The sequence below is a fragment of the Candidatus Borreliella tachyglossi genome, assembly GCF_003076595.1.
Lineage (GTDB): Bacteria > Spirochaetota > Spirochaetia > Borreliales > Borreliaceae > Borrelia > Borrelia tachyglossi.
On record NZ_CP025785.1, the window covers coordinates 4,454 to 62,124 of the forward strand.

Genomic DNA, 57,671 nt, shown 5'->3' on the forward strand with positions numbered 1-57,671 from the left:
TTTACTCATTTAATTTAAATTTATTTTTTAAATCTCTCTCCACATTTCGCCTCACTACATTCCAAGTTTTTGAAAGACCCATCAACTTTTTAGCACCCCTTATAATCTCTGCTGCAACTTTTCTAGTTTTATTTGTACCTTCAAAAATTACCTCATCAACATAACCTTTTCTAGCTTTAAAAAATTCTCTCCTCTCTCTAATTGGTCTTAAAAATTTATTTAAAACCTCAAAAAGCCTTTCTTTAACTTCAACATCGCCAATCATTCCCTTTTTATATCTGGTCTTAAGCTCACAAAGTTCATCAACATTTTCATTAAAAAGGTCATGATATACAAAAACAGGATTACCTTCAACTTCTCCTGGTATATTTGCTCTCACTCTTTTTGGATCTGTAAACATAGCCATAACCTTTTTACGCAATACTTTCTCATCATCACTTAAAAATATTGCATTACCAAGACTCTTACTCATCTTATTCTTACCATAAATCCCCACAAGAGCCTCAGAATGTGTAAAAAGAGGCTCAGGGATTGGGAAAAAGTTTTCTCCATAAAGATTATTAAACTTTCTAGCAAGCTCTCTTACAAACTCAATATGCGCCTCATTATCACGCCCAACTGGCACCAAATTAGCCTTTGTCATCAAAATATCTGCACTCATAAGGACAGGATATCCCAAAAGTCCATAAGAAACTTCTGTCAATCCAGCAGCAATGCTCATATCCTTTATGCTAGGAATTCTTTGCAAGCGACTAACTGTCACAATCATGGAAAATATTAAACTCAACTCTAAAAGCTCAGGTATAGCTGATTGTAAATATATGTTAGCTTTTTCAGGATTAATTCCACAAGCAAGATAATCTATAACCATTTCTCTCACATTGAAAGATATCTCATTAATGCTATTTAAATCTGGTCGTGTAGTTAGAGTATGCAAATCCGCTATAATAATATAAGTTTCATATTCTTCCTGGTACTTCAATCTGCTAACAATAGAGCCAATATAATGTCCCAAATGAAGAGCACCGGTGGGCCTATCCCCTGTAAGCATAACTTTTTTCTGCAAGCTCAACTCTCCTTATTACTTAAATTATCATCAATATCGCTTAAGATCTTTGAACCACTTAAGAATATAGAAAAAGGTTTTAAATAAACTATATTGTCAACTATTACCTTTATAATCACAGTAAAAGGATATGCTATTAAAAGTCCTACAATACCCCAAAGCCAACCCCAAAAGAACAAAAAACAAAGCAATAAAAAAGGTGAAATATCGAGCCTATGCCCTTGCATTTTTGGCTCAAGAATATTTCCAATCAACATCTGAACAGAAGTATTATACAAAAATATATAAAGCACCACATTTAAATTCGGATAGAATTGAATTAAAGCAGCTATCAATATAAAAAAAACGGCTAAAATTGACCCTATACTTGGAATAAAATTAAAAACAAATGTAAGAACTGCCCATACAAGAGGAAAATCTTGTCCAAAAAGGGTCAACCCTGTAAATACTAGCAATCCTGTTAAACAACTAACAAAAACCTTTATCCCTAAATATTTACCAATCTGGCTATTTATTGTATCTAAAGCATCAATAAACCTACTCGCAGTGGGTTGACCAAAAGCATTTTGAACCTTTATTCCAAAAATATGTATCTCTGAAAGTAAAAAATACAACAACAAAAATAAGACCACTAAACTACTTGCAAATCCAATAATCTCATTAGATATATGGGTTAAAAAAGGATAAAGATACTTAGAAAAATCTATATCGCTAAGAATAGCACTATCTATCTTATATCTATCAAGAATATCCCTAATAATAAAAATTAACTGATGTTGATAATAAGGTAACTGTTTAATTAAAACAGTAATACTGTAGTAAACAAAATTAAAAACTAAGTAAGAAAATGAAAAGAGAAAAAAGAAAATTACAAGAACTATTAAAACTCTTGGGATTTTTAATCTTTTTAAAAAAGTATAAATGGGATCCACCAAAAATCCAAGAACCACCGCAATAGCTAAAGGTTTAAATACCGTTTGTGCTATCTTTAGAGTTCCGATTAATATTGTAACCAAAACTATAACATAAAAAATAGACTGAATTTTGGCAAACTTCAACTTATCAGTTGATTCTAAATCTAAAGCCATCTTGCTTCCCCCTTTAACATTTTAACCGTTCCCGAAAACCACTGTAGAATAGATTAAAAATCTTTTTAAATATTTACAATGAATTTATATATTTAAATGAATTTTTTCCATTACCCAATTATACAACTTAGTTCCTTTACTATAATTAGCTTCAGCCAAATCACCTACTCTTCTCTCTTTAACCAATTTTTTAGCATTCTCATCATTCCCATAATAAACCGTTAACGTATTTTTATAATGATTCAGACTATTATTTAAAATCTCAAAAGCCGGAATATCATTAAACCCATCTGCGATATAAAACATATTTTCAAAGGGGATCTTCCTTCTACTTTTTGGAACTCTTCTATTAATTTTATCATAAGACCCTTTATTTAGTTCAAAAATTACCCGAGTTTTTATTGTATGATCTACAAAATAACATACGCTACTTAAAACACCATTGTCTGAAAATTTATTGTCTGAACTTTCATAAAAAGGCATAAGGTATGCATCAATAAATTCACAAGCCCACACCTTAGTAATATAAGGGGCAACTATACTTCCTAAAATCATCTGCCTAAAACCACTTGAAACAATATAAATATTTATTGAGGTACCTGTTTCTTTCAAACTCCGATTTATTTCACTGATTTCTTTAAATAATTCAACTACACCATCAAAAAATTTTAATTTTGAACCCAACTTAAATAACATTCTATTATTTAAACCTTTGAAAATATCTTCTTTGACGTATGTTAGAAAATGCGATAAATATATCATCTCATTAGCAATAATATTGTAATGATTATTGTTATAAGTAATCGATAAATTTTCAACTTCCTTCCAAAACAGGTAAGCATCAACATTATACTCATCAAAAAGCACCTGTTGCATGTTGCCATAAATTAAAGTGTTATCAAAATCAAATATTAAAGCTATAATTTTTTCTTTTTTACTCATAAATAAAAAATTAATTTAAATTAATTTTAAAGTTACATTAAAACATATATAATTACGAATATACTCAATATATTTTGTATAGTAAATCACATTATATAAAATATATTGCATAGATAATGTTTATGATAGAATTAACTAATATAGGCCAAATAAAAGATATCCTCTCTAGAGTGCTAGATCTAAGTTTGATCAGCATTTTAGTTTATTACATATATAAAAATGTAATAAACTCTTATTCCATAAATTTACTAAAAGGAATGATTATCATTACATCCATTGGGATTGTCTCTTATTATTTCAACCTATACACCATAAACTGGCTCTTAAACTACATAGCAAACATACTGCCAATTGCAATGCTTATACTTTTTAATCAAGAAATAAAAAAGATAATAATGCAGATTGGAAATTTTAACTTATCCTTCAAGCTTGCAAACAGGAAAGAAGATACTATTAAAGCTATTACTGAAATAATAAAAGCAGTTAAGCATTTATCAGAGAATAAATCTGGTAGCTTAATCTGCATTGAAAAAAAAATACAACTAGATCAAATCATAAATAAAGGAATAAAATTAGATGCCCTCATATCTAATGAAATTCTAATATCAATTTTTGATTATGAAACACCTCTACATGATGGAGCAGTCATAATTAGCAATAACAAGATCGTTTATGCTGGATCTTTCTTACCACTATCTAATATAGAGTCCATCAGTAAAACTTTTGGAACAAGACACAGAGCAGGTCTTGGAATTTCTGAAAACTCCGATGCAATAACAATAATAACCTCTGAGGAAACTGGTTCTATTTCACTCACAAGCGATGGAAAACTAGAGTATAATTTAAGCCTAAATGAAATTAGGAAAAAGCTAAATCTTGCACTAATAGAATAAATGATGAATGTATATAAAAAACTTAAAGACATCGTAAAATTATTATTTGAAGATTGGCAGAATAAAGCCATTTCTATTCTAATAGCTATTATTATGTTTGCAACATTTTACTTTAATAGCATAGAGTCGATTACAATAGAAAAAGAATTCAGTATCTTATTAGAAGATGAAATTACGCTAGCAAAAATTCCTGATTTTAATAAACTACTACTTACAGTTAAAATTAATAAGGAAAATTTAAAATATTTAGACCTTGACCGCATAGTATTATTGGTTGAAGCTAATAACATAAAAGAAGCTGGTGAATATGAGCTCCCCATAAAGATAAAGAATCTTAACCCCATACCCATTGTTGAATACGGGCTTTCAACAAACAAAATTTCACTAAATCTTGACAAAAAAATTTCAAAATTAGTTAAAGTTGAACCTAAATTTACACTCCTTGAAAAAGACGGAACTGGGGAATTTTTCATGGCTAAATATAATATTTCTCCTGAAAAAATAACAATACACGGGCCTAAGGAAATAATAGAGACAATTAACACCATTCAAACCAAAACAAAAGAATTTGACACTAGAACTATAGTTATCTCAGAACATCTTGAAGTAGTTTCTCCAGATCCACTCATAACGCTAGACAGAAAACATGTAATAGTTAACATCACGTTAAGCAAAAAATACATACAGACAACAATAAAAAATCCCAATTTAATTTTCAATAATCTAAAAAATGGCCTCGAAATAAAAGATCAGGAAAAAATCCTAAATCCAGAAAATGAAATGTTCATTAAGATAAGAAGCAGACTTTCAGAACAAATAATTAAAACACATATAGCTAATAAAAACATTAATTTCAACCTCGATTTAAGTCGAATTGAAACTCCTGGTATTTATAATGTTAAAACAGATATACTGCTTAAAAATAACATTCATGGCATAGAAGTGTATGAATATGAACCCAAAATGATAAGGATCGAGGTAATCCCAAATCAGTATTAAAATGATGAAATCAATAGGATGTGATATAATACAGGTTATAAGGCTTAATAGTTTTTTAACAGACAGAAAAAAACTAGAGAGATTCTTTACACAAAGAGAAATTGAAACTTTAAAAATGAAAGGAAAAGGTACACTAGAAAGTTTGGCTGGTAAGTTTGCAGCAAAAGAGTCATTAATCAAGGCTCTAGGTCCGCTGATGGACCATAAAATCAAATACTCCCTTAAAGATATTGAAATCGTAAAGTCTCAGAAGGGACATGCAATATTCCAGTTATATAATGATATTCAAATCTTAATAAATCAAATGGACTTAAAATTACATTTAACAATTTCACATGAAAGGGAGTACGCTATTGCATTTGTAATGGTAGAAAATTAATTTATGAAAAAGATATCATATTTTACAAAATACGAAATCGAATGTCCTTTATGTAGTTGTAAATTTAGGAAAGAAGATCTCTTAACAGGGAGCGGCAGATTAATATCTGGTCAGTTAAAAGTTGATTTAAAAAGAGAGTATGTAAAAAATGAAAAATATGGTGATATCTACCCTAGAGTATATTCAATCATAGTATGTCCTGACTGCTATCTAGCTGCTTTTCCCAATGAATTTAATGCAATATCATTTGCTAATAACAAAGTAAAACAACTTCTAATAAGCCGTGAGCAAAACCGCAAAGAAATAAAATCAATTTTTGAAGACGATTTAAACTTTAATAAACCAAGAAGTCTTAAAGAAGGAGCTGCCAGTTATATCCTTGCTATGATGTGCTATGAATACCTTGACAAAGCTCATAACCCGACCCTAAATAAAGCAAAATGTGCAATAAGGTCAGCTTGGATATTTGAAGATCTTCACAATGAAAACCCAAATCAAAACTATAATTATTTGCAAAAAATATTTTACTATAAAGCAGCATATCTTTACAAATTAACAATTGAAAAAGAGCAAGATAATTCAGAACCAATTACTGCTGAGGCAGTATTCGGCCCGGATACAGATAAAAATTATGGATATGACAGCGCTTTATATCTATCAGGCCTATTGGAATATTTTTACGGTAACAAGGAAAATAAAGAACACAGATACAATCAACTAATTGAAATAAAAACCATCCTTTCTAAAATAGCTGGCATGGGAAAATCATCAAAGGAAAAACCCTCAATACTTTTAGATAAAATCAAAGAAGTTTATTTTAACATTTCAAAAGAAATAAAAAACTTACATAAATGAAAAAAATACTTGCAGAGGTAGCATATGATGGTTCTCTATATCACGGCTTTCAAATTCAACCCCAAAAACCAACAATTCAAGGCGAAATTGAGAAGGCTTTAAAGAAAATAAGCAAAACAAAGATCAAAATTCACTCATCAGGCAGAACAGATAAAGGGGTTCATGCAAGAGGGCAAATAATATCTTTTTATATAGATATAAATATTGCACCTCAAAATCTAAAGATTGCAATAAATTCTCTCTTAAAGAGCGACATTAGAATAATAAAATTACAGTATATAGAAGATAGATTTCAACCTCGATTTAATGCCAAGAAGAGAAAATATAGCTACTACATACTCAACAACAAAAATTATTATCCTTGGGAAGAATATCAAGCCTATCATGTAAAGAAAAAATTAAATATCAACAGATTAAACGAAATGGCTCTAATGCTAATTGGAAAACATGATTTTACTACCTTTTCATGTATAAGAGATCAAACGAATTCAAAGTTGAAAGAAATTTATTTTGCTAGATTTAAGAAAAAAAATAAGTTTATCGTTTTTGAAATAATAGGCTCTTCATTTTTGTGGAAAATGGTAAGATCAATAGTAGGAACAATACTCGATATAGAGATAAAAGAAGAATCTATTTGTACTTTTAGCAAGATTTTAAACTCAAAAAACAGAAAATTTGCGAGAACAACCGCACCTGCAAAAGCTTTATTTCTAGATAAGGTTTATTATGAATAAAAACACACTACTTAAAAAATTAATACTCCTAAAAATGCTTGAAAATAATATATGGGGTAATATTTATGGCAATCAAGAAGAAGAGCTTGAGAAAATTAAACACAAAATAATAAAATATAGAAACATAAAAATTCTAAGTGAGGAAGAACAAAAAGATACAAAAGAAAAAAATACATTAATAAAATCAATAGAATATAACAGAAGCAAAAATGACGAAAAAGATCTATTAATAATATACATGGACAAAAAATATTCAAGTACTAGCGCATATGTAATAATAAAAAAATGGTGTCAAAGTATTAACGTACTGAATTACAAAATAATAGACAACTTTAACTCACTAAGCTTAGCGATTAATGATAAGCAACCTAAAGCAATTCTCTCTTGCGAAGAAGTGGAATTATTCTTAAATCAGAATTTAAGGATTCAAATTGTAAGAGGATTTGAACTGAGATTTAAAGAAATCCCAATAGTGTTTACATATCTTCCTATAAGTCAAGCAAAAAATCCAGCACTTAAGAAAGAAATCTGGCAAGACCTAAAAATAATAAAAGGTATAATAAAATATGGATGATTATTTAGAACAGACCTTTTATTATGAAATCGCTTTTAATATTCCTGTAAATAAGCTTTTTTTTTATAAATACAACTTAGAATTAAAAACAGGGATAAGAGTAATAACAAACTTTAATGGCAGAGAAACACTGGGGATCATAATCAAAAGACACCATAAGAACGAACCTATCGAAGACTTGACATTTGAAATAAAAGATATACTAAGAATCATTGATGAGAATGCATTAATAACGGAACATAACATTAATCTTGCAAGTTGGATTAGTAGAAAAACATTTTCTGGATTTGGAGAAGCTTTATTTTGTGGTCTACCTAAAATTTCAACTTCAAGCAAGAGCATAAAAAATCCAGAAGGTATTGCAAACCTGAATTCTGCAATACCCATTCAATTAAATGAAGAGCAAAATAATATTTATCACGAAATTATTACATCAAAAACACAAAACACATTTTACCTATTCGGCGTTCCTGGTTCTGGGAAAACAGAAATATTCATCAAATTATGCGAAAACTACTTAGAACAAGAAAAACAAATAATATTTTTAATTCCTGAAATTTCTTTAGGTTATCAAATAGTTAAAAGAATTAAATCGAATCTAAGCATAAACAAAGTTTACGAATATAATTCAAAAGTATCAAATTCGATGAAAATTTTAATCTGGAATAAAGTCAAGGACGGAGAGAATTTAATTATAGTTGGAATCAAGAGTGCATTAATGTTACCATTTAAGAATTTAGGACTAATAATAATGGATGAAGAGCATGAGCATACATATAAATCTGAAAACACTCCAAGATTTCACTCAAGGCACATAGGATTTTTTCTACAAAGTAATTTTAATGCCCGATTCGTAATGGGGAGTGCAACTCCATCGCTTGAAGCATATCTTGCCATGGAAACCAATCAGATAAAAAAGATGGTATTAAAAACCAAATTTTTCCAAAGAACATTTAAAGAACTTAAAATAATCGATATGAAAAAAGAACACCAACCAATATCCTCAGAACTGCTTTACAGCATACAAAAAAGCCTAATTGAGAAAAGACAAGCATTAATATTTATTAATAAAAGGGGGTACTCAAAAACCCTTGAGTGCAATACTTGTGGATATATAATTTGCTGCCCAAATTGTTCTTTTAATTTAACCTACCATAAAAGTGAAAATAAACTCATTTGCCATTACTGTAATCATAAAACAAACATAATAAACAATTGTCCTGATTGCAACTCAAAAGACATCACATATAAATCATATGGAATTCAATTTATTGAAAGGGAGTTAAAAAAATTCTTGCCGAATGCAAGAATTGCAAGAACGGATTCTGATCTTAATAAAAAAGAAATAATCAATTCAATAAATGACTTTGAGGATGGAAAATTAGATATCCTAATTGGAACACAAATTATTGCAAAAGGATTTAATTTTAAACAGATAAAAACACTTGGCATTATTAATGCAGATATTGGAATGGGTCTACCTGATTTTAGAAGTAGTGAAAGAATTTTTGCAATAATTTCACAAGTACTAGGAAGAGCCGCAAGATTTCAAAGCGATAACACAATTATTATCCAAACAAAAAGTCCAGATTATTATGCTATAAGATATGCCTATGAGGGCAACTATGAAGCATTTTACAAGCAAGAGATCAAAATCCGAAAAGAATTAAATTATCCTCCTTTTAAAAAAATAGTTAGAATAATAGTTAGGAGCCATAAAAAAGATGCTGCCAGACATAAATGCCTAGAATTTTTTGAAATATCTAAAGAATTATTAAACGAAGAAATTGAATATCTTGGCCCATCAAAAGCTCCTATGTCTAGGATATCTAAATACTATAGATATAACATAATATACCTATCAAAATCTTTCAACCTACTTGAAAAGCTAATACGAAACACAAAAGACAAAATAAAATCAACAAGAAATACTTATATAGAAATAGATTATTACCCAATTTCCCTAATTTAAAAGAAATCTGAACTATTCTTACCAAGAGCTCTTAAAAATGATGAAAGGACATAAAGAGCCTTATCATTATGTCCTCCCTCAGGTATAATAAGATCCGCATATTCCTTAGTAGGTTCAATAAATCTATAATACCCTGACCTAGTAGTATTTAAATATTGCTCAATAACTGATTCCAATGTGCGCCCCCTCTTAGACATATCTCGCTCAAGCCTCCTAATAAATCTAATATCATTGGGTGTATCAATATATATCTTTAAATCTATCAGATTACGCACTCTCTCTTCAACAAAAATCATAATCCCCTCAACAATAACAACAGGTGTTGGAAATACCTCTATAGTTTCAGACTTCCTTCTATGATTAATAAAATCATAAAGGGGCATATTAATTGGTTTATTTTCTTTTAATTGTTTCAACTGTTCATAAAACAAACTATTATCGAAGGCATCTGGATGATCAAAATTAACATCCAAAAACTCATATTCATAATCACCAACACTTTTATAATAGTTATCTTGAGATATGAGAACAAATTCGGGAATAACCTCACTAATCTTATTAACAACGGTAGTCTTTCCGCTTCCAGAACCACCAGCTATCCCAATAATCTTAATCATTAACCTCTTCTTTTAATTTAGGCATATTCTTTAAAGTTCCTGCAACAAATATATTTTTAAACCCTAATCCTCTTAAAATCTTTTCAGCCTCAAAAGATTTGTTAAAACTTCTGCCATAAATTACTATTGGAGTTTCAACGCTACCTAATTTATCTTTCTTAGCAAACAAACTATTAAAAGGAATATTCACTGCCTTTGAATAATGACCCCTATTATATTCTCTGGGAGATCTAATATCTAATATACTTGCACCATTTTTAATTTTCTCTAACAAAGCTATATTCGTCCTCTTCATCTTTAAGATAATAAAAACCCAAATATAAAAACCAAGAAAAATTATCAAGCACATAAATTTTATATAATTTACTGTCATAACTTTTATAAAACAATAATATCAAAAAAAAAGACATAATTTCAATCAAATCAAATTGTTTTTTTAATGAAATTAATATAGAATTCAGGTGAATTCGTAATTTTATATTAAAGAGTAAGTCATCAATAGTCATGAAAAAAAAACGGAATAAATGGAAAAGAATAAAGTATAAAATTAAATTTATTATATTAAGAATACTCAGAAAACAGCTGAAAAACATCTTTAAAGACCCCAAGTTAATAATGCTTAGTACATTGCAAATAACTATTGGATCTCTTTTGATGGCAGTATCTACAAATATTTTATATATACCACACGAGCTCTTAAGTGGCGGCATTTCTGGAATTGCGTTAATGCTTCATTATCTTTTAAACTTCAACCTAGGGTTCACAATATTCATACTCAATGTTCCATTATTCATCATTGGAATTAAATTTTTAAACATAACATTTGTAATGCAAAGTTGGATTGCAATGGGTTTATATTCCATTATGGTTAATTATTCGCAATTTTTACAAGGCAAAGTGCACATCAATGACATGATGCTTGTATCAATTTTAGCTGGACTCATTTCAGGTCTTGGTCTTGGTTTAGTCTTCAGAGCAAAAGGATCCTCGGGTGGCTCAGATATCATTTCCATGATAATTAAAGAAAAATATTCAATTAGTATTGGAACTACAAACTTCCTCATCAACCTTGCGATACTATTAATCGCAGCGGCCTTTTTCAATATTGAAATAGCTCTTTATACCTTAGTAGCTTCATTTGTAACAGCTATAATGACAGACAAGACAAGTGTGGGATTTGGCCATCAAAAAGCAATGCTTATTATCTCAGATAAGGGCAAAGAAATATCTTATTTGATTACCAATAAATTAAAAGTAGCAGCCACATTAATTGATGGAAAAGGTGCTTGGGCTGGAAATGATAAAACTATAGTTTTTGTAGTAATTCCAACAATGCGTATGGCGAGAATTAAATATATTTCCCAAAAGATTGATCCTAACTGCTTTATTGCAGTACTTAACACAAACGAAATAACTGGCGGTAAAAAAATTATTGAGTCTATTACAAATAAACAAGATATTGAAACTTAAAATTCATCTAAAATTGCAATAAAATCACTAACAAGCACACTTAGTTCTTTCTTGCAGTAAAATATCGATAAAAAGTCAATAAACCTCTGTGGAAAGTCTGAAACGAATTTTTTTGCATAGTCTTCCTGAATATTAATTTCAAGCTTGAAAGAATGAAGCATTAAAGATACCTCTCTAAATTCTTTATCCAATCTACTGTAAATACTATCTCCTAATATTGGATGATTTAAATGTTTCATATGAACTCTTAACTGATGCGTACGCCCAGTTTTAGGCTTGAGAGCTACCAAGGAATAGTTGCCCACCTTAGTTAATACTTTATATTCAGTTAATGCCTTTTTACCCCCATTATTATGTACGATAAACTTTTTTCTATCATTTTTATCTCTATCTATAAAAGTCTCAATAATACCAGAATGAATTTTTAAATTACCTTTAACAATTGCAAGATACACTTTCTTGACAACTCTTTCCTTAAACTGCTTAGACAAAAAATTTAAAGTCGTCAAATTCTTAGCACAAATTAATACGCCCGATGTTTCTTTATCTAGCCTATGAACAATGCCAGGTCTCATTTTATCCTCTTTAAAATTATCTTCTATACCTGAGACATGATGTAGAAGAAAATTTACAACAGTATTCTCAAAGTTAGACACACCAGGATGACTGACAATACCTTGAGGTTTATTTATGACAATAAGATTCATATCTTCATAAAGAATGCTAATAGGTAAATTTAAAGGACTTATAGATTCTAGTAAGTCAATCTCTTCATTAAATTCTATTAATATTCTATCGTTCACAAAAACAGGCTTTGACAACTTTACTGATACAAAAACACCGAAATTGTTTTTGAAGGCTTTTACCTCTCTTCTTTTAATTTGACTTCTAGTAAAAATACACAAATTTTCAGATAAATAAATATCTAATCTTTGAGCATCTTCCTTTACAATAAACTCTTTCTGTATTTTTTTCATTTACTGTAACAATAAATCAATCAAGGCAATCACTAAAGATATTGCTAATCCAGCTGATGCTGATATCATAAACTTTTTCAAAGTTTCATCCTTCGGAAACTTAAAACCACTTGAAAAAGGATATGGAAGATACTTTGAATCCATGTTATTCTGAAAATAATAAGATAAATCAAAAAAAAACAAACTCACAAATAAAGCTATAGGAAAAGTACCAACGCTAATTGCTGAAAACCTAAACGCTTTTTTTCCCCAATGAGATTCAATAGTCTTTTCTACATTTAAATTTTCATTTTCTTGAATATTTTTATAAAGAAAGTCATCATCTTTAGTTGCAAGTTTCGCAAAAACTGTATCTTCAAAATTAATATAATTTTCACTGAAAGAGATAAATTCTTTCAGTGAAAACTTTTGATTTAAATCTAGATACTCAAGTTCAAGTTTGGAATATACTAAAGATTTTGAATAAAGAATGCAAACATTAAAAAGCAAGAACAGCAATCTAATAATCATAAATACTTTAATTCTCTAATTCTAATTTCAGTGTTAAAGTTATCTCATCAACAAGCTCAGAGGGGCCAAAATATTGAATAGCTCCTGGAAAGCTATATAGATTTCCCTTTGCCCATTTTTCACGATTTTTAGCAAATTCATTAAAAGGAGAGCCATTCAAATCAACAAGGGCTTTCTTAATAACAGGCTTTGCAATACCATATCTTTCTTCCATATTCATCATCATAGTTAAAGGAATTCCGCCTGCAACCCATTCAGTAGCACTCCTATTTAAGTGCTTAATACTAGACATATAACCTGTTAAGCCATTTAAAACAAGCAAAGCAGCATTATATCCCAAGCTATAGCAGTAATCACTATCAAAATTTGAAGGAACGGCACTTCTGCCTTCATAGCCAAAAAAATGGTCAATAGGAATAAATTTCCCACTATACTCACCAAGTCTTCTCAACTTCTCTAGTTGAACATGAACCATTTCAATAAATAACTTTTCAGTAGGAACTCTTGATACATTAAAGTTACCATGAGGATCTCTTTCTAATACAGCATTCACAAGTTCAATTTGAATAAAGGAAGGTAAAGATAAATAAACTTCCCTCATATATCCATTAAGTTTAGAAATAAAAATTTCTCTTATTTCCTCAACATTTAACTCTTTAAATTCATTTTCATTGCTATCAAATATAATACCCAGCTCAATCATCAAAGATTTAACTTCGGGAACAAACTCAATAACACCTTCAGGAATTATAACTATACCAAAATCATGCCCTTCTAAAGAGCGATTCACCACAACAGAAGATATCTCACTTACAAGTTCTGACAAGGTCTTCTTCTTTGCTAAAACTTCCTCAGATATAATGCAAACATTAGGATGTGTCTTTAATGCACACTCAAGGGCAACATGAGATGCACTTCTCCCCATAAGCTTAACAAAATGCCAATACTTTCTAGTAGACATCCCATCACGACATAAATTGCCTATCAATTCGGCATAAGTCTTAGTAGCAGAATCAAATCCAAATGAAATCTGAATATGTTCATTTTTCAGGTCAGCATCAATTGTTTTTGGAACACCAATAACTTGAATATTGCAATCCTTTTTCTTGAAAAATTCTGCCAATAATGCTGCATTAGTATTTGAATCATCCCCACCAATAACAATAATAGCATTAAGATTATTCTTAAAAGCGACTGATAAAGCTTGCTCATACTGAGCGTCTGTTTCTATTTTAGTTCGCCCAGAAGATACAATATCAAAACCTCCAGTATTTCTGTAGGAATCTACTAAATCACTAGTAATCTCAATTTTTCTATCTTCCAATAAACCTAAAGGGCCTCCTTTGAATCCAAAAATCTTTGAACTTGAATTAACTTTTTTTATGCAATCAAAAATGCCAGCCACAACATTATGTCCACCAGGCGCAGGTCCACCCGAAAGGACTATTCCCGCATTTACAACCTTTGTAAAATCTATGCTTGAAGACTTTTGAGTAAAATTTACAATCGGAAGCCCATAAGTACTCTTAAAGATTGCTCTTAAAGCCTCTCTATCTTCAAGAGCTTCCGTTTTTTCACCAAAAACTACACTAATATCCTTAAAATCATTCTTCAAAATTTTAGGCAATTTTGGAACATATTTATATCTTTCTTTTTGAAAAAGCGAAATCATATACCTTCTCCTTTCAAGATTTATTCAAATTACTCTTAAATATTAAAATAATTAAGAATTAATATCTACATATAATTTAAAATTAAAGTAGGATCACCCTACGCAAAACCTTTGTATTTATCGCCAAATTATTAACTTGGATGAGCAGATTAAAATAAAATCTCCTGATCTCCATTTTGCTCACTATCCCAATTATTATGGTCATTTCTATTCATATTTAAATGTGAATACGCAAAGTCAGTAGCCTTGCGTCCTCTGCTAGTACGCTCAATTAGACCCTTTAAAATAAGATAAGGTTCATAAAAATCTTCAAGAGAATCAGCTGTCTCACCAACAGAAATCGCTAAAGTTTCAACACCAACAGGTCCACCCTTAAATTTCAATATTAAATTCTTTAAAATATTTCTATCCTGTTCATCAAGTCCCTCATTATCAATTTTTAACATTTCAAGCCCAGAACTCACAATATTCTCTGTAATCAAATTATAACCACCAACTTGAGCGTAGTCTCTCATCCGCCTTAAAATCCTATTTGCCACACGAGGAGTGCCTCTTGAACTTTTTGCAAGAAGCAAGGCAGCTTTAGCTTCCAATTGAACATTTAAAATAACAGAATTTCTTTTTATTATCTTTACAAGCTCATCTTCATTGTAAAGCTCAAATCTAGACGCAATTCCAAATCTTGCATAAAGTGGTGATGCCACCTTTCCTGGTTTCGTAGTAGCACCGATTAAAGTAAATTTAGGAATTGGAATTCTTACAGTTCTTGCAGCAGGACCCTGTCCGATTACCCAATCTATCTCATAATCTTCCATTGCCATATAAAGCATCTCTTCTATTACAGGCTTAAGTCTATGTATTTCATCAATAAATAAAACACTCTTATCATCAAGGGTTGTCAAGATACCAACAATATCCTTTGGCTTATCAAGAGCTGGAGCTGAAGTAATCTTAATTATAGCATTCATTTCAAAAGCAATAATACTAGCAAGAGTAGTCTTACCAAGACCTGGAGGACCACTTAAAAACACATGGTCAAGTGCCTCATTTCTCTCCTTAGATGCCGTTATAAAAATATTTAAGTTTTCCTTAATGTGGGGTTGTCCTGCAAAATCTTTAAGGGACTTTGGCCTAAGTTCGCCTTCATTTCTATCATAAAGAATATTCTTGTCAGAACTTAAAAAATTAGACCTCTCTTCTAAATCCATTAAGCCTCTCCTACTTTACTAAACACTCATCGTAATTATCCACCATTTAACTTGAAAGCCTTTTTAAGGTTTCTCTGAATAAAAATTGCTCTTGATCAATTTCTCTTAGCATTAAAAATTCATCAGTACCCAAAATTTCCCTAATTTTAGCTACAACAATCTTTCTATCAAAACCCATATTCACAATTGACTGTTCAAGATCTTTAAATTTTAATATATCTGCAGCCAGTTCATCGGGTTTCACAAGTTTTCCTCGAAGTTTTAAAAATATCTTACCAGCCGTTTTAGTTCCAATTCCCTTAACCCTAGAAACAAGCTTAACATCCTCTCTTTCAATTGCATCTCTAAATTCACTGTATTTGATGCCAGATAGTATTCTTAAAGCCGCTCTTGGTCCTATTCCATCAACAGTAATAAGTTCCTCAAAAATTTCTCTCTCGGATACATTTAAAAATCCAAAAAGTTTAATTTCATCCTCCCTCAGGTGAAGATAAGTTAATATTTCAGCATCTTCTAGTAAATTTAATGTTGCCATATAAAAAGAACTAACTAAAATCTCAAATTCAAAAGGAATCGCCGCAATGATAATACTGGATTCTCTTTTTTCTACAACTTTACCATAAATCTTATTGACCATATAAGTAAATTATATTATATCAATAATTGAAAATTCATCTTATTTTTATTTATTAATTGCTATATACTTAATAGATATTCAATTAATAAAGAGAGTCACAGTATGAAAAATAAGATTTTTATGGGTTATTTCGTGTTTATGTTGCCCCTATTAAGCTTCCCAACAAGTTTAGAGTCTAAAGTAAGCACCTTAAAAGTTCCAAATGGATTTCAAGTTGAAATCTTCATAGATAACATTGAAAAACCTCGAGGCCTTACTAGTGATCATAACGGAAACATTTTCATAGGATCTTCAAGTCATTTTGCCTATCTTGTAACAAAGGATAAAAATATTTACACTATTGCTTCAAACCTTACAAATCCAATAGGTATAGCTTACTTTGACAACAAGTTGTACATTTCATCAGTAGATAAGATTTATGTTGTTCAGGATGTCGCAAAAGAGATAGAAAATACTCTAAATATTAAGAAAGCCTATAAATGGAGGCTAGAAGAATTTGTTAGATTGCCAAATACAAGTTCAAAAAAACACACAGGTAAATACATAAAGGTAGACACTCAAAGTAAAAAATTAATAATCAACATCGGTTCTCCTGCCAATTCTAGGATCCCTGAGGAAGAGCATGAAGCTATATTATTAGGAGTTGACCTTGAGACTAAAGAAAAAATTGTAATGGCTTATGGTGTTAGAAATTCAGTAGGATTTGATTTTCATCCAAGTGATAACTTCCTATACTTTAGCGATAACGGACGAGATAATCTAGGTGATAATCTACCTCCAGATGAGATTAATGTAGTGGCTAAATATGGCGCACATTTTGGGTTTCCATACATGTTTGGCAAAAATGGAAAAGATCCTGCATTTTCAAGTAAAGCTCCCAAAAACATTGATTTTGTACCTCCTATTTATGAACTTCCTGCACATGTAGCACCTCTGGGAATACATTTCTACAAAGGAAATATATTCCCAGATGAATATAAAAACAAATTGTTTATTGCTGAACATGGATCATGGAATAGATCAATTCCTGTTGGATATAGAATAACAACCCTAGATATTAATCCAACCACAAAGGCTGCAACTAATTATAAGGTTTTTCTAGCTGGATTTCTAGATTCTAATGGTTCCAAAACCGGAAGACCCGTTGATATCATCACTTACTGGGATGGCTCAATTTTATTCTCAGATGACTTTGGAAACAACATTTACAGGATATACTATAAAAATTGATGGTTATTGCCATGACAAACGGCAAGTGCCAGCGCATCACTACTATGATCACTATTAAAATTGAAATCAGGTTTCATTCCAAGTAATTTACTAATCATATATTTTACTTGATGCTTTTCAAGTCTACCAAATCCAGAAATTGAGTTTTTAACCTGTGTTGGAGTATATTCATAAAAATTTATATTTTTTAAAGCAAGAGTTAAAATGATAGCTCCTCGTGCCTCAGCTACTCTTATCGCCGTTTTTTTATTTTTAGCAAAATAAATATCTTCAATGCTTGCAACATTAGGTCTGAACCTATCAATAACCATGCCAAGTTCATCAGAAATTAATTTGATTCTATCTTTTAAAGGCATAGAAGACCTGGTTATGACTGTTCCATCTTGAACATACATATGCCTACTATTTTCCTTATCCAAAACGCCCCAACCCACATTCGCAAGACCAGGATCAATCCCTAATATTCTCATATATTAACAATAGTTTAATAGGTAAATTAATCAATCTCATCAATAACTTCTAAATTATGAACAACTTCTTGTACATCATCAAAATCCTCCAATTTTTCAACCAAAGCAAGGATTTTGTCCATTCGATCTTTGCCTAAAGAAACTTTATTCTCAGGAATAAGAGCAATCTCTGCCATATCTTCCTCAAATTTACCTCTCAAAGCAGATAAGATAGTTTCAAAACTCTCAGCACTTGTTATTATCTCTATCTCAGACCCTTCACTAGAAATATCTTCTGCACCAGACTCTAAAGCAGCCTCAATTATATCATCTTCATGATACTTATCTAAGCTATAAGAAATCAACCCTTTCCTGTGAAACATATAAGATACAGAACCAGGAGCTCCAAGAGAACCTCCACCCTTAGTAAGAACGCTCCTTACATCACTTGCTGTTCTATTTTTATTATCAGTTAAACACTTAATTATTAGAGCTACCCCATGAGGAGCATAAGCCTCATAAGTCAACTCAAAATATTCATCACCTGCAGTATCACCAACGCCCTTTTTTATTGCCTTTTCAATGTTGTCTTTAGGCATATTAGATACTCTTGCTTTGGTCACAGCAAATCGCAATCTAGGATTAGATTCAATATCGCCCCCACCAATTTTAGCAGCAATGTTTATTTCTCTAATCAACTTAGTAAAAATTTTATTCCTCTTAGCATCAAGAGCACCTTTTTTCCTCTTGATGGTTGACCATTTACTATGACCAGACATTTAAACCTCCACCAACCTTTCTAACTTTTCCAAGACATCTCGTTTATTATGGGCAATTAAGTATGCCTTAATTGTGTTAAACATCAACATAAGAACTGTAACAGGTCCAATCCCACCTCGTACAGGAGTAATAAACTTAACATATCCCTTAATCGCTTCAAAGTCTGCATCTCCCACAAGAATATTGCTACCTTCAATTTCTACCTCAGAAATACCAATATCAACAATATAAGGATTTCCAGAAATCATGTTAGCATCTATTAATTTGGGCTTACCAACAGCAGAAATAATAATATCTGCCTGTCTCACATAAACATCTAAGTAAGTACTCTTACTATGGCAAGTGATTACAGTTGCATTATAAGGTTTACAAGAAAGCAAGATAGAAATAGGCCTCCCAACAAGAGGACTTCTCCCAATAACAACAACAGTCTTACCAGAGGTCTCTATACCCTTATCAAACAAAACCTTAAGTACAGCAAGAGCTGTACAAGGAACAAATCCTTCTCTATCACCTAAAACTAACTTGCCCAAATTAATAGCAGAAAGCCCATCTACATCCTTTGTATGTAATATTTTACTTAGAACCATATTAACATCTATTTTCTCGGCAAGAGGTAATTGAACAATAATTCCATCGGTAGTTTCATTCAAATTCTCAGATTCAATTAATTGTAAAATATTGTCTTGTCCTATATTCCCAGATAGCTTAATAACACAAAAATTAATACCAATCTCTTTCGATACTCGCTCTTTAACAGAGATATAAAGCTTGCTCGCAGGGTCATCATTTGCCAAAATCGCTTTTAAAGAAATCTTATTTATTAAGCCATGATGAGTTAAAAACTCTTTTAATAATAAGTAATATTTTGCAGCAAAAAGTTTGCCATCAAAAACATCGCTCAACTCAAACCCCCACTAACTTAAATCAAAGCATTATATATTATACTTATATTGTAAATATAAATAAAGATAAATTTACACAGAAATTAATTGTAATAAAACCTATTTTCAAATATAATAACTCTTAAATAACTAATTTTTGAAAAAATGGAGAATAATGAAAAAGAATTTTTCAATCACATTACTCTTACTGTTCTTGTTAAGTATAAATGTGGGGTCAATTGAAGCATATTCAATTGACCGGAATGGAAATTCCATTATTGGGGTGGATTTAAGCTTGGGAGTACCTCTTTTTTATAATGATTTATCACAAATATTTTCTTCAAACCTGTACCCTGGAGGAATTGGGGCACTTAAATATCAATATCACATCTTAAGTAGCTTATCTATAGGTGTTGAGCTTAGGTACTTATTTAACTTTGACATTAATCATTCATTTAACTTATTAAACCCAGATTCTGGCATAGGCAAAACACTTAGTATGGTACCTATCACGTTTTTAATAAACTATATCCTAGATATAGGAGAGCTTTTTCAGATACCCATATTTTCTAATATAGGATTTTCTTTAACCTCTTATGGAGATAAAAGTGATAGCATCTCAAATTTAAGAACTTTTGATGCAATGCCTGTAATTTCCATTGGTTCTGGGATTCTATGGAACTTCGACTACAAATGGGCTTTAGGAGTTACAACTTCATGGTGGACAATGCTTGAATTTGGGAATTTTCCCAAAATGGGTCATTTTTTTCTAGTATCGTTCGCAGTAATAGTAAATATAAATAAATTGTAGGTTAATATGGATAACAAAGGTTTGCAAAAATTCATGCTAATAATGCTAACATGGTTAGAGCTATCATGTTCAAGTGAATCTATTTTTTCTCAACTTAGTAAATTACAAAAAATAAATAGCGCTAATAATATTCTAGACAGTTCAAGTCCAAGTGGCATCTCATTAGTCAATGACACTCTATACATTGCAGCTATGCATTTATTTAAAAAAGAAAATGGAAATGTTGAAAGGGTAAATTTTAGCAATTCTTATGAATTTGTAATTGATCTTGTCAATTTATCAGGAACAACTCATCTATTAACTCAAAACAAAGATGGGAAATTAGAACTCTATACTCTTGAGGATCATGTTTGGAAATCTAAATTTATAAAGGATTTAAGTGCAATTAAATTTTTAAAATCTATAACCATAAGTGGTGTTCAATCTGCGTATATTCTAGCATCAAAAGAGGATGGGAATCAAATAATTTTAGATATAAATGGCAATGATCACACTCCTAGCGGCATAAATAATGATGATAGATTTTATCAAATCTCTAATGATAGCAATTTAATTACTGGAAGATCCTCAAAAATTTGGATATTAGGCGGGAGCTCTATAAGTGTCAACTCAAAAAATGAAATAATGCCAATAATAAATACAAATATCCGAGGGTCTAGAGAAACCCTAGTATTTACGGGAGGAGGATATGATACATCTGACAATAAATTCAGAATATATTCAAGCACAAATAATTACCAAGATTCAATATTCAATCGCGACGACATAGGAGATTTCATTGCATACTTTGCAAGAGAAGTTAATGGCACTATACTTATTGGTAGTAATAGTGGATTTGTAGAACTCGTTAAAGATAAGGATACATTTATCCTTCAACCACCCTCACAATCTGTATCTCCAGGCTCATATAATGGTTCAAAATTAAGCAAAACAAGACTTAATGACATAATACCTATATCAAATGACATAATTTATATACTCACCCAAGGAAAAGGATTATGGAAAATTGAGAATAAAAATCTAACTAAAGAATAGACGATGAAAATTCGTTGCAAAATTTGAATATCTAGCTTTGCTTGACTCCCAATTAAAATACTTTTTAACTTTTAGATCTAAATTACTATTAATTTTAGATCTAAAGTACAAATAACTTATATTATTGGTATTAAAAACCTGGCCCTCATCATTCATAACTTTAATTTCCAAATCTAATATATTCTTCACAAAGAATATATCCCTTGTAACTACAATACTATTCCTATCAACTAGCTCCAAAATAAAAGAATCAACATTATCTACAACCTTAAAAACAGAATTTTTTGATCTCTCTAAATTTAAATATTTATTTGAAACTAAAATAAGCTCCACATCTCTATCTAGCACAAAATTTTGTAAAAATTTTATTATCTTTAAATTACAAGAATCCGCATCAATAAAAATCTTATTTAACAATCTTATAATCCATTATCTTTAACATTAAGCAAGCCAAAATATAATCTTTCTTAACAGGGCCAAATACTCTAGAATCATTTAAAATTTTCAAATTTTCATTCAATAAGAAGAACTCATTTTTTTTTAAAGTAAAACATTTAATTACTTCATTAGAGTTAAAAAAATCATTTAATCTATAACCATCCTTAAAATTACCATTCAAATAAAAAGAATTAGTATCCCTTCTATACACCAAAACATCAAAACCCCTAACATAAACGACATCCCCCTGAGTAGCGACTATTTTTGAAATTTTATAATTTTTTATATTAAAAATTTTATTTAAAAGAAACAAATCTTTGAAAAAATTTAGGACAAAATTGATACTTAAGTTTAAATCTTCATAAAGTACAATATCATTCACCCTTAAAGACATAAAAAAAGATCTCATATACCTTGAAGTAAAAATTAAACTATTGTTTCTTTTTACTAAAGGCATCATCTCATCACCTTGAAAAGTAAAAACCTGTAAAACAAATTTTGTAAAAACATAATTTAATATTAAAAATAACAGAACAAAATTGAGAATATTTTTCTGTCTCTGCTTTCTTAAAAGTCTTTGTTCAAAAGTTAAATAAGCTGCCATATTTAAATAAAACCTATCCTAGAGAAAGGAAAATACAAGAACAACGTTCTACCAAGAATCTTATTTTTATCTATGACTCCAAAAAATCTACCATCATGAGAATTATCTCTATTATCCCCAATAGGCAATACATAACCATAAGGAACATATATCCCATAATCTCTCATTATTGCCTTTTCTATATAATAATCAACATATGGCATGAAAGCTGTCAAATAACGATACTCTAACCTTTCAACTTCAAATCTATCAACAATTCTGACATCAAAAAACGAAAAATCAGGAATATTTTCTAGACCCACATTTAATTGATTTAACGCAATAAACATAGCAAGATTAGTATAAACCTTATAATCCCCATCCTCTATAATTTTCTTAGTGTTAAAATCATATCCTAATGAAACTTTATAAGAATCTTCTTCTACAAAATTTTCCTCGCCTTCCTTCTTAACAAAAATCTTTCCATTTCGAAATCTTACAATCTTGCCATCTGCAAATAACGCTCTCTTTACAAGAAATCTCACACTAGGATTTCCATTTTCATCTCTATCAAGATCAATAAAGGATAAAGTCAACATATAAAGTATTCTCTGCAAAATATCAAAAAAAGGCCCCTTTGATCTATATTCTGGATTTTCAAAAATAACAATATCTGACTCACTTGGCTCTTTTATTCCATAAATTTTGCCCATTCCCGGCAAAAGTTCAGGCCCATAAGAAAATTTGTCCACAAATAAAAAGTCCCCAATTTTCAGGGTATCTTCCATCGATCCCGATGGAATCTTGTAAGCTTGTAAAAAATACTGATTAATACACAAAACAAAAATCGCAGCCGCTAAAAAATCAAATAAAAAGTTTAGTATAAAACCTTGTCTCTTAGCTTTCAACTTCCCAAAATACTTTTTTCTTTTCCTATAAGTTAAATATCTTTCAATAGACTCTACTAAAAAGTTCGCTAATTTATCTAATTTTCCTAAATACATAAATTTATCCTTAAATATCAATCATACATAAAATTAATAATTATTAAAATACCTACACCCACAAATCCTTCAACCACACATACCACCTCCTAAAATTAGTTCTAAATTCAATAAACCCAAACAGCTCATAACATCAATATTGGTTCTCTTTGCATTTTTCTATTAACCAAAATAACATAGAATGAAAAAAATGTTGAACTTACTTCAATATTTTCTTATAATTATGTATATAATGAAAGAAAATGATAATATTGACCTTAATGATGAGGCATTTAAAGTAAAATTAAAGCCAATCTTAGGAATAGTTCCAAAAGCTTATGTTTTATTTATAACAGCTATTCTAATTTCATCGCTACTATTTATTTTTATTATAAACCCTAAACTAAAAAACCCTGGAGCTTATTTAAAAATAAGAACTAACATTAATAATGCACATGTTTACTTAGATGAAAAATACATTGGAGTTACTCCATTAGATACATACGCGCATGCTACCAAAGGAACCTTAAGGATTCAAAGGCTTGGATTTGAGTCTTATGAAGAAACAATTGAGATACAAAATAGATTTTTTACAAGCTATAAATTTAATATTAATTTAAACTTAAGAGATCCTGATAAAATTATCGCTCAAAGACAAAAAGAACTCTCAGTTATGACAAGGATTAAAAATGTTAACGACAACATAAAGCTAATTCCTATATTTTCATTAATTTCAAACGATTTAAAAGACAGTAAAGAACATATAAAAAAATTTTTTAAAGATTCTATTCCATATCTAAATTCAAATGAAATGTTTAAAGATTTTTTAATTGCATATAAAAATGTCTACTTAATAGACACTTTTAACGATAAAGAAACATGGGAATCTTTACAACAAAACTTTAATCTAGAAAACAGAGCAATCATTTGGTTTGTTAAAAACTTAGGCAAAGAAGAACAAAAACAATTATCTAATGAAACATGGTTTACAACAATAATAGAAAAATTAAAAAATGAAAATAAAATAGTAACATTTAAAAATAAAATCATAAATTTGAATTTAGCGAACTTTAAAAAGGTAGCATCAAATAATATCGAAAGTATCCAAAACTATAAATTACACTCACAAGATCTTACACTCAAGACTACATATAAACTAAAAGAGTTTTTAATACAGAACAAGAACATTAGTAAAGCCGAATATCAGGAATTCTTAAATGAAAACCCAAAGTGGACAATATACAATAGAGATAATCTAATAAAAGAAGAACTTGTAGATGAAAATTATCTTAAAGGCTTTAAACAAATGCCTGCAAATGAAGATATCACTGATATATCTTACCATGCAGCGTTAGAATATGCTAAATGGTATTCTTTAAAACTACCAAAAGGATTTAAAGCAAGACTTCCGATATCTCAAGAATGGGAATTGTATCAAAAAGAAGAATCAAACTCGGTAAGCAACTTAACTATTAATGAAATATCCAAAAAAGTTGGGTTTTGGAATCTAATGCAAAATTCAACCTTTAATGACATCCTATTATCTAGAAAGGACAACAGTATATATTCTCAAAATTCAAACTTCAACTCGCTAATTACCGAAATTAGAACATATAACCATAATAACAACACACTACTTAAGCCTTCAACAAAAGCTTCATTCTTAAAACACTGGAGTGCACCAAACATTGGGTTTAGACTAGTTGTTGAACAGGAATAGATGTGAACTCACTATTACTTGAAAACAAAAAAGCAAGATTTAATTACTTTATTGAAGATAAAATAAGCTGTGGAATTGTTTTAAAAGGAACTGAAGTTAAATCTGTTAAGCTAAAAAAAATTTCATTTAATGATAGTTTTGCTACTATTAAAAAGGACGAAATATGGCTTGAAAATTTACATATAGCAAAGTATAAAGAAGGCAATATTTTTAATCACGAAGAAATAAGACAGAGAAAACTTCTCATAACAAAAAAAGAAATACAAAGATTAAAAAAATTTAAAGAAAAAGAAGGTTACACATTGGTTCCTATTTCAATTTACTTGAAAAACTCACTAATAAAAGTAGAACTTGGAATATGCAAAGGTAAAAAATTATATGATAAAAGAGAAGTCTTAAAACAGAAAAGCATAAAAAAAGATTTAAGTCGTGAACTCAAACAGTATAAATAAGCTGTATCTAATAATACACTGTAGGCTAATGAGCGACAAAATTTACAATCTGTTAAAATCTAAAAAATAAAATTTTTGCAATCAATAAGTCTTAGTAAAAGAAATCCCAAATCCAGGCCTTACACCTTCATTCATATTAACATTAAAGGTAGGTTGAAATCCTCCAAAAGCAATTCCTAAAGTTTGCTTAAGTCTCTTATTATAATTAGCTGCATGCGTAAAGGGCAAAATAATTTCAACGACTCTTGTTACAGCAAGAGTCAACCCCCCCAACGTAATTAAAGAAATAGCAAGCACTGGCAACTCCATATCATTCTTGGTTTTAAATTCAGAAATACCGCCAACAGAAGAAATACCATAAGCCAACAAACCAATACCAGCAGCATCAAATCCCAAAACAAGTAACCCACCAATAATATCCCCCTGAGCTAAAGATCCTATTCCAAATCCCAAAATAAGATTCAATAAAAAAGGAATTAAAGGCTCTTTCTTAGAAGCTTCATAAACTAATAACTTCTCCACCGTATTGCTACTGTCTCTTGTATCATGACTCTGAGCAAAACTAGTAAAGGCACAGAAAAAAATCAAAGCCAAAATTAACACACTCTTCATAAAACACCCTCATTATAAAATTGTTCAATAATCTAATTATAGCAAAAATTATTAAAAATCCCTATTTAAATTTAACCTTTTTAAGTTTACTATTTGAAATTCTTTTACCAATAGATACTCTTGACTTGATCATGAAATCATCAATATTAACTAATTTAATAATATCTTTACTAGTGAAGAATTCAACAAATTCTGGATTTAAAGCAAAATCTACAAATTCATCTCCATCATTCAAAAATTCATAAACCTTATCTGTAATAAACTTATCTATCTTAAATCTCTTAACATAATAAAAATTTTCAGACTTATTAAGGTAAATTATGGAAAATACCTGCTCTTTTGAATTATTTATATCATAAACTAAAACACCTATATTGTTCTTATCGATGAAGGTTTTATCCTCAATATTTTTTAAAATATAACAATTTTTTTTAAAAATAAGTATTTTATCATAATAGCTAGCATTACCAATAAATTCACCGTCAATAAGACTAGTTCCCACAAAACCTGCCTTTAAATTCAAATAAACCTTCATATTCTTAGTAGCTATTTCTCGAACATTCTTTGACTTAATAAGAGATATTTCTGTCTTTCTATTATAAACTTTAGAATATTTTGAAAGAAGTATATCAATAAAATTTATTGAATACCCCCTAATTGCGCCAATATTACTCTCTACGCTTTTTAATTCTTTATTGAGGATTCTAATGTCCTTATTATTCTTATCAATATCAAAAATACTTATCTTCCTAATAGGAATTTTAAGTAAACTCTCAATATCATCCAAAACAACCTCTCTAGAAAAACTATCTCCATACTTTAAAATTTTACCCAATATAATACTAGCAATATCAGATTCTTTAGAAATAGTCTCAAGGATCTTATAAATTCTCTTTTCAATAAATATTTGTTCTAAAGTTTTATAAAATATTTTTTCAAGTATTTTATTTCTTTGCAGCTCAAGCTCCATTTTCAAAATTTTTTGCAAATGCTCTGCGTGAAACTTGATAATATCTGTAATAGTATAAATAACAGGATATCTATCACTCAGTAAAAGCAAATTAGCAGAGATAGATACTTGACAATTTGTATAATGATATAACTTTTCAATAACTTGGCTTGCATAAACCCCTCTAGGAAGAGTTAACTCAATTTCCACATTCTCAGTAGTAAAATCGTTAATACTTGACACTTTAATATAATTTTTCCGAATAGCTTTTTCAATTGAAGATATTAAACTCTCAGTAGTCTCTCCAAATGGCAACTCTTTTATTAAAATGGCCTTATTATCATCTGTAGCCTCAATTTTTGCACGAACCAATACTTTTCCATTCCCATCCGAATACTCATTAACATCAACTATCCCACCCGTTGGAAAATCAGGATAAAGCTCATAGGGCTCACCCAGTAACTCGCTCCTTACAGCATTCAAAATTTCATTAAAGTTATGTGGAAGAATTTTTGCAGCCATACCAACAGCAATCCCCTCACTCCCCTGAATAAGTACTACAGGAATCTTTGCAGGAAAAATCAAAGGTTCATCATTACGACCATCATAAGAAGGTTCATAAGCTGTTATTTCCTTACTATAAAGTACATCAAATGCTAGTGGAGTCAATCGACACTCAATATAACGAGATGCAGAAGCAGGGTCACCTGTTAAAAGATTACCAAAATTCCCTTGTTTCTCAATAAATAAATCCTTATTTGCCATATTAACAAGTGCTTCATAGATTGAAGTATCTCCATGAGGATGATACTTCATCGTATTCCCAACAACATTTGCCACCTTATGAAAATTACTATCATGCATCTCAAAAAGAGAATGTATAATTCGTCTTTGCACAGGCTTAAATCCATCAATAACACTAGCAATAGCACGATCCTTAATGACATAAGATGAGTATTGCAAGAAATTATCTTTAAGTAATGTTCTAATATCCATTAAACTAAATTCTCCATAATAAAGTTACGTCTTTCAGGAGTATTTTGTCCCATATAAAATCCTAATTTTTCTTTTATTTCCTTCATATTGAAAAGATCTACCTTTGTAAGTTTAATATTAGAAATATCAATAAAACTCCTAAACTCACTTGGAGAGATTTCTCCAAGTCCCTTAAATCTTGTAACCTCAGGATTTTTAAGTTCACGAATAGCCCTTTGCTTCTCTTCCTCAGAATAACAGTAAACAGTAGATTTTCTATTCCTTACCCTAAAGAGTGGAGTTTCTAGAATATACATATGTCCATTTAAAACCAAATCTTCAAAATAAGTTAAGAAAAATGTTAAAAGTAAATTTCTAATATGAAAACCATCAAAATCTGCATCTGTAGCAATCACCACCTTATTGTATCTCAAATTTTCAATAGATTCCTCAATTCCAAGGGCCACCATCATATTATAAAGTTCCTCATTTTTATATATTTCAGACTTATTCTTTTCAAACATGTTTTGAGGCTTGCCACGCAGAGAAAATATAGCCTGTGTATATACATCTCTACAAGACACCATTGAGCCTGTTGCAGAATCTCCTTCTGTTAAAAATATCATAGTCTCCTCAGACTGAACATTCTTCTCATTAAAGTGAAACTTACAATCCTTAAGCTTAGGAATTTTAAAAGATATTTTCTTTGCTCTCTCCTTTGCCTCTTTTCGTACGCTACTTAATTCTTTTCGCAAACGCTCATTATCAACAACTTTGCTTTCAATTACCTTTGCAAGCGTTTTATCTTTATAAAGAATCTCTGAAATTATTCTTTGAACTTCCTTAGCAATATTACTTCTAGTCTCAATATTGCCAAGTTTATTCTTAGTTTGACTCTCAAATATTGGGTCTTTTATCTTAACTGAAAGAGTAGCTACAAGTCCTTCTCTAATATCAGTAGATGAATATGTTTTCTTAAGAAAATCATTAATAGCTCTAGCAAAACCCTCTCTGAATCCCGTCTGGTGTGTACCCCCATCACTAGTATATTGTCCATTTACAAATGAAAAATATGTCTCGCCATAATTGTTCGTATGAGAAAATGCAAATTCTAAAGTTTTACTAGAATAATAAATAAAATCATAAAGCAAATCTTCATCTTTAATCTCAGAGTTTATAAAATCTAAAAGCCCATTTTTAGACTCAAAAATTTGATCATTATAATTGATTGTCAAACCCTTATTTAAGCAAGCATAATGAAAAAATCTTCTTCTTAAAAAATCCTCGCTGTACTTATATCTGCCAAAAATCTCTACATCAGCTAAAAATTCAATATAAGTCCCATCCTGCTCATCAGATTGTCCCTCTGCAGTCTTCATCAAATTTCCTTTCGAGAAGAGTGCCTCAAAAAATTTGCCATCCCTTATAGACCTCACCAAAAATCTTGAGCTTAAAGCGTTAACAGCTTTAGTCCCAACCCCATTAAGCCCTACAGAAAATTGAAAAACATCATCATTATACTTAGCGCCAGTATTAATAACAGAAACACTCTCTACAATCTTTCCAAGAGGGATACCTCGACCATAATCTCTAACACCAATAATATTATTTTCTTTTCTGATAAAGATTTCCTTACCATACCCCATAATAAATTCATCAATTGAATTATCAATTATCTCTTTAATTAAAATATAAATACCATCATCAATATTAGAACCATCTCCTAATCTCCCAATATACATCCCAGATCGCAACCTAATATGCTCAAGGGAAGACAAGGTGATGATTTTACTCTCATCATAATTATTTGTCTTCATTTAAATTTCCATCAACATTATATTGAATTTGCATTTTCTCTAATTTTTTAACTATTATATCTCTAACAATAACAGGAAGATTTTCTTTCTCATCATTCTTTAACTCAGAAACATCTATTAAAGAATGAACATGAATATATATCGATAATCCTGAGTTTAATATAAAATGCTTAACAAAAAATTTATGTGTATTAAGCAGAGTAACAGGCCTAATTGGAACATTTGTCCTTAAAGCTAAATTCATAGCACCAACCTTAAAATTCCTTGTCTCTCCTCCTCGATTCCTAGTCCCTTCAGGAAAAATTCCAATAGCTTTCCCCTCTTTAATAACTTCCATCGCCTTTCTTTGAGCAATAGCAGAAGATTTTATACTACTCCTATTTACAAAAATAGTACCCAATGAAATTAATACAAAATTAACAAAAGGAATTCTAAAAAGTGATCTCTTAGCAATTACTACAAAAGGTTGCATAAATACATAAACTAGCAAAAGTGGATCCATTGCAGCAACATGATTAGCCACAATGACTACACTGCCCTTACGACATACATCATTATCTCGTGTAACAACAACCTTAATCCCAGCAAACCACAAGCTAGTCTTAATACCAAATCTAACCAACACAAAACTAAATCTTATAAAATAACTTTCAAATTTAAAAATGTTAAAGATTAAAAAAACCGGAAACAAAATAGTAAAGATCAAAAAGAAAAAAGAAACATTAATATAGGCAACAACACTTCTTAATACTTTCATAAAATCTACCCTAATTTCTCTAACCTCTCAAGCTTTAATTTCTGACCTTTAACTAAACTTACCTCATCTTTTAAAATTTTAATAGGATTAAGAATAATTGTAGAAAACTTTTGCTTCTGTACTATTCTTTCGCTATATTCAATAATAAAGGCCTCACTTATCTTACTCTCGTCTATACTAATCTCATATTCAAGAATTAAATTATTATTTAAACTAAAAACATTGAAAATTCCATAATAAATATTATCTTCAACAATATAAGTAAGATTAGGATAAGAAAAATCATAAACGATATCTTTATACACATAATTACCATTTGGAATAAAAAGAAATACTTTATTATCCTCAACTAAAATAGAATCATCAAATCTCTTAAAAACACCTGAGAATCCATACTGATCATACGCATTTGTTCCAGTATCAATTTTTACTTCAATATTATCATTATCTATAATTTTGATCCAAAAATTATAGACTATCAAATCTGAAAAAATAGATTTGGTACTAATATTAAGAGTATTATAAGCGGGCTTTGAGATATATTCAATGTTAGCAATTTCTTGAGCATTTTTCTTAAAAATACTAATTTCATTAAAATATCTGTCAAATGATAAAAATAAAACATCGTCAAGATTTGATTTGCCCAAGCTTCGATGTGAACTACTATCATACCAAACACCGTATAAAAATTTATAAACTTCATCCTTGGTCAAGTTCTTTAAAGTTTTATACACATTGTTATCCATTCGCCTAACTTTCTCACTAGCAGATAAAGGATAGTACTTCTTTTGCAATTGAGAATATTCATATCTTTCCATTCTACTCACCATTAAATCTTCTCCCTGCTTTTCATACTTTTCCAAAGAAATAGAATAACTTTCTCTTGACTTTTTATTATCATAATCGGAAGACCTGTCATACTTATTGATAATAATACTTCCATTCACTTTATCAAAAAAAATAGGTCTATATGATGAAACATCATTAGCGACTGCTTTTTGAAAAACATACAAAACAGACTCTTCTTTCAGAAATCCTTGCACAACTATATCGAAATCATAATCACCAGTAATATCTTCAAGATACATATTGTAAGAATTTGTAGAATCAATATCTACTTGCGTTTTAAAAAGAACTAGAGCCTCATGAGTCTTTGGATTAAAACCGATAATAAATAGATAAGTTTTAAGATCTGCAAAGTCCTGTGCCAAAACCACTTGCTCAAAATAAACATCTAAATTTAAATTTTCCTGCTGAACTGAGAGAATATTGTAGCCCTTAAGGTCAATAAAAGCAGCAAAATCATCTTTTCCATTACTTCCTCCCAATATATCTACACCAGAATAATGTACCTCACTAGATTTTTTTATCTCTTTGTTAAATACAATAAAATCTCTCTTGTCTTTATTACAAGACAATAAAACAAAAAAAAGAGATATAATCAATGTTTTCAAACACATACCATATGATTTTCATAAAAAAATTAATCTATATTAATATCCTACTTGCCCGCATTTAAACTAAAATCCTGTAAAGCAAAAAATGCCTCATTAAAATTATCCTTAAAATCATTTTGCCTTAGGATAGAATCTACCACCAACTTATGATTTGCCTGATATAGACTATCAATAATGTCATCTTCTTTAATCAAATCATCAATATTAGCAACAGCAGAGTTACCACCCGAACTTAAAGAGAATATATAAACTTTACGATCCGCCAAAAAAGGCTTAGACCAATGACTCTCTTTTAAATCAAAAATAACATCATAAAAATCTTTACTATTGCTAAAAGCTGATAGTTCCCTTAAAGTACTAGGATAAATACTCATATTATAAGCAAGATTAACAATATCTTCTTTTAATGTCAACTTATGCTTTTTAAGAGTTCTCCCCAATCCATCAGAATTAATTTCAAGCAAAATATCACTAAACTTATTTTCAAGAAAAGTTTCAATAATACTTGGTTCGTAAGTTTCTATATATCTTTTAACGGAACTAATATCATGTTCTGAATTTTTATCAAAACCATAAACATTGCTTAACACCTTGTATATCTCATATTCATTGCCATTTTTAGACTTAATAGGTCTGGAAAATTCATTCATCCCTAAAGAAAAAATCATACCAAGATCATCTTTCTTTTCAAACACAAGGTCTAAATCAAAATAGTATCTCCTAGAAGAAGAAATACCTTTAAAATTAGCAATATCTTCAGAATAAAATTTAGCAAGTTCTTCAAAAGGAGTGTTATTAACTAATTTTTCATAAGCATCATTAGCATCTCCTAAATTTTTGAAACGAATAGATGTAATATCTAAACTTTTAAATAGTCTCGGGTTCCTCTCAGCATAAAAGATTATCTCATCTTGCGGGAAATCCTGATATGAAAGCGAAACATAGGAAATATTCCTTCTAACTTCACTCATAGTCTTAATAGCATGAGTAAGAGAATCTGCTAATATCAAGTTACTGTTTAGTAAAATCTGCATGTTAGAAGAGAGTAAATTTTCTACTGTTTCATTATGAATTTTAAACTTTTGATAATCAGAAACCTTCTTGTATCTCTTAGGACTAAAATTACCACTAGAGTCTAAGTATACAGGAGAATTCAGTAACCTTTTGTTTAGTATGTCTTTTGAAACATATAAGCCATTAGCTTTTGCTAAATCAAGCAAAGCAATATCTTCAATATGCTTAGTAAAAGCCAAACTCCAAATACTATATTCTACACTAAGATTCTTTTCTTTTGTAAATCCAGAATAAAGATTTGAATAGTAATTAACATACCGAGCAAACTTACTATCCTTTTCATAATAAATTGGTTTCCCCCTATAAGATCCAAACTTTAACCCAGATAAATCATCACGATCAAACAAACCTGGCATTAAAGGTGCAATAATAAACCCAAACACAATTAATATAAGCGCTAAAAGACCCCATATTCCAACTTTTCTATCATTAAAATCAACTTTAAATGATTCTTGTTTTGCTTGCTTTACTCTCTTCTGCATAAATCCAACCTTCAATAGTATAAGTAAAATAACATTTTATTTATTAAAATAGCATAATTAATATAATATTTCAATTTCAATATATTGAAATATTTCTATTAAGAACTAGCATTTCATTATAAGCAAATAATAAAATGCTTTTTGGTTTAATGTTACCTAACAGTTCAACAATGCAGAAGGTTATAGGGAAATAATATTAAAAAATGTATGAATACTGAATTTAATATTTCTATTAATCGAGAAGAGCTTAATAGAATCATAAAAATAGTTTATAATAATTTCGGTATTAATCTTAGCGAGAAAAAAAAACTGTTAATTGAAAGTCGATTATCATCAACAATTAAAGCAAAAAATTTTAGTAATTTCACAGAATATATTAATTACTTAGAAAACAATTCAAGTCAAATCCCTCTAATAGAATTAGTGGACAAAATATCGACAAATCACACTTATTTTTTTAGAGAACCCAATCATTTTGAATTCCTTGAGAAAAAATTTTTACCTAAAATACTGAGTCAAATGTCGAAATTGGAAGCAGGAGAAATTCGCATATGGTCAGCTGGATGTTCAAGTGGAGAAGAACCTTATACAATTGCAATGATATTAAATGAATATATAACCAATAGCAAAATTTACTTAAACACAAAAATCTTAGCAACAGATATTTCAATTACAGTTCTAAACGAAGCTAGTCAAGGAATTTATCCAGGGGATCGCGTAAAGACTTTGCCGAAGCATTTAAAAATCAAATATTTAAATCCACTTAAAAGTGATAAATTCGAAGTCAAAGATATCCTCAAGAAAATGGTTCAATTTAAAAAATTAAATCTAATGGATGAATATTTTCCATTCAAGAAAAAATTTGATTTAATCTTTTGTAGAAATGTAATGATTTATTTTGATGAAGATACTCGAAATAAACTTGCGGAAAAATTTAACAAATATTTAAAAGATGATTCCTATTTATTTATCGGGCATTCAGAAACAATTAGAGGCAGTAAAAACTTTGAGTATGTTATGCCCGCAACATACAAAAAATCAATCTGATGAAAAGGTAATCATTTATCTTGTAACATCCTCCTATTTAAATAAATAAGTTCTTCAATAAGATTTTTCTCACTCAATAACCCCATGATACAGTTTTGAATATTAAATATGACCAATGACAAATACATATTTTGTGCAAACTTACTATCACTCATAAATTTTGCCTGAAGAGCATTCACACTAGTAATTAAAGTCTCAATCTCACCAAGTTCATATTCAATATTTTCAAAATTTCCGTTCTTAACATCTTTTAAAAGCTTATAAAGTCTATGTCTTATATTACTAGCTTGATCTAAAATCATCATAAATTTATCATCAGTATACTTATTTAATTCATTATCCAACACATATTCTCCCTCAAGTCAGATTTACTTTTTCTCCTATTTTGACAAAATAAAGTAGTTCACCTATTGTTGCAACATGATCTCCAACCCTTTCTAAAAAACTATTTAAAAATAATATATTCAAAAGATAGTCTAAATTTTCTGGATTATTTTTCATAGCATTAATTACAACCTTTTTTTGCTTTGAAAATAATTTATCTATAATATTATCGTATTTTACTATCTTAAGTATTTTAGTAAAATCTCCATCGAAATATGCATCAAAAATATTTGAAAGCATATCTTTTGCTGTATCTGCCATCTCCCTTAAGGGCTTCAAATAAATATCAGCGGCTAAAAAATCTCCTACATTAGACTCCAAGAGAAGTGCAACCTTTACAATTTTAGTAGCATGATCTGCAATACGTTCAAGAGAGCTAATTATTTTAATAATTGCTAAAATCTCTCTAAGTTCAGTAGCAACAGGATGTTCAGTGGCAATGATTCTTCCGCATAAATCCTCAATATCATATTGATAATCGTCTATTATTTTTTCATCCTCATTAATGATCTTCTTAGCCAAATTTTTGTCTCTAGATTCTAAAGCCATTAAAGAGTCTTCTATTATCTTCAGGACACATTCTTTCATATCCCAAAGATAATCCCTTATCACTTCAAGTTGTTTAGTAAGTTTACGCCTAATCACACAAAATCCTCCTAAAAAAACCGTTTTAAAAACAAATATCTCGACTTAGAAATTTCATAATAATTGCTAAAAGGATAACTATCAATAACACTTCTATAGTGATTAAAAGATTTTATAAAGTCCTTATACTTGCTTTCAGTCTCATACAGCCTACCCAATAAATAATTATATCTATCTGGAAAGTTTGAGTTTACATACTTTGGAAAGTATAAGGAACTTAAATTTAAAAAGAACTCATATTCACCACTCATTAATAAAAATTCAAGAATGTCAAGATAAATACTCTCACCAAAATCAATATTACCCTCTATTAAAACCCTAACATTTCTTAGTACATCCTCTACCTTGTTCAACTTAATTCCAAGACTAATCAAATTTAAAAAAACCTTATTAAAATATTGATCTCTGATACTTAAATAACTCGCATAAGCATTTAAATAATCTCCATTCTTACAATAAAACTCAGCCTTTAATAAAATATAGTCATTGTCATCGAAATCGTACTTATTAAGCAATCCAATTGCCCCCTTATAGTCATCTATATAGGATAGATTTAAAGCTCTTCTAATAATCTCCTTAGAACTTACTCCGTCAGTCTGATCATTAGATCTAAGGCTTTTACTCACTTCAATATCTTTGCTTAAATCCAAACTATCTCTAGGATTCATTTCATCTAGCTTAGATGAGTCGTCTTTTTTAACAATCTTCAAAATTACATTTTTGGTAAATTCTTTAGAGTCTTTTACATTCTGATAGCTAAAACTCAATATAATCTTCCCGACATTCTTTGAAGTTTGGAAAGTAAAAATAGCCCCTTCTTGATAAGATTCTCCTAAAAGTCTCACAAAAGAATTATTTTTAACATTTTTAATATAAATCCAAGCATCATCTTTAAAAAAAAAACTGAATTTAGAATTAGTATTTACTAAGAATTCACGATCTTCACTGCTAAAATCAAGCTCATATGTACTATATCGATTTTCAAAAGCTAGCAAAGGTAATACATTGACGACAAAAAATAAAATATTATAATAAATAAAGCATTTCCTACTCATTTATAATTTTCCAAAATTCTATCAATTAATGACTCATTTTGCTTTTCCAAATCAACATTAAATAAATTTTCTGACCTCACCCAGAGTTCCCTTAAAAGCTCCTCATTGATTGACTTATGCTTAATTGCGTCATATCTTAGTTCACCATCAAGCATATGAGGCTTAGGAAAGAAAAAATCATTCATATTTAGACTAGAATTCAAATCAAAATAAAAATCTTCCATATTAATTAACTTTAACTTTTTATTCAAATCCTCTTCTGTACTCCGACGAGTCTTTTTAACTAAAGAATCGGAATAAAAATAAGTAAGAAAACCAACAATACTTGATAAAAGTATTAAAATTAAAAAATATTTTTGAAAATGAAACTTTTTCTCTCCCATAAATACTTCCTTAGCAACTCAATAAATAAATTATATATTAAATATTGCACTTTCTCCATCATCAAGAGTAACGCCGATTAAATCCCTACTCCCCTGGGAAACATACATATTATGAGTTATTATCAACAATTGAATTCTTTGGCCAAGTTCCTTTAAAAGGACAGAGAGTTTGTTACTATTTTCAAAATCAAGAGAAGCATCTATCTCATCAAGTACACAAAACGAAGCAGGAGAATAATAATACAGAGCAAACAAAAATGCCATGCTAACTAAAGAGTGTTCTCCTCCAGAAAGCATCCTATTCCTCTTAATTAGTTTATCTTTCAAGTCTATTTTGATTTCTACCTCACCTGAATCCTTATTATGCGAAAGACTGGAAGATCCTTTAAACATTCGTTTAAAGAAATAAATAAAATGGTTATTAATCTCTCCAAAAGCATTATTAAATCTTTTATCTATTTCTCTTTTTATTTTTTTCCCTAGCTTATCTAGGGATTCATTAGTCAACTTTAAATTATCTATCTGTAAGCTTATTTTTCCAACTTTTTCTTTGATCTCATAGAACTCTTTTTCAACATTAAAGAGAATATAATTATTAATTTCAATCATATTAATTTCTTTTTGTAAAAAGTCTCTTTGCTCAATATCTTCCTCAAGATCAAACTTTTCCAAATTTTTATTAGAAAGATTAAAATTTTTTACCTCATCCTTAATATTTAAACTAGCATTCAATAAAACATCATATTCTGCCTGTTTTTTCATATATTCATAATAAGATGAATCTTTCAAAGCATCTAGTAAATTTAAAGGATTAATCTTATTTTGCATAGTCAATTCGCTACCCTTAGTTTCGCTTAATAATTTGTCCAAATGAATATTAATGTCGCTTCTCTCTAGACTCAATTCATCTAGTTTTAAACTCAAATTATTAAGTCTATCCTTCAACTCATCCCTAGTCTCAAATAAAAATCTCAAATTACTATCTATTAATTTAATCTCATCTTCATTTTTAAACCTAGAAAGTTCTGTGTATTCAATCTCACCTAATATTTCATTTAATCTCGCCATCTTACTTGATATTAACCCTTCAATAGTAGTTATTTCTTTTGCGAGACTTGTCTTGGAATTATTTTTTAAAATCAAAAACTTCCTCAAATCAACATTTTGATCAAATATAGGCTCAATTTTACCCTTCAGTAAATTTAAAAGAGCATCCTCTTTTCTTATATATTTAAGTAAATTTTCCCTAACTTCCTTAACATATTTTATGCTTAAGGTATCTTCAAAAAGCTTTAAGGAATTTAAAATACTTTTCTCTAATACATCAAATTCTTCTATATTGCCATTCTTAGAAATTGATAAAACTAAATCAACAAGCTCAAAAAAACTTTTAGTATATTTATTGATCTCATCGGTGATAGAAAAAAATTCCTTTTTCTTACCTTGAAGAGAATTTGTTAGATTAACTAGCTCCTCATTTATGATCACCCTCATCTCTTCAGTCTGTGATTTACTATTCATCAATCTATCTGTTAAACTCAATTTTCCCTTTCTGTCATGTTCTAACTTTTGAATTTTAATCTCTATTTCAAGCAATTTAGATTTTAAAGTTTCAATCTCCTTCTTAATCATCTCAATATTCCTAATAATATTTTTTTCTCTAAAAGAATAAAATTCTAATTTTTCCTTAATATTTGCAATAGAAAAGCTATTTAAAGCCAAAAGCTTATCTATATCTTTCATATCTAATTTACTCTTAAGTTCATTTAATTCAAAATTAATATTGAAAAGCTTTTTTAACATTAATTTCTTATCTACAGCTTCTAAATCCTTCTTTAACTTTTGATATTTATCCTTAATCAAAAAATCATTTCTAATCTTTTCGTATTTTTCATTCAGTTCATCTCTTAAAGCAACAAAAGAATTTAAATTCTCTCTAGACTTTTCCAATCTCCTATATGCTTGCTCTTTTTCAACCCTAAGAATATCTATCCCACTAGCCTCTTCTATTAGAACTTTTAAATTAACATTTCCGCCTGAGGAAATTTTTTCAATTCTGCCCTGATTAATAAACATATAAGGTGAATTTTTTAATTTCAATTTATTTATAAGATTAGTATAGTCATACACATTTAAAGTATCATTATTAAGAAAATACTCACTCGTGCCATCTTTATAAAGTCTTCGTCGAATATAAAAACTATCCCTAAAATCACTTATAGATAAGTCTTCATTATTAAAGAAAAGAGTTACCTCAGCGTAATTAGAGTCTTCAACCTTTGAAGCAGATATTAAATCAGTAATATTCTTCACCCTTAAAGTAGCTAAATCATCTTCTCCTATGCAAAAACGAATTGCATCTAATAAATTACTCTTCCCACAGCCATTAGGTCCAACAATGAAATTTAAATTACTCTTTAATTTTAGTTCCTGCATTCTAATAAAAGATTTAAAACCTAAAAGTCCTATTTTTTCTAAAAACAAAGCTACTCCTAATTAAATTATAAATAATTTAATCCTACAAATCACAATTTCACATTATAATAAATAATAATATTTTGATAAAATAGTTGATTATGATCTGTGGGATTGATGAAGTCGGAAGAGGTTGCATCTTTGGTCCAGTTTTAAGTGCAGCAGTTATTTTCAAAGGAAAACCCAATTTTTTAGGCGAACTAGATGATTCAAAAAAACTTAAAAAGTCAAAAAGAGATTACCTATCATCATTAATACTTGAAAACTCATATCATGCATTTGCAGAAATATCTAATGAAATTATTGAAAAAATCAATATTCATAATGCTTCTCTTCTTGCAATGCAAACTGCATATGAAAAGTTGAATATATTCTGTGATTTAGTACTTATAGATGGAAAATTCATTCCAAAAATAAAAGCTAAAAAAATAAAAGCAATAATTAAAGGAGACTCTATAATCAATGAAATAAAAGCAGCATCAATCATTGCAAAGGTACAAAGGGACAAATTAATGGATGAGTATGATCAAATTTACCCTCTATATGCCTTTAAGAAAAACAAAGGATATCCAACTAAAGAACATAAAGATGCAATAAAAAAACATGGAATCCTAAGTCTTCACAGAAAAAGCTTCAAACTCATTTAAATAAATTGTCAATAATCTCTATTCCTAGATCTTCCTGACAAACGATAATTCCTATCAAAACTAGAATTGTCATTTTTTACCCTTTCACCCTGGCGATCAAAATCGTTATATCGCCCCTCTCCTGTATTCGAATTTCCAGAAATTTTTTTCTTAATAACAGAAATTGCTTTCAATAAACTTGATTCAAATTCTTCAACATTTTCCTCATAAACAAAAACAGAATGTCTTTCAAAATCTCCGCTAGCATTCCTTTTACTCTCTACAATATTTAAAAAATAATCACCCTTTCTATTTTCCTTGACATTAAAAAAATAAGTTCTCTCAGAATTTGTAAATAACTTATCAGAATATATCTCCCCTCTCTCGCCCATTAATTCCTCCACACAAAAAGCCTTCATATTATGTTAGCTTTCATAAAAGCTAACATAATTGTACTTATTAAGTAAAAAAAATACTAGCTAAAATTAACAATAAAATTAATTGACATAAAATGCATTTTTTTATAAAATCAAGCTTAGCATTTATGCGTCCTTCGTATAATGGCTATTACCTTAGCCTTCCAAGCTAATGATGTCGGTTCGATTCCGATAGGACGCTTTTCAAATGAAATTTCTTTTAGAATTAAAATACATTCAATATTGTAATACTAGCCAATCGAGATAGTTTAATGGAGATGGCGGGAATTGAACCCGCGTCCTAAAAATAACATCATAAGCATCTACAAGCTTAGCTAGTGTTTTCTTAAGTAATAAGGTTTGGACAAACTAGCAAACCACCAAATTACTCTCAAGTTTAAAAGTCCTCAAAAATCAACTTGAAAAATTTTTAAGTAAGCTTTGATATCTTTAAAGAGTATACACTGAATCTCAAAGCAAAATTCAACAAAACCCTCTGCTAACTTAAGCAGCCATTACAAGATTTGAACTTGTAAAGTTATTATTTTTTGCATTTATTAAAGAAGATTTAAGAGATTCACTCTGCTTGCCACTTACAACACTAAATTTTTTAGTCAAATCCAAAACATCCCCTAAATTATGCTTCTAGATATAATTATAACATAAATCCACTTGAAAAACAAAATAATATAATTTGCAAAATAACATCTAAAAAGCTTATAATATTTTAAATACAATAGCTACTAAATAAGAATATTGAGGTTCTTTTGCACAACGCAATTTTATGGCTTATTATGTTAATCTGTACTTATTCAATTTTAATTACTATATACAAATTTTTTGGGAAAAAAGGGCTATTTGTATGGGTAACATCTTCTGTAATTATTGCAAACATTCAAGTTCTAAAACAACTTACAATATTTGGACTTAATGCTACTCTTGGAAATATTATTTATTCATCATCATATATTGCAACAGATATCCTATCGGAAGTCTACGGCCTTAAAACTTCAAAAAAGGCAGTTTATATTGGCTTTTTAGGCTTCGCAATTTTTGCCCTCATTACAAATGTTCAACTTTTGTTTTCAAAAAATCATTCTGATATATATTTCGAAAGCTTACAAAGTATTTTCTCTCCAATGCCATTTTTATTAGTTGCATCTATCATTGCATACATAATATCTCAACTAAATGACATATATTTATATCAATATATTAAAAATAAATTTCCAAAATATCTCTTTATCAGAAGCAATGGCTCAACATTAGTAAGTGAGCTAATATATACAACAATTTTTATAAGTATTGCAACATATTTTAATATATTTCCAAAAGAAGCTTATCCTAATATGATGATTTCTACATATGTAATTAAAGTAGCTGCTGGAATTCTAGGATCTTTATTTATTTATTTTGCAATAAGTAAATCTAAAAAAACATGAATATCTGTTTAACTATTAAATATTAATTTGCTATAATTGATAAACATATGATAGACATACTCTTATGGATAGGTTTATTATTATTTATATACCTAATATTAACAGGTTTTTACTATTTCTTTGGAAAATTGGGTCTTTTTTGCTTTAACGTTATCATGATGATTATTTTAAATGTTCTTATACTAAAGAAAACAATTATTTTTGGACACATCATAAGTCTAGCAGGAATAACTCATCTATCAACTCTTTTTTCACTAAACTTGATTACAGAAAAATATAACGCCAAAACAGCCATAAAATCTGCAACATTAATCAGACTCATGCACATAACTTTTATAATAATGATAAATTTTATATTAGCTTTTCAGCACAATAAATTTGATACTTCAAATATACACTTCAAAATATTGTTTTACAATATTTCATATATTTCAGTAGTTCTCTCTGGTACATATGTTACATTACTTTCTCACTGTTCTAATATATACATATATGATATCCTCAGTAAAAAAAATATAAAAAGTAAATGGATCAAGCATAATGTATCAAGATTGCTTACCTCATATATAGCTTATGCTTTAATTAATGTCTCAATGCACGCGATAACACAAGTATACCCTGATAACAATAATGTCAACCTTATAGAAGGTTCACTGCTTTTTACCATAATAGCAATGACCGTTGATACCTTCATTTATTATTTCCTGAATTCTCTTAAAGTTAAAGAAGCTTAAATTTTAAGTCCCTGAATAAGCTTATGTCCCCGCAGCTTTTCTATAATATGTAGAGAACTTTCCCTCAAACGATTAATCAATAAATAAAGACTATTGCAACAACCACAGAAAGATTATAGCTTTGTGTAAATCTATTCACTTTGAAGCATCAAGAACAACATCTGGATTTAAAATATATTTCTTAGTAATATGAATATTACTAAATCCCAAAATTTCAATTTTAGACATTGTAGCGCTTGCGTTTTGAGATTGAAAAATATCTTCAAGTACAAATGTCAAATAATTTGTTCGATTATTTAACATTTTATCTATTCTATTTCGTCTTCTCTCTGTAATAAATGCAGACAAAACTTCTATTCTTTTAGTGTATCACTAATCGCAAAGTATAAGTTTAAATAACAACTATAAAGTTAAATAAATATCTTTTAAAATAAACTATTTTTTATATAATACTAAGAATGGAAGTAAAAATTGAAGAATCTTGGAAAGAAATGTTAAAATATGAATTTAATAAAGAATATTTTAGAAAACTTGTGCGTTTCATAAAAAATGAATATAAAGCAAAAACAGGGAAAATATTTCCACCTCCAAAGCTCATATTTAATGCCTTTGATTCTCTACCATTCAGAGATATAAAAATAGTCATACTTGGACAAGATCCATATCATGGAAAAGGGCAAGCTAATGGTTTGGCGTTTTCTGTTAATTCAGATATCAAAATACCTCCATCACTACAAAATATTTTCAAAGAAATAGAGAGAAGTTTGAAAATAAGAACTATCCCAAATGGAAACTTAAAAAGATGGGCAACTCAAGGTGTGTTTTTATTAAACGCAATATTAACAGTTGAAGAAGGCCTTCCCTCATCTCATAAAGACGTTGGTTGGGAAATTTTTACAAACGCAATAATAAAAATTATTTCAAACAACCTAGATAATATTGTGTTTATGCTATGGGGTAATTTCGCAAGAAGCAAAAAAGACTTAATAGACACCTCAAGACATTTAATTCTTGAAACAAGTCACCCATCCCCTTATTCTGCAAATAATGGATTTCTAGGCTCAAATCATTTTAGTAAGGCCTTATATTATCTCCAACAGCAAAACAAAACCCTAGTAGATTTCAAGTAAATTAACTTGCCTGAAAACCACTTTGATAATATCAAACAAGTCATCTTCTAAAATTTAATCTTCCCCTTTCTCCAAATCTTCTCCAGCAGCATCTTTATCTTGTTTCGTATCATCATTCCAAAATGTTGAACTTTTTTCATTTGTCTTAACATTTTTTAATAAACTGTCATCAACCCTTTTGGTATTAATAAAAGATAATGCAACAACAAAAATAAAAAAAAGTGCAATAAAAAATCCTGTAATCCTTACCGCAATATTGGAAGACTTCGCTCCAAAAATAGAAGAACTGCCCCCGCCAAATACTCCTCCGATACCATCACCTTGTTCGTCTTGAAATAATACTAATAAAATAATCAAAAATGAAGTAACAATAAAAAAGATAAACATTAAAAATCTAAATAACTCCAAAACAAACCCCTTCTACCCAACTACCTTACTAATTATATCCAAAAACGAATCAGCTTTCAAAGAAGCACCGCCAATCAATGCTCCATCAATATCACTCTCTCCCATAAGGCTAGCTACATTACCAACATTAACAGATCCACCGTACTGAATAATAATTTTATCTGCTGCTGACTTTGAATATAACTTCTCAATCTCAAGTCTAATTGACTTGTGTACTTTTTGTGCTTCTTCTTTAGTCGCTGTTATGCCAGTTCCAATCGCCCATACAGGCTCATACGCTAAAATTATTCTATTAAGCTCAGATTCAGAAACAGAAGACAAACCTTTTCTAACTTGATTTACAACAATATCTGTAGTTTTACCACTCTCTCTTTCCTGAAGAGTTTCTCCAATACAAAGAACCAAATACTTAAATGGATGCTTAAGGCCTGCAAGAATTTTTTTATTCACTACCACATCAGTGTCGCCAAGATAAGTTCTACATTCAGAATGGCCTATGATTACATAATCAACTCCAAATTCCAAAAGCATAGAAGCTGATATTTCACCCGTTCTTGCCCCACTATCCTCATAAGACATATTTTGAGCACCAAGAAGTACATTACTTCCTCTAGTAATCTCGCAAACTTTACAAAGAGATGTAAATGCAGGTGTTATCATGACCACAGCATTATCCTTAATGGTCTTTACGCCATCTACAATCTCCTTAGCAACACCAGCAGCTTCTGCACCCGTATAGTGCATTTTCCAGTTCCCTGTTAAAAATACCTTTCTCATTTTACTTCTCCAACACTTTTATACCCGGTAAAATTTTGCCCTCAAGATATTCAAGAGAAGCACCACCACCTGTTGAAACATGAGTTATCTTATCAGCCAAATTAAACTTATTTACAGCCGCTACTGAGTCACCACCACCAACAACCGTAACCCCAGCACAAGATGCCACACAATCAGCAACCTTTGCTGTACCTTTAGAAAATGAATCGAATTCAAAAACTCCAAGAGGCCCATTCCAAATCACAGTCTTAGCTCCTCTAATTACCCCCTCAATCTCTCTTAAAGTTTTCTTGCCAATATCCATCCCAATCTTACCATCAGGTATATCAATAGAATCAACATATTCAGGAATAGAATCTTCTCTAAATTCACTTGCAACAACATGATCAAGAGGTAAAATAACTCTCACATTCAATTCCTTTGCCTTCCTCAAAAAAGATGTAGCTACATCAATATACTCATCCTCTAGAAGAGATTTTCCAATAGAATACCCTTCTACTTTTAAAAAGGTATAAGCCATCCCACCACCAATAACCATTGCATTTGATTTTGGCAAAAGAGACTCTAAAACCTCAATTTTTGAAGAAACTTTTGAACCTCCAATGATAGAAACAAATGGACTCTCAGGATTTTTTAAGATTTTACCCAAGAACTTATCTTCCCTTTCCATTAAAAACCCACCAACAGCTGGCAAATAATCCGCAACTCCTGATGTTGAAGCATGTGCTCTATGAGCAGTCCCAAAAGCATCATTTACAAAAACATCGCCATTACGTGATAATTTTTTTGCAAAATCACAATCATTCTTCTCTTCTTCCTTATAAAATCTTACATTTTCAAGTAAAACGATATCTCCATTCTTCATACAAGAAACAACAGCCTCTACCTCATCGCCTATGCAATCAGAAAGTATTTCAATATTCTGTCCCAATAGCTCTGACAATCTTTTAGCAACAGGCCTAAGAGAATATCTAAGATTTTTCTCTCCATTTGGTCTGCCCAAATGACTCATAAGAATAACTCTGGCTCCTTGGGCTTTAAGATATTCTATTGTAGGCAATGCCGCCATAATTCTAGTATCATCACTAATGTTCCCTCCCTTCAAAGGAACATTAAAATCACATCTTACTAAGGCTCGCTTGCCTAAAAAATCAAAATCTTTGATTGTTTTTATTGACATCCACAATTACCTCACGAGTATCTTATCTTTTATTTAACTAACTTTTGTGCAAGGTCAACTACCCTTGTAGAGTATCCAAATTCATTATCATACCATGAAAGAACCTTAACAAAACCATTCAATAACACCATAGTCTCAAGACCATCAACTATTGAAGAATGAGAATTTCCCTTAATATCTGAAGATACGATCGGATCCTCTGTGTACCCCAAAATACCAATAAGCTCCTTAGATTCTGATGCCCTCTTTAATGCAGCATTAATCTCCTCTCTAGTAACATCTTTTTTCTTCAACTGAACCGTAAGATCAACAATTGAACCCGTAGGCACAGGTACCCTCATCGAAGTACCATTAAGCTTCCCCTTAAGCTCAGGCAAAACAAGTCCAACAGCCTTAGCAGCACCTGTTGAAGTAGGAATAATTGAAAGAGCACCAGCTCTTGCTCGTCTAAGATCAGAATGTGGAAGATCTAGAATTTTTTGGTCATTTGTATAAGCATGTACAGTAGTCATAAGACCTTGCTCAATACCAAAAGTTTCATGAAGCACCTTAGCAAGGGGAGCAAGACAGTTCGTTGTGCACGAAGCATTAGATACAGCCTTCAAATCAGAAGTAATCTCATGATCATTAACACCAAGCACTATAGTCTTAATTTCATCCTTAGCAGGAACCGTCAAAATTACTTTTTTAGCACCCGCATGATCAACATGATCAAGATACCCGCCTCTATCACCCGTTGCTGATGAGAAAACACCCGTAGATTCAATTACAACATCAACTCCAAGTTTTCCCCAAGGAAGGTTCTTTGGGTCTCGTTCAGCAACAATCTTTATTTCCTTCCCATCCACTATAATCGCTTCCTCTCTTGATTCAACCTTTCTATTATATACCCCAAAAGTTGAATCATATTTTAAAAGATGTGCGAGTGTCTTAGGATCTGTCAAGTCATTTATTGCAACAACTTCAATTCCTCTTTCAAAAGCAATCTTAAAAACATTCCTACCTATACGCCCAAAGCCATTAATAGCTAGCTTCATACAAATCCTCCATCTATTTTTTTATTATTACTAGAATTATTAAATCATAAATTAATTAATATCAAGTGTCAAACTATTTTTTTATAAAAACCGTATATCCTTCCTGAATATAATCTCTTAAAAGAGCAGATGCCTTTAAAACTCCCCTAGAAATGTAATCACTCACTTCTTCAATCAAAATTTCACCAAGAATATCCGACTTATTATAGCTAATAAAGCCAGAACTATCGTTATTATATTTCAAAGCCCCCTCTTTAAGAACCAAAAATACATCGTCTTTTTTCACATCATTTACATACCCAAGATTAAGCAGCACATCATCTTTTTTAATCTGAAGTATTTTTCCCTTCTTAGGCAAATAATCATTAAATTCCCTAGAGAAAGTACTTAAAACATCACTTAAATAAAGTACTCCCCCTGAATTGTAATTAAAAGTCACAACCTTAACGCCTGTCCTACCAGAAAAGACTTCCACCTTCAAACTAGCTGAATTTTTAAAAACATCTATATCGATATTAAAAATCAAAAACAAATCAAGATTATTGCTCCTTGCATAAGAGAACGCTTCAGAAAAACTATTTACCAAATAATCCTTGTTTTTGTTATAATCAAAGTTATAGTTAATAACCTCGATATTTGGATTGCGCTCAATTATCCGCTCAGCGTACCTTAAAATTAAATCATTTGCACCAAAAACTTTGTTCTCATCTTGGGTAAAAATACCCACCTTATAAACTGTTCGATCATCATAAAGCTTATTTAAATCACCAATACTCTTGTAACCATATCTAAAAAATAAAGAACTCCTAATGTCAAATGCAACCATATCATAAAAATCTAACGTCTTAGCATTTACAACATTTCTCTGCTTTGTTAAATAATATAACTCCTCATAAGCCATTACATCCAACTTCATAAGCTTATAAATTTTTGCAAGTAATAATCTAGCACTATCATTATCGGGATAAATGTCAATAGCATTTTTTGCATTAAATATTGCTCTATCCAAGTCCAAACTCCTAAAAGCTTTAAGACCCTCATCCTCATATCTTTTAGAGATTTCCATATTAGTGTTATTATTATGTAGAAAACTTCTAAAATTAGAAACAAAAAAACTTTCCTCAAGAGCAATGTCATAAAACTCCAAGTCCTTTTTCATACTTTTAGCTCTCTCAATGTTTAAAATAGCCTTGCTAACTTCGCCAAGCTTTAAATAAGAGTAACCAAGCAAATAATAAAGTTCATCAGAACTTTGATTAGCAAGTATTGCCTTTTGAAGAACATTGGTTGCATCTTCATATTTAGATTGATACAAATAAACAAGCGCAAGTAAACGGTAAGCATCAACAAATCCAAAATCTTTATAAGTAGTTCCTATCAACATTAAATAATTTTGAGCATATTTTTCAGCAACTCCCAAACTCTTAATGCTAATCGCGAATTCTGCTACTCTCTTATGAAAATCTGGAAGAGAAATAAAATTACCCCTCACCTTGTTTATTAAATGCTGCGCCTTATCATTCATATCCAATTTCTCATAAATACCCATAAGACACTCAAAGGCATTATAATTTGTCTGATTGTATTCAAGAATAGAAAGATAGTAATTAGCAGCTGCAATAAGCAACCCTTCCCCCTCAAATATTGAAGCAAGCCCTACTAAAGCATCAATGTTATTTTTTTGTTTAGAAATAACTTCTGAATAAAATTTTTTAGCTTGTGCCATTCCATTATTCTTGAGAAGTATATTCGCATAAAGAATCTTATATTCAATATCACCATTAGACATTCTATAAGCTTTCTCCATAAAAAATTGAGCCTGATTATATATCTTTAATAGATAATAAATCTCTGCAATAAACTTATATGCCTCATAATAATTAGGATTAATCTTTACAGCCTCAAGAAGCTCATCAATAGCATCATAATATTTTTGAGAAAGATAACATTCTTGCGCCTTTTGATAATATTCGATAGCAGTGGTAGTAGCACCTATTAAACTTCCAAAACTTAAATTAAAAACCAAAAGAATCGTTAAAAATCGCCTCAAATTCACAAGCCTTCCTTATGGGAAATCTTTATTACCTTAATGTTTCTCTGATGCATATTTTTAATAGTAAATATTAAATTATTATATTCTATCTTTTCATTTTTCAAAGGAATTCGTCCAAATAAATCATAAACAAATCCCCCAAGAGTATCAAAATCTCCATCCGGGAGGCTTAATCCAAGCTTCTCATTTAAATCTTCAATCAAAACCCTAGCCGTACAAAGATAACTACCATCTTCAAGAGGAACTATTTCATCAAGCTCATTATCAAACTCGTCTTGGATATCTCCAACAATCTCCTCAAGAATATCTTCAAGCGTAACAAGCCCTGAAACCCCACCATACTCATCAACCACAATAGCAATATGAACATGGTTTTCCTGAAACTCTTTTAAAAGCGAATCAATCTTCTTACTCTCAGGAACAAACATGACTTTTCGCATAATGTCTTTTAGATCTATTCCATAAAAATCTTTTTTACACATATGGAAAAGGATATCTTTTGTATGAATTATTCCAATAATATCATCTATTGTTTCCCTGTAAACAGGAAATCTAGAATGATTACTAGAAGTTACAACTTTCAAAATCTCATCTTTGCTCCAAGAATAGTCAACAAAAATCACACCTATCCTTGGAATCATAATTTCTTTCACAATAGTTTCTTTAAGAGAATGAAAATTCTTCAGTAAAGAAGTTTCAAATCTCGATTTCTCCTCAATATCCTTATCATTAATACCTTTTTTCCTTTTATCTTTAAAATTTAAAAACCCTAACATCAAAATACCTTTCTGGTTTCTCTTAAAACTTTTTCCTGAATAATTAACATCTCCTCATTTTGAAAATCATTTGTTTTGTGAGTATATCCTATTAAATGCAAAATTCCATGTATAGTAACTCTTTGAAGCTCATCATATATCGAAACATTAAATTCCAAAGAGCTAAACTTTAAATACTCAAGAGATATTACAAGATCACCCTGTATTTTATGCCTACCCTGTCTACTTCCTTCAAGATAATTAAAAGAAAGAACGTCAGTAGGTTCAACCTTTTGTCTAAACTCACTATTTAATTTTTGAATGTACTCATTACTGCAAAGCACAACAGACAGTTCATATTCCCTAACACAAAGAGATCCTAGAACAGATAAAATAAAATTATAATAAGAACCCATATGCTCAAATTCAATATCTTCTGCCCGTAAGCTTAGATCTTCTATCAATTCACTATATCCTAGGATAACTATAACTTCACAATTTAAAAAATATTACACAAACAGACAAGGTTTTAATTTTTTAAACAAAACCCTTTTAAAATTAAACACTAAACAAATCTTTAATTGCATCTTCAAAGGCACCTTTTTGAATAAAGCCAACAGAAACTCTTGGCTTTTTCCCAACAGGAACAAAAATAATAGTAGGTAGACTCTGAACGCCAAGTGCCATAGAAACCTCCTGTTCCTTATCAGTGTCTACTTTATAAAAATCAATTTTATCTCCATACTCCTTTGAAAGCTCTTCATAAATTGGAAACAGCATTTTACATGGCCCACACCAATCAGCATAAAAATCAATTACTGCGGGTTTTCTACCCTTAAAATCCCACTCTTTATTGTTCTCATAATCAAAAACTTTATCAATAAATTCCTGCTTAGTCAAACTAATTGCCATATTTTCTCCTATATTAGTTGATTTTCATTATAGCATAAATACAATATAATTAATAAGAGATAAGTATAAAAATGAATCTTATATTAATAACCTCATACGAATTTAAAAATGGAATTGTACTTAATGATTTCAGAGTAAAACACATCACCGAAATTTTAAATCTCAAAAATAATGAAACATTTAAATTTGGAATCATTGAAGAAGAATCCATTTACTCATGCTTATACCAAAAAGACATAAAGCTTTTTTTCAAAGAAAGTCACAAAATCGCGAACTCAAATAAATTAAAACAATTAAAAATAATAATTGGCTTAATGAGACCAATTACAGCAAAAAGAATAATGAAAGACCTTACAAGCATTGGCGTATCTGAGATTATTTTTTTTAATTCTTCACTTGGAGAAAAATCTTACTCATGTTCCAAGCTCTTTAAAGAAAAAAATTATGAAAAATACCTAATAGAAGGTGCTATGCAAGGGGGAATTACTTACATACCAAAAGTCAAAATTCTTAAAAGTTTAACAGAAGCTTTAAAGAATGCAGAACATGAAAGCTCTGAAACCACAAAAATACTACTTGAAAGAAAAAGCAAGAATAATCTGGTTGACTTAAATATAACAACCAAGAATGCAACTGTTATTATCGGATCAGAGCGGGGGCTTACAAAAAAAGAGATAACACTAACCCAAGAGCATAATTTCAATCCCTATAATCTCTCATTAAATATTTTAAGAACAGAAACAGCAACAGTTGTAGCATCTACCATAATTACCTCGAAAATGGCTAGTAAGTGATGTTATTTGAAAGATACTGAAGCTCAACTAGAAGTTAAAATATCCTCAACGAAAATAATATACATCTTCTTAAGAGCAAACATTGTAACTTGCCCTACACTTTCTTTCCTCGCCTTTTCAATGACACATAATGAATCTGTCTCAACAAGCGCATTTCCATTGTAATTTTACTTTTAAAAGCAACAAAAATTCCAAAATCAGCATTATGTTTGGAAATTGAATCCTTAAATGCTCTAATTTGAGAAATATTTACACTCCCTCCTTTGACCTCAACAACGGCAAGGAGTTCCTTATCATTAAAATTGTAAGCAATATGCCCATCAATACCACCATCTCCGGTTTTTTTTACTTGATGAACTTTAAATACATATTCAACTACCCACTGCTCAAAAGCATATATTTATCTTCACATGCAAGCTTTTCAGCCCCCGCAATATCAAGAGGAAACTATATTACCCTATAATTATCTCTCAAAGGCTTAAGTCTTTTTCTTCAATAAGTCTAATTGCAAGATGATTAATACCAACACCAATTCATTTTCTTTGAAGTTTTTCAGCAAAAGTAATAGTCGTCCCACAATCACAGAAAAAATCAGCAATAATATCTCCCTCGTTAGAACTTGCCTTAATAATATGTTCAAGCAAAACCTCAAGTTTTTGAATAGGATACCCAATACATTCTTTAGACTGAGAATTTATATAAGACATTTCTCAAACATCTCTAGAATTAACTAAGCTATGTGCCCCAATTTCATCCTCAAAAACCTCAGCAACGCCTATCCCATAATTTACTATGCCAGACTTTCTATGCCTAATCTTTGTATATGCTTTCTCTTTTTGAGAAGAAAAAAGTAACTATCATTTTTAGTATAGAAAACTACATATCATGTTTTTTGACCACCTGTCGATCGATGCTCCTCTATTTTTATAGCACCAAACAATTTCATTTCTAAAATTCTTTAGTCCAAAAATAATATCACAAATAATTTTCAAATAATGAGGCATTGTAGGATTCAAATAATGAGACATTGTAGAATCACAATGCAAATAAAAACTTCCCGTATCTTTTAGAACTTTGTGCATGTAATATATACGATGAGCCATCATTACTAAATAAGAATTCTGAGAATTTGTAAAAATTTCACGATTATTAATTAAAAATCTATAAATTTTTAAGTTATAGATCCCTTTAAGCTCTTCAAATTCACTTGAAAGATTTATACTACTCTAAACGTCAACAAAAGCTTTATTTTTTCTCCATTCTCTTTTGTCCTAATCATATCCTCATAAAGGATATTACAATTTCTATTCGAATTAAAGGAGGACCAATGTAAATAAGATCAATAAGCCCGCTCTTTGGAATGCTTCTTTATCAAGCTCTTTTAATATATCTAGGTTATCACCATAGTATAGAGTATTCTGCATAACAACTTAATTCACCACTGTTTGATTTATAAGTTTATCGTAAATGTAAAGTTCAAGTATAGACCCTCTTAATGCTTCATAAGGTAACTTAACAAATCCTCCCTTAGAGCTAAAAGCATAAAGTAAAGAACTACCGCCATTGGAATCTTTTACCCTAATCATCATATCTACATTAGATGGATACACGTCTAACTTATAGACCAGAATACCAAAAACGCTTAAATCATCAATTTTAGGTTCATTAATAGTGATTATCAATTTATCTGAATCTTCGATCTTAGTACCTAAAGGAAGAGATTGTAAAATAACACTCCCAAAATCACTTCCTGTTGCCAACTTTATATCAAAACCAATTCCATCATTTAAAAGGGAAATAACTGCATCTTTATAATAAAGACCAATATAATTTTTTACATATTTAACCAAGTCTTCTTTCTGACCCTTGCTTACTAAAAATTGAAGATCAATCAAACTTGTTATCTCAGTACCTGGTGATGGATCCTGACGGATTATCATCCCCTTTGGAAGTTCACTCTCAACCTCAATAGGCTTTAGCACATGATAAAGCACTCTATTATTGCTAGTCTCATTGGCTTTCAAATTAATAAGTACATCATCGACATTCTTTCCAATGAAGCTATCCACCTTATTAATTACAGCTCCCTTACTAATAAATATCGTCACCCTATTATCAAGCCTTAAGACTGTTCCTGCTTTAGGATTTTGATCTATTACTTTGCCTTTATCAAGAGAAGTTGATGAGAATTTAAACTCAACATGAGGAATAAGTTCTTTATCTTGAAGCTCAGTAATTGCATCTTCAAGATAAAGTCCACTAAGATTCGGAACAACGACAATATCACTACCTTTCAAAAATATAAAAAATATTGCACACGAAATAATCAAAGATCCAAAGATAGTAAGTATTAAACCCTTGGCTACATGCTTAGGTAAAGTAGGCATTTCGCTATCAAAAATTTCATTATCCTCATATGAATTATCATTACCATTTAAATCTTTATTACCTAAAAACAAGTTATCCCGCTGTTTATTATCACTCAATATAACATCATCTCCTTATGCTTATCTTAAGAAAAAATTTTTCCTATCAAATTTCTATTCCCATTATAAAAAGACTTATAATCTAAAACCTTTCTCCCAATTCTTTGAAGCTCCAAGAGCAAAAGAATTCCATCCCCAGTTTTCACAAAAAGACCTTTATCTTGATCAAATGAAACAATCTCACCTATCGCATGACTACTATAATCGCTAGTCTTTATAAAGTCGGCTCTATGAAAAATAATTTCATCTGTATCAAGTCTAGCTCTTGCAAGTGGCCAAGGATTGCAAGCATTAATTCTATTCTTAATTTCGAAAGCGCTCAAGCTAAAATCAATAATTCCATATTGCTTGCTTAAAAAAGAACAATATGTTGCTTTTATCGAGTCTTGAGGAATCCCAATATTACCCTTCTCTAACTCATTTAAAGCCTCTAAAACAAGTTCATAGCTACTTAAAGAAACATATTTAAAAATATCAGCACTTGTATTAAAGCTCTTTATTTCAAAATGACTCTGTGTTAAAATATTGCCACTATCCATCTCTAAATCCATCTTTTGAACAGTAATCCCACTAATAATATCGCCATTCAAAATAGCTGTTTGAATGGGAGAAGGACCTCTGTATCTTGGTAAAAGGGAAGGGTGCACATTTAAACTGCCCATTGGAAAAACATTTAAAAATTCTTGCCTGAATATTTTCCCATAAGAGAAAACTAACATAACCTCAGGATTTAACCTCTTAACAACTTCTATTGCATCAGAATTAAGCACCAGAGGATCTAGCACTGTAATATTTCTATTAATAGCTTCAAGCTTGATTTCATTACCTCGTAAATGCAAACCACGACCACTAGGCTTGTCAGGTACCGTTAGTACACCAACTACATTGTGCTGATCTGCAACTTTTTTTAAAACTTCTATAGCAATGCCATCAGAGCTTGCAAAAAATACTCTCAAATCTTAACAAGCCCCCTTTTTTTCATATAAGACCTCATCAGCTTATTTCTAAGCTTGTTTTCATAATAGTCAATAAAAAGCACCCCTTTTAAATGATCCATCTCATGCTGAATAATCCTAGCTAAAAGACCTGAATTTTCAATTTTAAAAACCTTGCCATTTTCATCATAAGCTTCCACTACAATAGATTTTGGTCTCAACAAATCATAATAAACCCCAGGAATACTCAAGCAACCTTCCCTATAAACATCAAGCTCAAAAGAAGTTTCTGTTATTAAAGGATTAACAAAGATTAAAGGTTTCGACATTCTATCTTCTCTAACTACAAAGATAGACAAATCAAGCCCCACCTGTGGTGCTGCTAGTCCAACACCATTACTAATATCCATCAATTTTAACATTTCAAAAGCAGTATTCTTAATTTTATCATCAATCTTTAAAACTGATCTCGTATTTACCCGAAGTAAATCATCAGGATATAAAACCATTTTCATAAAATCCTCAAAACCATTTAAACTTAAATTATGACTTTATCTTGCCAAAAGGCTTCCACTCCTCATTTGCTGTCTCCGAGAAATAAATATTACCCTGCAGAGACTTAGGAAAAGCATAAAGCTTATCTTCATTCTCATCTCTGAATACCAAGAACTCCTTAAGTTCTCTCTGTGAAGGAAGAAGCTTCTTATCTTGGCCATTCATTTTCAATCTCCAATGACCATCCAAGGTTTTATAGAAAAATACCTTGTCATCAAAAGTATTAATTTCATAGTTGTTCCTTTTCTGAATAATGTCATCTAATTTAGAAATCCCTAAAACATAACTTAGGAACTCCTTATCAAACCGAACAGCATCCTTAATAGACCCAACATAAGTGGCCTTAATTTGTTCACTTTTTGAATCAACAAAAAACAAAGTAGGACTTTTTTTTAAACTAATCTCACCAAAAATTTCATTATTCACATCAATAACTAAAAAAATATTATTTTGTGCAATAACTTTAAGAATTTTATCATCTTCAAAGGAATTAAAAAACTCCTTTATTAAATTATCTTTAACCTCTCTTCCAACCAATATTAAAACATTTTTATCCAACCTTCGAGCTTCATTCATCGCATTTTGATAAGAATTCTCAAAAATAATATCTGAGAAAAGTGAAAATAAATTTACAAACCCTAAAGTAATAAATATTATAAATTTCATATTTTACTAGTTAATGTTTCTAAAAACCTCAACTCTTCACCACTAAAATATTCTTTCAAACTAAAATACACAAATTCATGATAACGATTAATATACTGCAATTCATCTTCTGAAAGCATTTCACTTACTATTAATTCTTTTTCAAAAGGCACAAGAGTCAAATTTTCAAATTCCAAAAAATTTCCAAATTCATTTGAATAACTTTGCCTCACAAAAACTAAATTTTCAGTTCTAATCCCATGCTTATCAACACGATAAATCCCAGGCTCAATTGAAGCAATCTCAGAACCTTTAAAAGAATAAGTAGAATAAGGACTAATAGAAACAGGAAGCTCATGAACATTAAGAAAAAATCCTACCCCATGCCCAGTTCCATGAGCAAAATTTAATCCTTTCCTCAATAAAGGAAGTCGAGCAATACCATCAAGAGAAGCTCCCGAGGTACCAAATGGAAATTTTAAAGATGCAAGAGTAATAAAAGATTTCAAAACAAGAGTATAGTCTTCTTTCTCTTCGCAAGATGCCTCCCCAATTAAAATAGTTCTTGTAACATCTGTTGTCCCAAGCTCCATATAAGAACCCCCAGAATCTATTAAAAGCAATCCGCTAGAATCTAACTTCTTCCCTCTCTTAGGACTATAATGAGGCAGTGCTGCATTTTCTTTAAATCCAACTATTGAGTCAAAACTAGAACT

At 29.9% G+C, this 57,671-nt stretch carries 64 protein-coding genes, 1 tRNA gene, 1 other RNA gene and 1 pseudogene (1 of these 67 cut by a window edge); 20 read left to right on the top strand and 47 right to left on the bottom strand.

Features of this window, described 5'->3' with window-relative positions:
• Nucleotide 1: 1 nt before the first annotated feature.
• From trpS to CR532_RS00030, 3 genes are all read right to left on the bottom strand, one after another.
• A complete protein-coding gene (trpS, locus tag CR532_RS00020; RefSeq protein ID WP_199911280.1) occupies nt 2-1,066 on the bottom strand; it encodes a tryptophan--tRNA ligase in 1,065 nt (354 codons plus the stop codon).
• 2 nt (nt 1,067-1,068) lie between these two features.
• Nucleotides 1,069-2,154, bottom strand: a complete 1,086-nt coding sequence (locus CR532_RS00025; protein WP_108728810.1) for an AI-2E family transporter — start codon at nt 2,152-2,154, stop codon at nt 1,069-1,071.
• Between the two features lie 84 nt (nt 2,155-2,238).
• Nucleotides 2,239-3,096 (bottom strand): HAD family hydrolase, encoded by an 858-nt coding sequence (locus tag CR532_RS00030; protein ID WP_108728811.1) that lies wholly within the window; start codon nt 3,094-3,096, stop codon nt 2,239-2,241.
• A 116-nt stretch (nt 3,097-3,212) separates the two neighbouring features.
• Between CR532_RS00030 and cdaA the strand changes: the two genes are divergently transcribed.
• Genes cdaA through priA form a run of 7 tightly spaced genes read left to right on the top strand, consistent with a single transcriptional unit; the run spans nt 3,213 to nt 9,502 of the window.
• Nucleotides 3,213-3,989 carry a diadenylate cyclase CdaA gene (gene cdaA, locus CR532_RS00035; protein WP_375537730.1) on the top strand — a complete coding sequence of 259 codons (777 nt, stop codon included), beginning with the start codon at nt 3,213-3,215 and terminating at the stop codon, nt 3,987-3,989.
• Nucleotides 3,990-3,992: 3 nt separating this feature from the next.
• Nucleotides 3,993-4,988 (top strand): CdaR family protein, encoded by a 996-nt coding sequence (locus CR532_RS00040; RefSeq protein ID WP_108729591.1) that lies wholly within the window; start codon nt 3,993-3,995, stop codon nt 4,986-4,988.
• 4 nt (nt 4,989-4,992) lie between these two features.
• Nucleotides 4,993-5,367, top strand: coding sequence for a holo-ACP synthase (acpS, locus tag CR532_RS00045; RefSeq protein ID WP_199911314.1), 375 nt, complete (start codon nt 4,993-4,995; stop codon nt 5,365-5,367).
• A 3-nt stretch (nt 5,368-5,370) separates the two neighbouring features.
• Nucleotides 5,371-6,222: a DUF2225 domain-containing protein gene (locus tag CR532_RS00050; RefSeq protein WP_108728814.1), complete on the top strand. Its 852-nt coding sequence runs from the start codon at nt 5,371-5,373 to the stop codon at nt 6,220-6,222.
• Complete coding sequence (truA, locus tag CR532_RS00055; RefSeq protein ID WP_108728815.1) at nt 6,219-6,956, top strand: tRNA pseudouridine(38-40) synthase TruA; 738 nt, start codon at nt 6,219-6,221, stop codon at nt 6,954-6,956. The genes CR532_RS00050 and truA overlap by 4 nt, the downstream gene beginning before the upstream one ends.
• Nucleotides 6,949-7,530: a uracil-DNA glycosylase family protein gene (locus CR532_RS00060; protein WP_108728816.1), complete on the top strand. Its 582-nt coding sequence runs from the start codon at nt 6,949-6,951 to the stop codon at nt 7,528-7,530. The genes truA and CR532_RS00060 overlap by 8 nt, the downstream gene beginning before the upstream one ends.
• Nucleotides 7,523-9,502 carry a replication restart helicase PriA gene (priA, locus tag CR532_RS00065; protein ID WP_108728817.1) on the top strand — a complete coding sequence of 660 codons (1,980 nt, stop codon included), beginning with the start codon at nt 7,523-7,525 and terminating at the stop codon, nt 9,500-9,502. Before CR532_RS00060 ends, priA begins: the two co-directional genes overlap by 8 nt.
• Here priA and udk read toward each other — a convergent pair.
• The 3 genes from udk to CR532_RS05415 are packed head-to-tail and all read right to left on the bottom strand — an operon-like array spanning nt 9,499 to nt 10,517.
• Nucleotides 9,499-10,119: a uridine kinase gene (gene udk / locus CR532_RS00070; RefSeq protein ID WP_108728818.1), complete on the bottom strand. Its 621-nt coding sequence runs from the start codon at nt 10,117-10,119 to the stop codon at nt 9,499-9,501. The two genes, priA and udk, sit on opposite strands and share 4 nt — an antisense overlap.
• Entirely contained in the window at nt 10,112-10,414 is a 303-nt protein-coding gene (locus tag CR532_RS00075; RefSeq protein ID WP_234416404.1) for a rhodanese-like domain-containing protein, read from the bottom strand. The genes udk and CR532_RS00075 overlap by 8 nt, the downstream gene beginning before the upstream one ends.
• Nucleotides 10,377-10,517 (bottom strand): hypothetical protein, encoded by a 141-nt coding sequence (locus CR532_RS05415; protein ID WP_234416440.1) that lies wholly within the window; start codon nt 10,515-10,517, stop codon nt 10,377-10,379. The genes CR532_RS00075 and CR532_RS05415 overlap by 38 nt, the downstream gene beginning before the upstream one ends.
• A gap of 106 nt (nt 10,518-10,623) precedes the next feature.
• Here CR532_RS05415 and CR532_RS00080 point away from each other — a divergent pair, with 106 nt between their 5' ends.
• Nucleotides 10,624-11,589: a YitT family protein gene (locus tag CR532_RS00080; RefSeq protein ID WP_108728820.1), complete on the top strand. Its 966-nt coding sequence runs from the start codon at nt 10,624-10,626 to the stop codon at nt 11,587-11,589.
• On the opposite strand, the gene CR532_RS00085 is transcribed toward CR532_RS00080, so the two are convergent.
• The 5 genes from CR532_RS00085 to ruvA all read right to left on the bottom strand — a co-directional run bounded on the left by CR532_RS00085 (nt 11,586) and on the right by ruvA (nt 16,593).
• Nucleotides 11,586-12,566 (bottom strand): RluA family pseudouridine synthase, encoded by a 981-nt coding sequence (locus tag CR532_RS00085; protein WP_108728821.1) that lies wholly within the window; start codon nt 12,564-12,566, stop codon nt 11,586-11,588. The two genes, CR532_RS00080 and CR532_RS00085, sit on opposite strands and share 4 nt — an antisense overlap.
• Nucleotides 12,567-13,076, bottom strand: coding sequence for a DUF8521 domain-containing protein (locus tag CR532_RS00090; RefSeq protein ID WP_108728822.1), 510 nt, complete (start codon nt 13,074-13,076; stop codon nt 12,567-12,569).
• A 7-nt stretch (nt 13,077-13,083) separates the two neighbouring features.
• A complete protein-coding gene (locus CR532_RS00095; protein WP_108728823.1) occupies nt 13,084-14,748 on the bottom strand; it encodes a diphosphate--fructose-6-phosphate 1-phosphotransferase in 1,665 nt (554 codons plus the stop codon).
• A 149-nt stretch (nt 14,749-14,897) separates the two neighbouring features.
• On the bottom strand, nt 14,898-15,956 hold the full coding sequence (gene ruvB, locus CR532_RS00100; protein WP_108728824.1) for a Holliday junction branch migration DNA helicase RuvB: 1,059 nt from the start codon (nt 15,954-15,956) through the stop codon (nt 14,898-14,900).
• 46 nt (nt 15,957-16,002) lie between these two features.
• Nucleotides 16,003-16,593: a Holliday junction branch migration protein RuvA gene (gene ruvA, locus CR532_RS00105; RefSeq protein WP_108728825.1), complete on the bottom strand. Its 591-nt coding sequence runs from the start codon at nt 16,591-16,593 to the stop codon at nt 16,003-16,005.
• A gap of 102 nt (nt 16,594-16,695) precedes the next feature.
• Here ruvA and CR532_RS00110 point away from each other — a divergent pair, with 102 nt between their 5' ends.
• A complete protein-coding gene (locus CR532_RS00110) occupies nt 16,696-17,823 on the top strand; it encodes a PQQ-dependent sugar dehydrogenase (protein ID WP_108728826.1) in 1,128 nt (375 codons plus the stop codon).
• On the opposite strand, the gene ruvC is transcribed toward CR532_RS00110, so the two are convergent.
• The 3 genes from ruvC to CR532_RS00125 are packed head-to-tail and all read right to left on the bottom strand — an operon-like array spanning nt 17,811 to nt 19,957.
• The gene (gene ruvC, locus CR532_RS00115) at nt 17,811-18,293 is read right to left on the bottom strand and encodes a crossover junction endodeoxyribonuclease RuvC (protein ID WP_108728827.1); all 483 of its coding nucleotides are present in this window, start codon (nt 18,291-18,293) and stop codon (nt 17,811-17,813) included. The genes CR532_RS00110 and ruvC overlap by 13 nt on opposite strands.
• A gap of 26 nt (nt 18,294-18,319) precedes the next feature.
• Entirely contained in the window at nt 18,320-19,051 is a 732-nt protein-coding gene (locus CR532_RS00120) for a YebC/PmpR family DNA-binding transcriptional regulator (protein ID WP_108728828.1), read from the bottom strand.
• Nucleotides 19,052-19,957 carry a bifunctional 5,10-methylenetetrahydrofolate dehydrogenase/5,10-methenyltetrahydrofolate cyclohydrolase gene (locus tag CR532_RS00125; protein WP_108728829.1) on the bottom strand — a complete coding sequence of 302 codons (906 nt, stop codon included), beginning with the start codon at nt 19,955-19,957 and terminating at the stop codon, nt 19,052-19,054. It lies immediately after the preceding gene.
• Between the two features lie 154 nt (nt 19,958-20,111).
• Between CR532_RS00125 and CR532_RS00130 the strand changes: the two genes are divergently transcribed.
• Complete coding sequence (locus tag CR532_RS00130; RefSeq protein ID WP_108728830.1) at nt 20,112-20,747, top strand: BB0027 family outer member beta-barrel protein; 636 nt, start codon at nt 20,112-20,114, stop codon at nt 20,745-20,747.
• Between the two features lie 6 nt (nt 20,748-20,753).
• Nucleotides 20,754-21,782, top strand: coding sequence for an outer membrane protein assembly factor BamB (bamB, locus tag CR532_RS00135; RefSeq protein WP_108728831.1), 1,029 nt, complete (start codon nt 20,754-20,756; stop codon nt 21,780-21,782).
• On the opposite strand, the gene CR532_RS00140 is transcribed toward bamB, so the two are convergent.
• The 3 genes from CR532_RS00140 to lepB (CR532_RS00150) are packed head-to-tail and all read right to left on the bottom strand — an operon-like array spanning nt 21,768 to nt 23,807.
• Nucleotides 21,768-22,199 (bottom strand): DUF188 domain-containing protein, encoded by a 432-nt coding sequence (locus CR532_RS00140; protein ID WP_108728832.1) that lies wholly within the window; start codon nt 22,197-22,199, stop codon nt 21,768-21,770. The genes bamB and CR532_RS00140 overlap by 15 nt on opposite strands.
• Nucleotides 22,189-22,824 (bottom strand): signal peptidase I, encoded by a 636-nt coding sequence (gene lepB, locus CR532_RS00145; protein ID WP_108728833.1) that lies wholly within the window; start codon nt 22,822-22,824, stop codon nt 22,189-22,191. The genes CR532_RS00140 and lepB (CR532_RS00145) overlap by 11 nt, the downstream gene beginning before the upstream one ends.
• A 2-nt stretch (nt 22,825-22,826) precedes the next feature.
• Nucleotides 22,827-23,807: a signal peptidase I gene (gene lepB, locus CR532_RS00150; protein ID WP_108728834.1), complete on the bottom strand. Its 981-nt coding sequence runs from the start codon at nt 23,805-23,807 to the stop codon at nt 22,827-22,829.
• Between the two features lie 232 nt (nt 23,808-24,039).
• On the opposite strand from lepB (CR532_RS00150), the gene CR532_RS00155 reads away from it, so the two are divergent.
• Both CR532_RS00155 and smpB read left to right on the top strand, forming a co-directional pair.
• The gene (locus CR532_RS00155; RefSeq protein WP_108729592.1) at nt 24,040-25,506 is read left to right on the top strand and encodes a PEGA domain-containing protein; all 1,467 of its coding nucleotides are present in this window, start codon (nt 24,040-24,042) and stop codon (nt 25,504-25,506) included.
• Nucleotides 25,503-25,958 (top strand): SsrA-binding protein SmpB, encoded by a 456-nt coding sequence (smpB, locus tag CR532_RS00160; RefSeq protein WP_108728835.1) that lies wholly within the window; start codon nt 25,503-25,505, stop codon nt 25,956-25,958. The genes CR532_RS00155 and smpB overlap by 4 nt, the downstream gene beginning before the upstream one ends.
• 81 nt (nt 25,959-26,039) lie before the next feature.
• Here the strand turns inward: smpB and CR532_RS00165 are convergent, their stop codons facing one another.
• The 6 genes from CR532_RS00165 to CR532_RS00190 all read right to left on the bottom strand — a co-directional run bounded on the left by CR532_RS00165 (nt 26,040) and on the right by CR532_RS00190 (nt 34,081).
• Nucleotides 26,040-26,570 (bottom strand): P13 family porin, encoded by a 531-nt coding sequence (locus CR532_RS00165; protein WP_108728836.1) that lies wholly within the window; start codon nt 26,568-26,570, stop codon nt 26,040-26,042.
• A 61-nt stretch (nt 26,571-26,631) separates the two neighbouring features.
• Nucleotides 26,632-28,515 carry a DNA topoisomerase IV subunit A gene (locus CR532_RS00170; RefSeq protein ID WP_108728837.1) on the bottom strand — a complete coding sequence of 628 codons (1,884 nt, stop codon included), beginning with the start codon at nt 28,513-28,515 and terminating at the stop codon, nt 26,632-26,634.
• A complete protein-coding gene (locus CR532_RS00175; protein ID WP_108728838.1) occupies nt 28,515-30,311 on the bottom strand; it encodes a DNA topoisomerase IV subunit B in 1,797 nt (598 codons plus the stop codon). Before CR532_RS00175 ends, CR532_RS00170 begins: the two co-directional genes overlap by 1 nt.
• Nucleotides 30,298-31,068 carry a lysophospholipid acyltransferase family protein gene (locus CR532_RS00180; RefSeq protein ID WP_108728839.1) on the bottom strand — a complete coding sequence of 257 codons (771 nt, stop codon included), beginning with the start codon at nt 31,066-31,068 and terminating at the stop codon, nt 30,298-30,300. Before CR532_RS00180 ends, CR532_RS00175 begins: the two co-directional genes overlap by 14 nt.
• A 5-nt stretch (nt 31,069-31,073) precedes the next feature.
• Nucleotides 31,074-32,528, bottom strand: coding sequence for a pallilysin-related adhesin (locus CR532_RS00185; RefSeq protein ID WP_108728840.1), 1,455 nt, complete (start codon nt 32,526-32,528; stop codon nt 31,074-31,076).
• 41 nt (nt 32,529-32,569) lie between these two features.
• Entirely contained in the window at nt 32,570-34,081 is a 1,512-nt protein-coding gene (locus CR532_RS00190; protein WP_108728841.1) for a peptidylprolyl isomerase, read from the bottom strand.
• 207 nt (nt 34,082-34,288) lie between these two features.
• On the opposite strand from CR532_RS00190, the gene CR532_RS00195 reads away from it, so the two are divergent.
• Nucleotides 34,289-35,128: a CheR family methyltransferase gene (locus tag CR532_RS00195; RefSeq protein ID WP_108728842.1), complete on the top strand. Its 840-nt coding sequence runs from the start codon at nt 34,289-34,291 to the stop codon at nt 35,126-35,128.
• 11 nt (nt 35,129-35,139) lie between these two features.
• Here the strand turns inward: CR532_RS00195 and CR532_RS00200 are convergent, their stop codons facing one another.
• Genes CR532_RS00200 through CR532_RS00220 form a run of 5 tightly spaced genes read right to left on the bottom strand, consistent with a single transcriptional unit; the run spans nt 35,140 to nt 40,079 of the window.
• Nucleotides 35,140-35,475 (bottom strand): PTS lactose/cellobiose transporter subunit IIA, encoded by a 336-nt coding sequence (locus CR532_RS00200; RefSeq protein ID WP_108728843.1) that lies wholly within the window; start codon nt 35,473-35,475, stop codon nt 35,140-35,142.
• Nucleotides 35,476-35,485: 10 nt separating this feature from the next.
• Entirely contained in the window at nt 35,486-36,157 is a 672-nt protein-coding gene (gene phoU / locus CR532_RS00205; protein ID WP_108728844.1) for a phosphate signaling complex protein PhoU, read from the bottom strand.
• A gap of 11 nt (nt 36,158-36,168) precedes the next feature.
• Nucleotides 36,169-37,212: a hypothetical protein gene (locus CR532_RS00210; protein ID WP_108728845.1), complete on the bottom strand. Its 1,044-nt coding sequence runs from the start codon at nt 37,210-37,212 to the stop codon at nt 36,169-36,171.
• Nucleotides 37,209-37,595, bottom strand: coding sequence for a hypothetical protein (locus tag CR532_RS00215; RefSeq protein ID WP_108728846.1), 387 nt, complete (start codon nt 37,593-37,595; stop codon nt 37,209-37,211). Before CR532_RS00215 ends, CR532_RS00210 begins: the two co-directional genes overlap by 4 nt.
• A gap of 30 nt (nt 37,596-37,625) precedes the next feature.
• The gene (locus CR532_RS00220; RefSeq protein ID WP_199911281.1) at nt 37,626-40,079 is read right to left on the bottom strand and encodes an AAA family ATPase; all 2,454 of its coding nucleotides are present in this window, start codon (nt 40,077-40,079) and stop codon (nt 37,626-37,628) included.
• A 92-nt stretch (nt 40,080-40,171) separates the two neighbouring features.
• Here CR532_RS00220 and rnhB point away from each other — a divergent pair, with 92 nt between their 5' ends.
• Complete coding sequence (gene rnhB, locus CR532_RS00225; RefSeq protein WP_108728847.1) at nt 40,172-40,717, top strand: ribonuclease HII; 546 nt, start codon at nt 40,172-40,174, stop codon at nt 40,715-40,717.
• Nucleotides 40,718-40,725: 8 nt separating this feature from the next.
• On the opposite strand, the gene CR532_RS00230 is transcribed toward rnhB, so the two are convergent.
• A complete protein-coding gene (locus tag CR532_RS00230; protein WP_199911315.1) occupies nt 40,726-41,088 on the bottom strand; it encodes a DUF3276 family protein in 363 nt (120 codons plus the stop codon).
• Between the two features lie 154 nt (nt 41,089-41,242).
• Here CR532_RS00230 and CR532_RS00235 point away from each other — a divergent pair.
• Nucleotides 41,243-41,314: transfer RNA gene (locus CR532_RS00235), tRNA-Gly, on the top strand.
• 68 nt (nt 41,315-41,382) lie between these two features.
• Here the strand turns inward: CR532_RS00235 and ssrA are convergent.
• Nucleotides 41,383-41,745, bottom strand: a transfer-messenger RNA (tmRNA) gene (gene ssrA, locus CR532_RS00240).
• Between the two features lie 134 nt (nt 41,746-41,879).
• Here ssrA and CR532_RS00245 point away from each other — a divergent pair.
• Both CR532_RS00245 and CR532_RS00250 read left to right on the top strand, forming a co-directional pair.
• On the top strand, nt 41,880-42,554 hold the full coding sequence (locus CR532_RS00245; RefSeq protein ID WP_199911282.1) for a queuosine precursor transporter: 675 nt from the start codon (nt 41,880-41,882) through the stop codon (nt 42,552-42,554).
• A gap of 47 nt (nt 42,555-42,601) precedes the next feature.
• Nucleotides 42,602-43,288 carry a VUT family protein gene (locus CR532_RS00250; protein WP_108728849.1) on the top strand — a complete coding sequence of 229 codons (687 nt, stop codon included), beginning with the start codon at nt 42,602-42,604 and terminating at the stop codon, nt 43,286-43,288.
• 138 nt (nt 43,289-43,426) lie between these two features.
• Here CR532_RS00250 and CR532_RS00255 read toward each other — a convergent pair.
• Nucleotides 43,427-43,645, bottom strand: a pseudogene (locus CR532_RS00255) (RNA methyltransferase); the annotation flags it as partial.
• A 101-nt stretch (nt 43,646-43,746) separates the two neighbouring features.
• On the opposite strand from CR532_RS00255, the gene ung reads away from it, so the two are divergent.
• Entirely contained in the window at nt 43,747-44,418 is a 672-nt protein-coding gene (gene ung / locus CR532_RS00260; protein WP_108728850.1) for a uracil-DNA glycosylase, read from the top strand.
• Between the two features lie 54 nt (nt 44,419-44,472).
• Here the strand turns inward: ung and secG are convergent, their stop codons facing one another.
• The 8 genes from secG to trxA all read right to left on the bottom strand — a co-directional run bounded on the left by secG (nt 44,473) and on the right by trxA (nt 51,540).
• Nucleotides 44,473-44,826, bottom strand: coding sequence for a preprotein translocase subunit SecG (secG, locus tag CR532_RS00265; RefSeq protein WP_108728851.1), 354 nt, complete (start codon nt 44,824-44,826; stop codon nt 44,473-44,475).
• A 12-nt stretch (nt 44,827-44,838) separates the two neighbouring features.
• On the bottom strand, nt 44,839-45,603 hold the full coding sequence (gene tpiA / locus CR532_RS00270) for a triose-phosphate isomerase (protein WP_108728852.1): 765 nt from the start codon (nt 45,601-45,603) through the stop codon (nt 44,839-44,841).
• A gap of 1 nt (nt 45,604) precedes the next feature.
• The gene (locus CR532_RS00275; RefSeq protein ID WP_108728853.1) at nt 45,605-46,783 is read right to left on the bottom strand and encodes a phosphoglycerate kinase; all 1,179 of its coding nucleotides are present in this window, start codon (nt 46,781-46,783) and stop codon (nt 45,605-45,607) included.
• 29 nt (nt 46,784-46,812) lie between these two features.
• The gene (gene gap / locus CR532_RS00280; RefSeq protein WP_108728854.1) at nt 46,813-47,820 is read right to left on the bottom strand and encodes a type I glyceraldehyde-3-phosphate dehydrogenase; all 1,008 of its coding nucleotides are present in this window, start codon (nt 47,818-47,820) and stop codon (nt 46,813-46,815) included.
• A gap of 73 nt (nt 47,821-47,893) precedes the next feature.
• The gene (locus CR532_RS00285) at nt 47,894-49,870 is read right to left on the bottom strand and encodes a tetratricopeptide repeat protein (protein WP_375537733.1); all 1,977 of its coding nucleotides are present in this window, start codon (nt 49,868-49,870) and stop codon (nt 47,894-47,896) included.
• Between the two features lie 2 nt (nt 49,871-49,872).
• Nucleotides 49,873-50,649, bottom strand: a complete 777-nt coding sequence (locus tag CR532_RS00290; RefSeq protein WP_108728856.1) for a hemolysin family protein — start codon at nt 50,647-50,649, stop codon at nt 49,873-49,875.
• Nucleotides 50,649-51,044, bottom strand: coding sequence for an rRNA maturation RNase YbeY (ybeY, locus tag CR532_RS00295; RefSeq protein WP_108729595.1), 396 nt, complete (start codon nt 51,042-51,044; stop codon nt 50,649-50,651). Before ybeY ends, CR532_RS00290 begins: the two co-directional genes overlap by 1 nt.
• Before the next feature lie 142 nt (nt 51,045-51,186).
• The gene (gene trxA / locus CR532_RS00300; RefSeq protein WP_108728857.1) at nt 51,187-51,540 is read right to left on the bottom strand and encodes a thioredoxin; all 354 of its coding nucleotides are present in this window, start codon (nt 51,538-51,540) and stop codon (nt 51,187-51,189) included.
• A 71-nt stretch (nt 51,541-51,611) separates the two neighbouring features.
• Between trxA and CR532_RS00305 the strand changes: the two genes are divergently transcribed.
• Nucleotides 51,612-52,334, top strand: coding sequence for a 16S rRNA (uracil(1498)-N(3))-methyltransferase (locus tag CR532_RS00305; protein WP_108728858.1), 723 nt, complete (start codon nt 51,612-51,614; stop codon nt 52,332-52,334).
• A 94-nt stretch (nt 52,335-52,428) separates the two neighbouring features.
• Here CR532_RS00305 and CR532_RS05510 read toward each other — a convergent pair whose 3' ends face one another.
• The 8 genes from CR532_RS05510 to CR532_RS00345 form a co-directional block, all read right to left on the bottom strand.
• Nucleotides 52,429-52,734 carry a restriction endonuclease gene (locus CR532_RS05510; protein WP_108729596.1) on the bottom strand — a complete coding sequence of 102 codons (306 nt, stop codon included), beginning with the start codon at nt 52,732-52,734 and terminating at the stop codon, nt 52,429-52,431.
• 133 nt (nt 52,735-52,867) lie between these two features.
• On the bottom strand, nt 52,868-53,041 hold the full coding sequence (locus CR532_RS00315; RefSeq protein WP_108728859.1) for a DNA methyltransferase: 174 nt from the start codon (nt 53,039-53,041) through the stop codon (nt 52,868-52,870).
• A 156-nt stretch (nt 53,042-53,197) separates the two neighbouring features.
• A complete protein-coding gene (locus CR532_RS05515; protein ID WP_375537734.1) occupies nt 53,198-53,554 on the bottom strand; it encodes a DNA methyltransferase in 357 nt (118 codons plus the stop codon).
• Between the two features lie 210 nt (nt 53,555-53,764).
• Nucleotides 53,765-54,793 (bottom strand): PASTA domain-containing protein, encoded by a 1,029-nt coding sequence (locus CR532_RS00325; protein WP_375537735.1) that lies wholly within the window; start codon nt 54,791-54,793, stop codon nt 53,765-53,767.
• A gap of 53 nt (nt 54,794-54,846) precedes the next feature.
• Nucleotides 54,847-55,776, bottom strand: coding sequence for a methionyl-tRNA formyltransferase (gene fmt / locus CR532_RS00330; protein ID WP_108728861.1), 930 nt, complete (start codon nt 55,774-55,776; stop codon nt 54,847-54,849).
• Complete coding sequence (def, locus tag CR532_RS00335; RefSeq protein ID WP_108728862.1) at nt 55,773-56,270, bottom strand: peptide deformylase; 498 nt, start codon at nt 56,268-56,270, stop codon at nt 55,773-55,775. The genes fmt and def overlap by 4 nt, the downstream gene beginning before the upstream one ends.
• 28 nt (nt 56,271-56,298) lie before the next feature.
• Entirely contained in the window at nt 56,299-56,976 is a 678-nt protein-coding gene (locus CR532_RS00340) for a hypothetical protein (protein ID WP_108728863.1), read from the bottom strand.
• Nucleotides 56,973-57,671: the 3' portion of an aminopeptidase P family protein gene (locus tag CR532_RS00345; RefSeq protein WP_108728864.1), read on the bottom strand. 1,077 nt of this gene lie beyond the right edge of the window; the window shows 699 of its 1,776 coding nt (coding positions 1,078-1,776); its start codon lies beyond the right edge, outside the window; it ends in the stop codon at nt 56,973-56,975. The genes CR532_RS00340 and CR532_RS00345 overlap by 4 nt, the downstream gene beginning before the upstream one ends.

What these genes read in the sequence shown, in the direction of transcription:
- CR532_RS00275 (WP_108728853.1), bottom strand. Translation starts at nt 46,783, where the DNA reads ATGTCAATAAAAACAATCAAAGATTTTGATTTTTTAGGCAAGCGAGCC.
- CR532_RS00185 (WP_108728840.1), bottom strand. Translation starts at nt 32,528, where the DNA reads ATGTGTTTGAAAACATTGATTATATCTCTTTTTTTTGTTTTATTGTCT.
- CR532_RS00190 (WP_108728841.1), bottom strand. Translation starts at nt 34,081, where the DNA reads ATGCAGAAGAGAGTAAAGCAAGCAAAACAAGAATCATTTAAAGTTGAT.
- CR532_RS00340 (WP_108728863.1), bottom strand. Translation starts at nt 56,976, where the DNA reads ATGAAATTTATAATATTTATTACTTTAGGGTTTGTAAATTTATTTTCA.
- CR532_RS00095 (WP_108728823.1), bottom strand. Translation starts at nt 14,748, where the DNA reads ATGATTTCGCTTTTTCAAAAAGAAAGATATAAATATGTTCCAAAATTG.
- CR532_RS00305 (WP_108728858.1), top strand. Translation starts at nt 51,612, where the DNA reads ATGAATCTTATATTAATAACCTCATACGAATTTAAAAATGGAATTGTA.
- ung (WP_108728850.1), top strand. Translation starts at nt 43,747, where the DNA reads ATGGAAGTAAAAATTGAAGAATCTTGGAAAGAAATGTTAAAATATGAA.
- CR532_RS00210 (WP_108728845.1), bottom strand. Translation starts at nt 37,212, where the DNA reads ATGAGTAGGAAATGCTTTATTTATTATAATATTTTATTTTTTGTCGTC.
- ruvC (WP_108728827.1), bottom strand. Translation starts at nt 18,293, where the DNA reads ATGAGAATATTAGGGATTGATCCTGGTCTTGCGAATGTGGGTTGGGGC.
- bamB (WP_108728831.1), top strand. Translation starts at nt 20,754, where the DNA reads ATGGATAACAAAGGTTTGCAAAAATTCATGCTAATAATGCTAACATGG.
- CR532_RS00170 (WP_108728837.1), bottom strand. Translation starts at nt 28,515, where the DNA reads ATGGATATTAGAACATTACTTAAAGATAATTTCTTGCAATACTCATCT.
- ybeY (WP_108729595.1), bottom strand. Translation starts at nt 51,044, where the DNA reads ATGGGTTCTTATTATAATTTTATTTTATCTGTTCTAGGATCTCTTTGT.
- gap (WP_108728854.1), bottom strand. Translation starts at nt 47,820, where the DNA reads ATGAAGCTAGCTATTAATGGCTTTGGGCGTATAGGTAGGAATGTTTTT.
- trxA (WP_108728857.1), bottom strand. Translation starts at nt 51,540, where the DNA reads ATGGCAATTAGTTTGACTAAGCAGGAATTTATTGATAAAGTTTTTGAT.
- CR532_RS00215 (WP_108728846.1), bottom strand. Translation starts at nt 37,595, where the DNA reads ATGGGAGAGAAAAAGTTTCATTTTCAAAAATATTTTTTAATTTTAATA.
- CR532_RS00165 (WP_108728836.1), bottom strand. Translation starts at nt 26,570, where the DNA reads ATGAAGAGTGTGTTAATTTTGGCTTTGATTTTTTTCTGTGCCTTTACT.
- CR532_RS00060 (WP_108728816.1), top strand. Translation starts at nt 6,949, where the DNA reads ATGAATAAAAACACACTACTTAAAAAATTAATACTCCTAAAAATGCTT.
- CR532_RS00085 (WP_108728821.1), bottom strand. Translation starts at nt 12,566, where the DNA reads ATGAAAAAAATACAGAAAGAGTTTATTGTAAAGGAAGATGCTCAAAGA.
- cdaA (WP_375537730.1), top strand. Translation starts at nt 3,213, where the DNA reads ATGTTTATGATAGAATTAACTAATATAGGCCAAATAAAAGATATCCTC.
- CR532_RS00050 (WP_108728814.1), top strand. Translation starts at nt 5,371, where the DNA reads ATGAAAAAGATATCATATTTTACAAAATACGAAATCGAATGTCCTTTA.
- ruvB (WP_108728824.1), bottom strand. Translation starts at nt 15,956, where the DNA reads ATGGATTTAGAAGAGAGGTCTAATTTTTTAAGTTCTGACAAGAATATT.
- acpS (WP_199911314.1), top strand. Translation starts at nt 4,993, where the DNA reads ATGAAATCAATAGGATGTGATATAATACAGGTTATAAGGCTTAATAGT.
- CR532_RS00030 (WP_108728811.1), bottom strand. Translation starts at nt 3,096, where the DNA reads ATGAGTAAAAAAGAAAAAATTATAGCTTTAATATTTGATTTTGATAAC.
- CR532_RS00250 (WP_108728849.1), top strand. Translation starts at nt 42,602, where the DNA reads ATGATAGACATACTCTTATGGATAGGTTTATTATTATTTATATACCTA.
- CR532_RS00290 (WP_108728856.1), bottom strand. Translation starts at nt 50,649, where the DNA reads ATGTTAGGGTTTTTAAATTTTAAAGATAAAAGGAAAAAAGGTATTAAT.
- priA (WP_108728817.1), top strand. Translation starts at nt 7,523, where the DNA reads ATGGATGATTATTTAGAACAGACCTTTTATTATGAAATCGCTTTTAAT.
- CR532_RS00110 (WP_108728826.1), top strand. Translation starts at nt 16,696, where the DNA reads ATGAAAAATAAGATTTTTATGGGTTATTTCGTGTTTATGTTGCCCCTA.
- CR532_RS00230 (WP_199911315.1), bottom strand. Translation starts at nt 41,088, where the DNA reads ATGGGCGAGAGAGGGGAGATATATTCTGATAAGTTATTTACAAATTCT.
- tpiA (WP_108728852.1), bottom strand. Translation starts at nt 45,603, where the DNA reads ATGAGAAAGGTATTTTTAACAGGGAACTGGAAAATGCACTATACGGGT.
- CR532_RS00180 (WP_108728839.1), bottom strand. Translation starts at nt 31,068, where the DNA reads ATGAAAGTATTAAGAAGTGTTGTTGCCTATATTAATGTTTCTTTTTTC.
- CR532_RS00025 (WP_108728810.1), bottom strand. Translation starts at nt 2,154, where the DNA reads ATGGCTTTAGATTTAGAATCAACTGATAAGTTGAAGTTTGCCAAAATT.
- lepB (WP_108728834.1), bottom strand. Translation starts at nt 23,807, where the DNA reads ATGTATTTAGGAAAATTAGATAAATTAGCGAACTTTTTAGTAGAGTCT.
- udk (WP_108728818.1), bottom strand. Translation starts at nt 10,119, where the DNA reads ATGATTAAGATTATTGGGATAGCTGGTGGTTCTGGAAGCGGAAAGACT.
- CR532_RS00080 (WP_108728820.1), top strand. Translation starts at nt 10,624, where the DNA reads ATGAAAAAAAAACGGAATAAATGGAAAAGAATAAAGTATAAAATTAAA.
- CR532_RS00075 (WP_234416404.1), bottom strand. Translation starts at nt 10,414, where the DNA reads ATGAAGAGGACGAATATAGCTTTGTTAGAGAAAATTAAAAATGGTGCA.
- CR532_RS00090 (WP_108728822.1), bottom strand. Translation starts at nt 13,076, where the DNA reads ATGATTATTAGATTGCTGTTCTTGCTTTTTAATGTTTGCATTCTTTAT.
- CR532_RS00130 (WP_108728830.1), top strand. Translation starts at nt 20,112, where the DNA reads ATGAAAAAGAATTTTTCAATCACATTACTCTTACTGTTCTTGTTAAGT.
- lepB (WP_108728833.1), bottom strand. Translation starts at nt 22,824, where the DNA reads ATGGCAGCTTATTTAACTTTTGAACAAAGACTTTTAAGAAAGCAGAGA.
- ruvA (WP_108728825.1), bottom strand. Translation starts at nt 16,593, where the DNA reads ATGGTCAATAAGATTTATGGTAAAGTTGTAGAAAAAAGAGAATCCAGT.
- CR532_RS00175 (WP_108728838.1), bottom strand. Translation starts at nt 30,311, where the DNA reads ATGAAGACAAATAATTATGATGAGAGTAAAATCATCACCTTGTCTTCC.
- CR532_RS00120 (WP_108728828.1), bottom strand. Translation starts at nt 19,051, where the DNA reads ATGTCTGGTCATAGTAAATGGTCAACCATCAAGAGGAAAAAAGGTGCT.
- CR532_RS00315 (WP_108728859.1), bottom strand. Translation starts at nt 53,041, where the DNA reads ATGTCTTATATAAATTCTCAGTCTAAAGAATGTATTGGGTATCCTATT.
- def (WP_108728862.1), bottom strand. Translation starts at nt 56,270, where the DNA reads ATGAAAATGGTTTTATATCCTGATGATTTACTTCGGGTAAATACGAGA.
- CR532_RS00195 (WP_108728842.1), top strand. Translation starts at nt 34,289, where the DNA reads ATGAATACTGAATTTAATATTTCTATTAATCGAGAAGAGCTTAATAGA.
- truA (WP_108728815.1), top strand. Translation starts at nt 6,219, where the DNA reads ATGAAAAAAATACTTGCAGAGGTAGCATATGATGGTTCTCTATATCAC.
- CR532_RS00040 (WP_108729591.1), top strand. Translation starts at nt 3,993, where the DNA reads ATGAATGTATATAAAAAACTTAAAGACATCGTAAAATTATTATTTGAA.
- rnhB (WP_108728847.1), top strand. Translation starts at nt 40,172, where the DNA reads ATGATCTGTGGGATTGATGAAGTCGGAAGAGGTTGCATCTTTGGTCCA.
- CR532_RS00155 (WP_108729592.1), top strand. Translation starts at nt 24,040, where the DNA reads ATGAAAGAAAATGATAATATTGACCTTAATGATGAGGCATTTAAAGTA.